Annotated in this window: 67 protein-coding genes, 1 tRNA gene and 2 pseudogenes (1 of these 70 running past the window's edge); 46 read left to right on the top strand and 24 right to left on the bottom strand. The window is 38.4% G+C overall.

Translation table 11 applies throughout. The annotated features are described in order from the left end of the window. Positions 1-468, top strand: the 3' portion of a protein-coding gene (locus MW695_RS15495; RefSeq protein WP_247106239.1) for a CPBP family intramembrane glutamic endopeptidase. 312 nt of this gene lie to the left of the window's left edge; only the last 468 of its 780 coding nucleotides appear in the window; its start codon lies beyond the left edge, outside the window; the stop codon is at positions 466-468. 267 nt (positions 469-735) lie between these two features. On the opposite strand, the gene MW695_RS15490 is transcribed toward MW695_RS15495, so the two are convergent. The 3 genes from MW695_RS15490 to MW695_RS15480 form a co-directional block, all read right to left on the bottom strand. Next, positions 736-1,362, bottom strand: coding sequence for a TetR/AcrR family transcriptional regulator (locus tag MW695_RS15490; RefSeq protein WP_247106238.1), 627 nt, complete (start codon positions 1,360-1,362; stop codon positions 736-738). Further along, positions 1,334-2,047 (bottom strand): AtpZ/AtpI family protein, encoded by a 714-nt coding sequence (locus MW695_RS15485; protein WP_247106237.1) that lies wholly within the window; start codon positions 2,045-2,047, stop codon positions 1,334-1,336. The genes MW695_RS15490 and MW695_RS15485 overlap by 29 nt, the downstream gene beginning before the upstream one ends. 136 nt (positions 2,048-2,183) lie before the next feature. Beyond that, positions 2,184-3,260: a hypothetical protein gene (locus tag MW695_RS15480; protein WP_247106236.1), complete on the bottom strand. Its 1,077-nt coding sequence runs from the start codon at positions 3,258-3,260 to the stop codon at positions 2,184-2,186. Positions 3,261-3,762: 502 nt separating this feature from the next. Between MW695_RS15480 and MW695_RS15475 the strand changes: the two genes are divergently transcribed. The 7 genes from MW695_RS15475 (at position 3,763) to yunB (ending at position 9,753) form a co-directional block, all read left to right on the top strand. Next, positions 3,763-4,602, top strand: coding sequence for a DUF72 domain-containing protein (locus MW695_RS15475; RefSeq protein WP_247106235.1), 840 nt, complete (start codon positions 3,763-3,765; stop codon positions 4,600-4,602). Positions 4,603-4,624: 22 nt separating this feature from the next. Further along, entirely contained in the window at positions 4,625-5,992 is a 1,368-nt protein-coding gene (locus MW695_RS15470) for a bifunctional metallophosphatase/5'-nucleotidase (RefSeq protein WP_247106234.1), read from the top strand. Positions 5,993-6,065: 73 nt separating this feature from the next. Next, complete coding sequence (locus tag MW695_RS15465; RefSeq protein WP_247106233.1) at positions 6,066-6,368, top strand: YunC family protein; 303 nt, start codon at positions 6,066-6,068, stop codon at positions 6,366-6,368. Positions 6,369-6,524: 156 nt separating this feature from the next. Further along, positions 6,525-7,625, top strand: coding sequence for an HD-GYP domain-containing protein (locus MW695_RS15460; RefSeq protein ID WP_247106232.1), 1,101 nt, complete (start codon positions 6,525-6,527; stop codon positions 7,623-7,625). A 15-nt stretch (positions 7,626-7,640) separates the two neighbouring features. Further along, positions 7,641-8,435 (top strand): thymidylate synthase, encoded by a 795-nt coding sequence (locus tag MW695_RS15455; protein ID WP_247106231.1) that lies wholly within the window; start codon positions 7,641-7,643, stop codon positions 8,433-8,435. Next, positions 8,432-8,920, top strand: coding sequence for a dihydrofolate reductase (locus tag MW695_RS15450; RefSeq protein WP_247106230.1), 489 nt, complete (start codon positions 8,432-8,434; stop codon positions 8,918-8,920). The genes MW695_RS15455 and MW695_RS15450 overlap by 4 nt, the downstream gene beginning before the upstream one ends. A gap of 92 nt (positions 8,921-9,012) precedes the next feature. Then, positions 9,013-9,753 (top strand): sporulation protein YunB, encoded by a 741-nt coding sequence (gene yunB / locus MW695_RS15445; protein WP_247106229.1) that lies wholly within the window; start codon positions 9,013-9,015, stop codon positions 9,751-9,753. A 101-nt stretch (positions 9,754-9,854) separates the two neighbouring features. On the opposite strand, the gene MW695_RS15440 is transcribed toward yunB, so the two are convergent. Beyond that, entirely contained in the window at positions 9,855-10,853 is a 999-nt protein-coding gene (locus MW695_RS15440; protein WP_247106228.1) for a M23 family metallopeptidase, read from the bottom strand. A gap of 166 nt (positions 10,854-11,019) precedes the next feature. On the opposite strand from MW695_RS15440, the gene lipA reads away from it, so the two are divergent. Continuing rightward, the gene (lipA, locus tag MW695_RS15435; protein WP_247106227.1) at positions 11,020-11,925 is read left to right on the top strand and encodes a lipoyl synthase; all 906 of its coding nucleotides are present in this window, start codon (positions 11,020-11,022) and stop codon (positions 11,923-11,925) included. 44 nt (positions 11,926-11,969) lie between these two features. Here lipA and MW695_RS15430 read toward each other — a convergent pair whose 3' ends face one another. Continuing rightward, entirely contained in the window at positions 11,970-12,545 is a 576-nt protein-coding gene (locus tag MW695_RS15430) for a YhcN/YlaJ family sporulation lipoprotein (RefSeq protein WP_247106226.1), read from the bottom strand. A gap of 290 nt (positions 12,546-12,835) precedes the next feature. Between MW695_RS15430 and MW695_RS15425 the strand changes: the two genes are divergently transcribed. After that, entirely contained in the window at positions 12,836-13,153 is a 318-nt protein-coding gene (locus MW695_RS15425; RefSeq protein WP_247106225.1) for a YutD family protein, read from the top strand. A gap of 290 nt (positions 13,154-13,443) precedes the next feature. On the opposite strand, the gene MW695_RS15420 is transcribed toward MW695_RS15425, so the two are convergent. Both MW695_RS15420 and MW695_RS15415 read right to left on the bottom strand, forming a co-directional pair. Beyond that, a complete protein-coding gene (locus MW695_RS15420; protein ID WP_247106224.1) occupies positions 13,444-13,701 on the bottom strand; it encodes a cytosolic protein in 258 nt (85 codons plus the stop codon). A 232-nt stretch (positions 13,702-13,933) separates the two neighbouring features. Then, positions 13,934-14,200 carry a DUF3055 domain-containing protein gene (locus tag MW695_RS15415; RefSeq protein ID WP_247106223.1) on the bottom strand — a complete coding sequence of 89 codons (267 nt, stop codon included), beginning with the start codon at positions 14,198-14,200 and terminating at the stop codon, positions 13,934-13,936. Positions 14,201-14,315: 115 nt separating this feature from the next. Between MW695_RS15415 and MW695_RS15410 the strand changes: the two genes are divergently transcribed. The 3 genes from MW695_RS15410 to MW695_RS15400 are packed head-to-tail and all read left to right on the top strand — an operon-like array spanning position 14,316 to position 16,253. Continuing rightward, positions 14,316-14,768, top strand: a complete 453-nt coding sequence (locus MW695_RS15410) for a DUF86 domain-containing protein (protein ID WP_247106303.1) — start codon at positions 14,316-14,318, stop codon at positions 14,766-14,768. Between the two features lie 58 nt (positions 14,769-14,826). Next, positions 14,827-15,459, top strand: a complete 633-nt coding sequence (locus MW695_RS15405; protein WP_247106222.1) for a helix-turn-helix transcriptional regulator — start codon at positions 14,827-14,829, stop codon at positions 15,457-15,459. Between the two features lie 17 nt (positions 15,460-15,476). Continuing rightward, positions 15,477-16,253, top strand: coding sequence for a TIGR01457 family HAD-type hydrolase (locus MW695_RS15400; RefSeq protein WP_247106221.1), 777 nt, complete (start codon positions 15,477-15,479; stop codon positions 16,251-16,253). Between the two features lie 66 nt (positions 16,254-16,319). On the opposite strand, the gene MW695_RS15395 is transcribed toward MW695_RS15400, so the two are convergent. Continuing rightward, a complete protein-coding gene (locus tag MW695_RS15395) occupies positions 16,320-16,817 on the bottom strand; it encodes a phosphatidylglycerophosphatase A family protein (protein ID WP_247106220.1) in 498 nt (165 codons plus the stop codon). Positions 16,818-16,893: 76 nt separating this feature from the next. Here MW695_RS15395 and MW695_RS22730 point away from each other — a divergent pair, with 76 nt between their 5' ends. Beyond that, positions 16,894-17,022: a hypothetical protein gene (locus tag MW695_RS22730; protein ID WP_260505919.1), complete on the top strand. Its 129-nt coding sequence runs from the start codon at positions 16,894-16,896 to the stop codon at positions 17,020-17,022. Positions 17,023-17,214: 192 nt separating this feature from the next. After that, entirely contained in the window at positions 17,215-18,249 is a 1,035-nt protein-coding gene (gene yutH / locus MW695_RS15390) for a spore coat putative kinase YutH (protein WP_247106219.1), read from the top strand. Here the strand turns inward: yutH and MW695_RS15385 are convergent. Then, a pseudogene (locus MW695_RS15385) lies at positions 18,227-18,535 on the bottom strand (transposase); the annotation flags it as partial. The gene yutH and the pseudogene MW695_RS15385 sit on opposite strands and share 23 nt — an antisense overlap. A gap of 185 nt (positions 18,536-18,720) precedes the next feature. On the opposite strand from MW695_RS15385, the gene MW695_RS15380 reads away from it, so the two are divergent. From MW695_RS15380 to MW695_RS15365, 4 genes are read left to right on the top strand one after another with little or no spacing between them, the layout of a single operon-like run. Beyond that, complete coding sequence (locus MW695_RS15380; RefSeq protein WP_247106218.1) at positions 18,721-20,016, top strand: homoserine dehydrogenase; 1,296 nt, start codon at positions 18,721-18,723, stop codon at positions 20,014-20,016. 3 nt (positions 20,017-20,019) lie between these two features. After that, a complete protein-coding gene (thrC, locus tag MW695_RS15375) occupies positions 20,020-21,084 on the top strand; it encodes a threonine synthase (RefSeq protein WP_247106217.1) in 1,065 nt (354 codons plus the stop codon). Next, a complete protein-coding gene (thrB, locus tag MW695_RS15370) occupies positions 21,081-22,001 on the top strand; it encodes a homoserine kinase (protein ID WP_247106216.1) in 921 nt (306 codons plus the stop codon). The genes thrC and thrB overlap by 4 nt, the downstream gene beginning before the upstream one ends. Positions 22,002-22,048: 47 nt before the next feature. Then, entirely contained in the window at positions 22,049-22,279 is a 231-nt protein-coding gene (locus MW695_RS15365; RefSeq protein ID WP_247106215.1) for a transcriptional regulator SplA domain-containing protein, read from the top strand. 176 nt (positions 22,280-22,455) lie between these two features. Here MW695_RS15365 and MW695_RS15360 read toward each other — a convergent pair whose 3' ends face one another. Both MW695_RS15360 and MW695_RS15355 read right to left on the bottom strand, forming a co-directional pair. Beyond that, positions 22,456-22,695 carry a NifU family protein gene (locus MW695_RS15360; RefSeq protein ID WP_247106214.1) on the bottom strand — a complete coding sequence of 80 codons (240 nt, stop codon included), beginning with the start codon at positions 22,693-22,695 and terminating at the stop codon, positions 22,456-22,458. Positions 22,696-22,817: 122 nt separating this feature from the next. Next, positions 22,818-23,885, bottom strand: a complete 1,068-nt coding sequence (locus MW695_RS15355; protein WP_247106213.1) for an NAD(P)/FAD-dependent oxidoreductase — start codon at positions 23,883-23,885, stop codon at positions 22,818-22,820. Positions 23,886-24,287: 402 nt separating this feature from the next. On the opposite strand from MW695_RS15355, the gene MW695_RS15350 reads away from it, so the two are divergent. The 3 genes from MW695_RS15350 to dapF are packed head-to-tail and all read left to right on the top strand — an operon-like array spanning position 24,288 to position 25,650. Next, positions 24,288-24,524, top strand: coding sequence for a YuzB family protein (locus MW695_RS15350; RefSeq protein ID WP_247106212.1), 237 nt, complete (start codon positions 24,288-24,290; stop codon positions 24,522-24,524). Between the two features lie 29 nt (positions 24,525-24,553). Continuing rightward, positions 24,554-24,796, top strand: coding sequence for a hypothetical protein (locus MW695_RS15345; RefSeq protein WP_247106211.1), 243 nt, complete (start codon positions 24,554-24,556; stop codon positions 24,794-24,796). Positions 24,797-24,801: 5 nt separating this feature from the next. Then, positions 24,802-25,650 (top strand): diaminopimelate epimerase, encoded by an 849-nt coding sequence (dapF, locus tag MW695_RS15340; RefSeq protein WP_247106210.1) that lies wholly within the window; start codon positions 24,802-24,804, stop codon positions 25,648-25,650. Between the two features lie 199 nt (positions 25,651-25,849). Here dapF and mqnE read toward each other — a convergent pair whose 3' ends face one another. Continuing rightward, complete coding sequence (gene mqnE / locus MW695_RS15335; RefSeq protein WP_247106209.1) at positions 25,850-26,944, bottom strand: aminofutalosine synthase MqnE; 1,095 nt, start codon at positions 26,942-26,944, stop codon at positions 25,850-25,852. A gap of 319 nt (positions 26,945-27,263) precedes the next feature. On the opposite strand from mqnE, the gene MW695_RS15330 reads away from it, so the two are divergent. Both MW695_RS15330 and MW695_RS15325 read left to right on the top strand, forming a co-directional pair. Further along, a complete protein-coding gene (locus tag MW695_RS15330) occupies positions 27,264-27,449 on the top strand; it encodes an aspartyl-phosphate phosphatase Spo0E family protein (RefSeq protein WP_247106208.1) in 186 nt (61 codons plus the stop codon). A gap of 86 nt (positions 27,450-27,535) precedes the next feature. Next, positions 27,536-27,889, top strand: a complete 354-nt coding sequence (locus MW695_RS15325; protein ID WP_247106207.1) for a HesB/IscA family protein — start codon at positions 27,536-27,538, stop codon at positions 27,887-27,889. A gap of 156 nt (positions 27,890-28,045) precedes the next feature. Here MW695_RS15325 and MW695_RS15320 read toward each other — a convergent pair whose 3' ends face one another. Then, a complete protein-coding gene (locus MW695_RS15320; protein ID WP_247106206.1) occupies positions 28,046-29,038 on the bottom strand; it encodes an NAD(P)/FAD-dependent oxidoreductase in 993 nt (330 codons plus the stop codon). A 335-nt stretch (positions 29,039-29,373) separates the two neighbouring features. Between MW695_RS15320 and MW695_RS15315 the strand changes: the two genes are divergently transcribed. From MW695_RS15315 to MW695_RS15305, 3 genes are all read left to right on the top strand, one after another. After that, entirely contained in the window at positions 29,374-30,570 is a 1,197-nt protein-coding gene (locus tag MW695_RS15315; RefSeq protein ID WP_247106205.1) for an NAD(P)/FAD-dependent oxidoreductase, read from the top strand. Positions 30,571-30,901: 331 nt separating this feature from the next. Next, positions 30,902-31,261 (top strand): YuiB family protein, encoded by a 360-nt coding sequence (locus tag MW695_RS15310; RefSeq protein WP_247106204.1) that lies wholly within the window; start codon positions 30,902-30,904, stop codon positions 31,259-31,261. Between the two features lie 282 nt (positions 31,262-31,543). After that, positions 31,544-32,245 (top strand): 3D domain-containing protein, encoded by a 702-nt coding sequence (locus tag MW695_RS15305; RefSeq protein ID WP_274169709.1) that lies wholly within the window; start codon positions 31,544-31,546, stop codon positions 32,243-32,245. Between the two features lie 79 nt (positions 32,246-32,324). Here the strand turns inward: MW695_RS15305 and MW695_RS15300 are convergent, their stop codons facing one another. Then, positions 32,325-32,801 (bottom strand): divergent PAP2 family protein, encoded by a 477-nt coding sequence (locus MW695_RS15300; RefSeq protein ID WP_247106299.1) that lies wholly within the window; start codon positions 32,799-32,801, stop codon positions 32,325-32,327. Positions 32,802-33,300: 499 nt separating this feature from the next. Between MW695_RS15300 and MW695_RS15295 the strand changes: the two genes are divergently transcribed. The 4 genes from MW695_RS15295 to MW695_RS15280 all read left to right on the top strand — a co-directional run bounded on the left by MW695_RS15295 (position 33,301) and on the right by MW695_RS15280 (position 37,562). Beyond that, on the top strand, positions 33,301-33,816 hold the full coding sequence (locus tag MW695_RS15295; protein WP_247106203.1) for a TRAP transporter small permease: 516 nt from the start codon (positions 33,301-33,303) through the stop codon (positions 33,814-33,816). A gap of 35 nt (positions 33,817-33,851) precedes the next feature. Continuing rightward, positions 33,852-35,117 (top strand): TRAP transporter large permease, encoded by a 1,266-nt coding sequence (locus MW695_RS15290; protein WP_035342863.1) that lies wholly within the window; start codon positions 33,852-33,854, stop codon positions 35,115-35,117. 47 nt (positions 35,118-35,164) lie between these two features. Further along, on the top strand, positions 35,165-36,298 hold the full coding sequence (dctP, locus tag MW695_RS15285; RefSeq protein ID WP_247106202.1) for a TRAP transporter substrate-binding protein DctP: 1,134 nt from the start codon (positions 35,165-35,167) through the stop codon (positions 36,296-36,298). 655 nt (positions 36,299-36,953) lie between these two features. After that, complete coding sequence (locus MW695_RS15280) at positions 36,954-37,562, top strand: hypothetical protein (RefSeq protein ID WP_247106201.1); 609 nt, start codon at positions 36,954-36,956, stop codon at positions 37,560-37,562. Positions 37,563-37,716: 154 nt separating this feature from the next. Here MW695_RS15280 and MW695_RS15275 read toward each other — a convergent pair whose 3' ends face one another. Continuing rightward, the gene (locus MW695_RS15275) at positions 37,717-38,307 is read right to left on the bottom strand and encodes a biotin transporter BioY (protein WP_483299865.1); all 591 of its coding nucleotides are present in this window, start codon (positions 38,305-38,307) and stop codon (positions 37,717-37,719) included. Positions 38,308-38,468: 161 nt separating this feature from the next. Between MW695_RS15275 and MW695_RS15270 the strand changes: the two genes are divergently transcribed. Beyond that, complete coding sequence (locus tag MW695_RS15270) at positions 38,469-38,951, top strand: RDD family protein (RefSeq protein ID WP_247106199.1); 483 nt, start codon at positions 38,469-38,471, stop codon at positions 38,949-38,951. A 49-nt stretch (positions 38,952-39,000) separates the two neighbouring features. Here MW695_RS15270 and MW695_RS15265 read toward each other — a convergent pair whose 3' ends face one another. Both MW695_RS15265 and MW695_RS15260 read right to left on the bottom strand, forming a co-directional pair. After that, a complete protein-coding gene (locus MW695_RS15265; protein ID WP_247106198.1) occupies positions 39,001-39,273 on the bottom strand; it encodes an HU family DNA-binding protein in 273 nt (90 codons plus the stop codon). A 106-nt stretch (positions 39,274-39,379) separates the two neighbouring features. Continuing rightward, a complete protein-coding gene (locus MW695_RS15260) occupies positions 39,380-40,204 on the bottom strand; it encodes a YihY/virulence factor BrkB family protein (RefSeq protein ID WP_247106197.1) in 825 nt (274 codons plus the stop codon). A gap of 167 nt (positions 40,205-40,371) precedes the next feature. Here MW695_RS15260 and MW695_RS15255 point away from each other — a divergent pair, with 167 nt between their 5' ends. Both MW695_RS15255 and MW695_RS15250 read left to right on the top strand, forming a co-directional pair. Continuing rightward, the gene (locus tag MW695_RS15255) at positions 40,372-40,776 is read left to right on the top strand and encodes a hypothetical protein (RefSeq protein ID WP_247106196.1); all 405 of its coding nucleotides are present in this window, start codon (positions 40,372-40,374) and stop codon (positions 40,774-40,776) included. Between the two features lie 58 nt (positions 40,777-40,834). After that, positions 40,835-41,308, top strand: a complete 474-nt coding sequence (locus tag MW695_RS15250) for an S-ribosylhomocysteine lyase (protein ID WP_247106195.1) — start codon at positions 40,835-40,837, stop codon at positions 41,306-41,308. A gap of 92 nt (positions 41,309-41,400) precedes the next feature. Here the strand turns inward: MW695_RS15250 and MW695_RS15245 are convergent, their stop codons facing one another. Then, positions 41,401-41,958 carry a cysteine hydrolase family protein gene (locus MW695_RS15245; protein ID WP_247106194.1) on the bottom strand — a complete coding sequence of 186 codons (558 nt, stop codon included), beginning with the start codon at positions 41,956-41,958 and terminating at the stop codon, positions 41,401-41,403. 149 nt (positions 41,959-42,107) lie between these two features. On the opposite strand from MW695_RS15245, the gene MW695_RS15240 reads away from it, so the two are divergent. The 4 genes from MW695_RS15240 (at position 42,108) to yugI (ending at position 45,612) form a co-directional block, all read left to right on the top strand. Continuing rightward, complete coding sequence (locus MW695_RS15240; RefSeq protein ID WP_247106193.1) at positions 42,108-42,608, top strand: Lrp/AsnC family transcriptional regulator; 501 nt, start codon at positions 42,108-42,110, stop codon at positions 42,606-42,608. Next, entirely contained in the window at positions 42,608-43,786 is a 1,179-nt protein-coding gene (locus tag MW695_RS15235) for an aminotransferase (RefSeq protein ID WP_483299864.1), read from the top strand. The genes MW695_RS15240 and MW695_RS15235 overlap by 1 nt, the downstream gene beginning before the upstream one ends. Positions 43,787-43,962: 176 nt before the next feature. Further along, positions 43,963-45,096, top strand: coding sequence for a DEAD/DEAH box helicase (locus tag MW695_RS15230; protein ID WP_247106191.1), 1,134 nt, complete (start codon positions 43,963-43,965; stop codon positions 45,094-45,096). Positions 45,097-45,204: 108 nt separating this feature from the next. After that, on the top strand, positions 45,205-45,612 hold the full coding sequence (gene yugI / locus MW695_RS15225) for a S1 domain-containing post-transcriptional regulator GSP13 (RefSeq protein ID WP_035342889.1): 408 nt from the start codon (positions 45,205-45,207) through the stop codon (positions 45,610-45,612). 141 nt (positions 45,613-45,753) lie between these two features. Here yugI and MW695_RS15220 read toward each other — a convergent pair whose 3' ends face one another. Beyond that, positions 45,754-45,981 (bottom strand): DUF378 domain-containing protein, encoded by a 228-nt coding sequence (locus tag MW695_RS15220; RefSeq protein WP_035342891.1) that lies wholly within the window; start codon positions 45,979-45,981, stop codon positions 45,754-45,756. A gap of 455 nt (positions 45,982-46,436) precedes the next feature. On the opposite strand from MW695_RS15220, the gene MW695_RS15215 reads away from it, so the two are divergent. After that, on the top strand, positions 46,437-46,568 hold the full coding sequence (locus MW695_RS15215; RefSeq protein ID WP_483299863.1) for an HAD hydrolase family protein: 132 nt from the start codon (positions 46,437-46,439) through the stop codon (positions 46,566-46,568). Positions 46,569-46,689: 121 nt separating this feature from the next. Here the strand turns inward: MW695_RS15215 and thpD are convergent, their stop codons facing one another. Continuing rightward, positions 46,690-47,601: an ectoine hydroxylase gene (gene thpD, locus MW695_RS15210; RefSeq protein WP_247106190.1), complete on the bottom strand. Its 912-nt coding sequence runs from the start codon at positions 47,599-47,601 to the stop codon at positions 46,690-46,692. 265 nt (positions 47,602-47,866) lie between these two features. On the opposite strand from thpD, the gene MW695_RS15205 reads away from it, so the two are divergent. The 4 genes from MW695_RS15205 (at position 47,867) to MW695_RS15190 (ending at position 50,659) form a co-directional block, all read left to right on the top strand. Then, a complete protein-coding gene (locus tag MW695_RS15205; RefSeq protein ID WP_247106189.1) occupies positions 47,867-48,172 on the top strand; it encodes a YrhK family protein in 306 nt (101 codons plus the stop codon). Between the two features lie 84 nt (positions 48,173-48,256). Continuing rightward, positions 48,257-48,544 carry a hypothetical protein gene (locus tag MW695_RS15200; RefSeq protein WP_247106188.1) on the top strand — a complete coding sequence of 96 codons (288 nt, stop codon included), beginning with the start codon at positions 48,257-48,259 and terminating at the stop codon, positions 48,542-48,544. A gap of 177 nt (positions 48,545-48,721) precedes the next feature. After that, on the top strand, positions 48,722-50,071 hold the full coding sequence (locus MW695_RS15195) for a glucose-6-phosphate isomerase (protein WP_247106187.1): 1,350 nt from the start codon (positions 48,722-48,724) through the stop codon (positions 50,069-50,071). Between the two features lie 165 nt (positions 50,072-50,236). Continuing rightward, entirely contained in the window at positions 50,237-50,659 is a 423-nt protein-coding gene (locus MW695_RS15190) for a YugN-like family protein (RefSeq protein WP_247106186.1), read from the top strand. 60 nt (positions 50,660-50,719) lie between these two features. On the opposite strand, the gene MW695_RS15185 is transcribed toward MW695_RS15190, so the two are convergent. Continuing rightward, positions 50,720-51,376 (bottom strand): potassium channel family protein, encoded by a 657-nt coding sequence (locus MW695_RS15185; protein ID WP_247106185.1) that lies wholly within the window; start codon positions 51,374-51,376, stop codon positions 50,720-50,722. 76 nt (positions 51,377-51,452) lie between these two features. Next, positions 51,453-52,463, bottom strand: a complete 1,011-nt coding sequence (locus MW695_RS15180; RefSeq protein ID WP_247106184.1) for an ion channel — start codon at positions 52,461-52,463, stop codon at positions 51,453-51,455. Positions 52,464-52,561: 98 nt separating this feature from the next. On the opposite strand from MW695_RS15180, the gene MW695_RS15175 reads away from it, so the two are divergent. The 3 genes from MW695_RS15175 (at position 52,562) to MW695_RS22725 (ending at position 53,169) form a co-directional block, all read left to right on the top strand. Next, positions 52,562-52,717 carry a hypothetical protein gene (locus MW695_RS15175; RefSeq protein ID WP_247106312.1) on the top strand — a complete coding sequence of 52 codons (156 nt, stop codon included), beginning with the start codon at positions 52,562-52,564 and terminating at the stop codon, positions 52,715-52,717. Positions 52,718-52,778: 61 nt separating this feature from the next. Next, positions 52,779-52,854: transfer RNA gene (locus MW695_RS15170), tRNA-Ala, on the top strand. A gap of 183 nt (positions 52,855-53,037) precedes the next feature. After that, positions 53,038-53,169 carry a hypothetical protein gene (locus MW695_RS22725; protein ID WP_260505918.1) on the top strand — a complete coding sequence of 44 codons (132 nt, stop codon included), beginning with the start codon at positions 53,038-53,040 and terminating at the stop codon, positions 53,167-53,169. Between the two features lie 64 nt (positions 53,170-53,233). Here the strand turns inward: MW695_RS22725 and MW695_RS15165 are convergent. After that, a pseudogene (locus MW695_RS15165) lies at positions 53,234-53,591 on the bottom strand (transposase); the annotation flags it as partial. Between the two features lie 70 nt (positions 53,592-53,661). Continuing rightward, positions 53,662-54,225 (bottom strand): CBO0543 family protein, encoded by a 564-nt coding sequence (locus MW695_RS15160; protein ID WP_247106183.1) that lies wholly within the window; start codon positions 54,223-54,225, stop codon positions 53,662-53,664. Positions 54,226-55,202: the final 977 nt, after the last annotated feature.

The following is a 55,202-nucleotide window of genomic DNA, read 5'->3' as shown; positions in this document are numbered from 1 at the left end:
ATCGTTTTTGCCCTTGTTACAACTAGTTATACTGCTTTTGCTGAAGAATTATTAATGAGAGGATTTATATATCGGAGCTTACAAGGTCTATTCACAATCAAGTTCATATTGCTATTTTCAATAGTATTGTTTGTTGCGTATCATTTGCCAAACTGGGGCTTACCGCTCCCTTATTGGATTAGGTATGCGTTAATGGGAGCGGTTTTTTTTATCGTCATGTGGAAATCAGGTTCATTATGGATGAGTATAGGTCTTCATTGGGGTGGTAATTTTATGTTTTATCTTCTGCTCACAAGCCATGGATTATTTCCATTATCGACTGTTCTTTTTACTCAGGATAGCTTAAAAGGGTGGCTTGGAGTAGTGGCCGCATTGCTCTTGTTAATGACGATTATTATATTTCTAAAATTATCTAAGGGTAATCGGAATGTGGAAAAAGGTTTAAGTAACCCTCTTCCATTGCCTTAGTCAGTCTGGAATAATCAGCACTATAGATTTCCTTTTAGACTTATTTTACCAATTACCCCCTAATTAAGGGGTTGATTGAGCGATGTTTTTTCTTTTTCCAAAAGTAATTTCAACTTCTTTGAATTTCATTTTAAATTTGCGATTTTGACTCTACAGCTCTCAAAGAGCTGTCCAAACAGCCTTTGGGCTATTGAAAATTGTAACCTGAGTTAACAATAGTAATGCTAATCATACCTGGCATTAAACTGAACACGTAAAGACACCGTGTTAGTATACTTTCAATGCTTGATTAACAATGTTTACAAGTTCCCTTCCGTAAGTTTCTAGATCTACTTTTTTTGTAATATCAGCATTAAACATATACTCCCCAATTGCTCCTTGAATCATATTGGCCATGACATCTATGTTAAACTTCCCAAATTCCCCTTTTGTTTGTCCATTATGCAAGATTAATCGAAGTTCATTCATGACCGGGTCTTCATCTTCATCGTTACCTAACTTATAATACGGGATATTATTGGGTGTTCTAGCATTAAAGATAATTTCTACCAGAGCTGTATTACGTGCAGGGTGCGTACCTTGATAAGCTAGACTTGCCATAATAAAGGTCTTTATCTTCTCATGATTCGTACTTTCCCTATGTACTCTCTCCAAAATGTAGGTTGTTGAACTTTCTAGCAAATTTGTTAGCAAATGATTCATCAAATCGCTTTTATCTACAAAGTGATAAGAAATCAGTGCTGTGCTAATCCCGGCCTTTTTTGCGATTTGTGCAAGACTGGCTTTTAGGTAACCAATATCATCTAGTGTTTTGATCGCCGCATTTATAATTTGTTCACGTCTTGCTTCAGCGATAAATGACTGTTTACCTCCCTTTTTTTGAACTTCCGTCATTAACCTCACCTCTAACTGTTTCTCTTACATACTGGCGTTTACCTTCATCACGAATAACAATTCCATTATCAGCTAAATCTTTTCGAAGGTTCTTAGCTTCTACTTTCTCTTCATTCTTTAAAGTTCGTTCCCTTGCTGACAGCAGGGCATTGACATGTGCAGGAAAGTCCGGGTGGTCAGCTACCCAACGCTGATATTGATTCTCGAAAGGATCTTTATCTTTCCATGGATACCTATGTTGTTTAAAAGCCTCTGATACTAGCTTTTTCTTCGATTCAGGCTGTCCTCGGAACAATTCATTGCCTTCGGTGCCTAAGAAGACAAGATCTTTTCCCTCCATGTAAATAGCAGAAGTGTCTGTTTTATGAATAGTATTTACACTCTCTTTGTAATTCAGTTTCACTTCTTCATCTGTGATAGTTATTTTCAGAGTTTCACTAAAGGCATAAAATACAAAGAATATTCCAGCAATCACACCTAAAAAGACTCCTATAACCGAAACCCATTGGCTTTCCAATGTAGCAATCCATTCAAGTACTCCTCCAAAAGGAATAAAAGGTATCTTGATTGCCCATCCGGCAATAGCAGGTATAAACCAACCCAGTAATGCTCCAAGAATTGGTGGCACAATAATAAGTATAGCTTTTTCACCATTTGATAAACCCAAGACTGTTCCATTATTCATGATTCTTCTCCTCCAATTCAAAATAGATGAAAGCAATTTATTGATTCGTTGATTAATTTCATAGTAGATTAACCAATTCAGTCCCGATTACGCCAATTTTTACTTTATTCTACCGGGAATATTGGTTAGCACTTCGCTAATCATGTCCTTTTTTGTGTATGACATATATGCCATAAAGGATTAGCACAATTGCACCTAATAAGAAAGTTGTGTTTCCAATTAGTTTATCAGATGACGGTACATTTCCGAGAGGCTGGATAAGAAAAGCAATCCAAGTTCTCGTCAAAATCGCTCCACCTGCTAAAGCAAGATGGTGCATGGAATTCCATCCTTTTTGCTTTGACCAAACTAAAATCAAATAACCAAGCAATGATAATGACATCATTCTTAATATGACACCTGGCCACTCCATCATAAAATCCGAGGAAGCCCCTAGTAAAACTGCTAATAATTCAATAATAGTGTGCATACTTAGCAGGAAGAGCGTCACAGTTCCAACAAAAAAAGGATGGGGAGCTGTTTTTTCAATACGTGTCAGGTTGTGTTTTCCAACAGTAAACGAAGTAATTATCAAAGCAATAACAATGATTCCAGTAACAAAGAATTGCGTTACTGATGGAAGAAATTGGTCCATTGTCATCTGATCTTGAAAAATGAACAGAGAAGCAAGTAAGTATAGAATGATGATAATAGTCAAATTTACATTACTTAACCACGGATACTTTTTACGATTTGGAAAGAATATCTCCATGATCACGATGGGAATCATAATACTCCAAATGACGTGTCCACTTATAAAATCAACTGCTTGGTATGCACTAATACCTAGAAAGGAAATATAAGTCGGATCACGTAATTCTTGCCAATAATCGATGTTCTGGAATGCCGGATTGAATAACCCATGATCGATCATACCTGCTTGAAATAAGCCAAATGCAAAAGCAAGAATAGTCATTGTTAGTAAGCCAAGACCAGCACGACGCGTAAATTCCCGTATAATTAATGCTGCACCACCGTACAATGGTCCAAAAAATATTAAATATAGGAACATTAACCCAAAATCCCCTGTTACATCAAGGTACCCTATAATGTACTCTGCAGTAAATGGTGCAAATAATAGTAATCCGAGTACTGGTAGGAAATGTGTCTTGTATGTAACAAATCCAGACTCATTTTTTACTTGTGTGAGCGTTTCAGAGTTTCTATTTTCCATTGTTTCCTCCAAATTATTAAAGGAATGATATATATATTGACTGTTTAATCATTTTATTGATTGTTCGATCAAATTTTAGCATAAGAGAAATGTACAGTCAATACAACAAATATTTTTACGGTGGTAAAAGGTGTATTACAAAATATTATTTAACTCTAATGTTTCAGTTTTTAGTGACACATCTGAAATGAATATTATGTTGCATGAGCAAAAAATGTTTCAGGTTTATCAGCTTATGGCTATAGTCTTGAAGTTTCTAGAGAGGAAGAGAAAGGAATTCAAGAGGAAAAAATTGGTTTCATTGGTGTGATTTGAAGCGTAAGTTTAACGGTAGAAGCTACTGTTGAGACAATCTTATTGAAAGCTGTATTAAAGAAAGATAAAGTCCTGTTTTAAATAAATGATACACTGACTTAAAGCAAGGATATGACTCGTTTGTTTTGAATAGGAATGGTATGATAGGAGTATTCAATTTTTATGTTAATACAGGAGGAGCATGACAATGATTTATATTGGCCTTGCTGGTTGGGGAGACCACTATTCATTGTATAAAGGTGAAACAGGGGCAAAGTTGCAAACGTATGCAGGGCATTTTCCTATTGTTGAGTTGGATTCAGCTTTTTATGCGATTCAACCGAAACGAAATATGGATAAGTGGGTGGCCGAAACTCCTGAGCGTTTTCAATTCATCGTCAAGGCTTATCAAGGGATGACAGGACACCAGAAGGGATGCGACCCTTATGAAACAAAAGAAGAAATGTTTGAGGCGTTTCGCTTATCGATTGAACCATTACAGAAAGCTGGTAAGCTAGCGATGGTGCTTTGTCAATTCCCACCTTGGTTTGATTGTAAAAAGGAGCATGTTCAATACTTACGGTATATGAAGCAAGAGCTTCGCGATTTGCCAGCTGCTTTAGAATTTCGTAATCAAACATGGTTTACCGAGGAGATGAAAGATAAGACATTAGCATTTATGCGTCAAGAGAAGTGGATACATAGTATTTGTGACGAACCACAAGCTGGAATTGGCTCCATCCCAACTGTTGTTGCAAGTACACATAATGAAAAGACGTTAATTCGGATGCATGGTCGTAATGTTCACGGATGGAATGATCCTGGAAATGGGAAGTGGCGCGACGTGCGTTATTTGTATCGCTATCGAACAGAAGAATTAGAAGAGTGGGCTCATTTTACGAAGCAACTCAACTCGAAGGATGTGTATGTTGTATTTAATAATAACTCTGGTGGAGATGCAGCAGATAATGCGGCGCAATTTATAGATATGCTACATATTGAGTACGAAGGGCTAGCACCAAAACAGCTTGATCTCTTTGGTGAGTAATAGGTAAATTGGAGAGGGTAAGATGAAAGAAAAACAAGTACGTCTTTTTCATACGAATGATATACATAGTGGATTTAATTATTGGTCAGGCATAGTTGCTCATATAAAAGCAAATCGCGATTCTAATACATTGTATGTGGATATAGGTGACCATGCAGATCGAAGTCACCCAATTACTGAGGCTACGCTAGGAAAGGGAAATGTGGCATTATTAAACGAATCTGGAGTCGATTATGCAACTATTGGAAATAATGAAGGGATCACATTTTCATATGAACAGTTAAATGAGATGTATAACCAGTCTCATTTTCAAGTGTTATTAGCCAATCTAGTTGACCAATCTAACCGAAATCCTAATTGGTGTAAACCTTATGATATTTGTACATTAGAGAATGGTGTGAAGGTTGGTTTTATTGGCGTAACTGCACCATTTGAACTTTTTTATGGACAGTTAGGTTGGAAGGTTCTCCCCCCAATTGAAGCTATATTAAAATGGTTGCCTATTTTACAAGAGGAAGCAGATGTAATTGTACTTTTATCTCATTTAGGATTACGATCTGATCGTGAGCTTGCTAAAAGCATTGAAGGACTTGATGTGATTATAGGTGGGCATACACATCATGTACTAGAAGAAGGAGAAGTCATCAATGAAACATTAATTGCACAAGCAGGAAAGCATGGTGCCTATCTAGGCGAGGTGGACCTTGTCCTTGATTTTGATCAGCATACGATTGTTAGCAAACGCGCGTGCCTTCACCCTGGTCAGAATCTGTTAACAACAGATGATAAGTCTGATGCTTGTCTAGAGAATTTAGCAGAACAGGCACAGCAACAATTAGTACAAGTTGTCACGACTTTGCCGAACAGTTATGAAGTCAATTGGTTTGAGGAAACAGAAATCGTAACGAGACTATGTGAGGCATTAGCCAAATGGTGTGGACAGACGATAGGGATGATTAATGCGGGAGTTATTTTACATTCTTTAAGAAGTGGTAATATTTCTAAGGCAGACATTTTAAGTGCTTGTCCCCACCCCATTAATCCTTGTGTTGTTCAACTGTCAGGAAAGGCACTTAAAGAAGTGATCATACGTGGGGAATCAAATGAAATACAAGAATTAGCGTTAAAGGGCTTTGGTTTTCGGGGAGAAATATTAGGTAAAACCATCTTTACAGGCTTATCGTATGACTGCGAGTTAGGTGAGGTTCATTCAATTGAAGTTCATGGAGAACCGTTAAATGCTCATGACATTTATTCCATTGCAACTTTGGATATGTACACCTTTGGCCATTTGTTCCCAGCGATCTCAGAAGCGAAGGAGAAGGTTTATTTCATGCCAGAAGTCTTAAGAGATGTATTTGAAGTAGCTTTGAAGGAAATTGGGTCTTAGTAATGCTCACATAAGTAGATGATCATTCATACCGTACTATAGAACGTGATATGAATGAAAGGATGTGGGTCTTATGCTAGAGATGACACCCATTCAAATTAATGATCAGACGTTTATTGCCGTGACGCTAAAGCTTCCTAAAACTAATTTCATGGCTGTGACGAATGATGTCGGATATATTATGTGTGGTGCATTAGATGTTGCTTTATTAAATGATAAATTAAAGGATCGAAAAATTGTGGCAGGGCGTGCTGTCGGGGTTCGAACAATTGAACAATTATTGGAAGCTCCACTTGAATCTGTGACATTAGAAGCGGAACAGCTTGGAATTACTACTGGTGAAATAGGGAGAGAAGCCCTATTGAAAATGAAATAAACGTCGAAAAGTGTAAGGGGATGGAATTTTATCGTTATTTCCTTGCGCTTTTCTTTTTTTTTCGTCAAATACTTTCCTAAAACTAAGGACGAGTAGACTAGAAATGATGTAAACTAAAGAATGAATAATGGTAAAATATAAAAGGGGTAGTACATCATGAGACTAGTTTCTACTCAGGCAGTAACAGAAGGGGATATTTTAGCTAAAACGATACATAATGATAATGGACAAGTTCTCCTTCAAGAGGGCATTTCTTTGTCTAGTCGAATGATTGGTCGTTTACATGAACTCGGTATTTCGTTTATATATATAAAGGATGATCGAACGGCTGATATTGAAATTGAAGAGACGATACAACGAGAGACAAAACAAAAAGCAATCAAAACAATAAAAAAAGAATTTCGTGTTGTTTCAGAAAAATCGACATTAAACAAAGCGTTCAGTAGTCCGCAAATGAATAAACATTTTAGCAAAGTTATTGATGAAATATTAAATGATTTAAACAGCCATAAACAAGCATTATCGATTTTATCTGATGTCATCACATATGATAACTATGTTTTTACTCATTCCTTAAATGTAACGGTTTATACGTTGAGGCTTGCTCTTGAATTAGACTATAATGAGAAGCAGCTTAAAGAGATTGGACTTGGAGCGATCCTACATGATGTGGGGAAAATGATGATCCCGATAGAAATATTGAATAAGCCTGGTAAATTAACGGATGAAGAATTTAGTATGATTAAAGCTCATACGAATGAAGGCTTTGAGTATTTGCGTAAGCAACATGATGTACCTTTGCTTGCTGCTCATTGTGCGTTTCAACATCACGAACGTCTAGATGGATCTGGATATCCACGAGGAATTCAACGTAATGAAATACACGAGTATGCAAAGCTGATTGCTATTGCAGATGTATTTGATGCCATTACATCACAACGAGTCTATCGTCAAGCAATGCTACCAAATGAGGCATTGGAATTATTGTATGCAGGAGCTGGTACTCAGTTTGACCGAAGTTTGGTTGAAGCTTTTAGGAGTGTGGTTGCATTGTATCCAGAAGGGCTTTCTGTTACGCTGAGTGATGGCAGAGAAGGTATTGTCGTTAAGCAAAATCAAAATTTAACGACGCACCCGGTCGTGCGTATTATAAGAGAAAATGGATGTGATCTTCAAGGTTGTTATGATCTGGATTTAGCGAAACGATTAGATGTGACGATTGTGAAGATTGAATCAATATTAGCAAACACTGTTTAGTGAGGGGATCAATCGATGGAGCAATATTTAAATTTATGTAAGCATGTACTGGAAATAGGAAATGAAAAATCAGATCGAACTGGAACTGGAACGATCAGTACATTTGGATACCAAATGAGGTTTGACTTGGAAAAGGGTTTTCCGTTGTTAACGACTAAAAAGCTACACTTGCGTTCCATCATTCACGAATTATTATGGTTTTTAAAGGGCGATACGAATATTGAGTATTTACAGGAGAATGGTGTTCGAATTTGGAATGAATGGGCGGATGAAAAAGGAAACCTAGGTCCAGTCTATGGGAAGCAATGGCGATCATGGCAAGGGGCAAATGGTAAGACTGTAGATCAAATTAGTGAGGCCATTGACCAAATTAAAAATAACCCTGATTCAAGACGGATCATTGTTAATGCTTGGAATGTGGCTGAGATCGATGAAATGGCGTTAGCGCCTTGTCATTGTTTGTTTCAATTTTATGTTAATGATGGGAAGCTATCATGTCAGTTATATCAGCGAAGTGCAGATATTTTCTTAGGTGTACCTTTTAATATTGCCTCATATGCTCTTTTGACGATGATGATGGCTCAAGTTACTGGATTGAAACCTGGTGAATTTGTACATACATTTGGCGATGCACATATTTACTTAAATCATATAGATCAAGTTAAATTGCAATTAACACGTGATACGCGAACATTACCTAGAATGGAGATTAATCCAGACAGAGAATCCATTTTTGATTTTGAGTTTGATGACTTCAAATTAGTTGGATATGATCCACATCCGCATATTAAAGGAGCTGTTTCGGTATGATTTCCTTTATTTTTGCGATGGATCAAAATCGAGCAATAGGCTATCAAAATGATTTACCGTGGCATCTTCCTAATGATCTAGCCTTCTTTAAACGTGTGACGACAGGACATACAATTGTAATGGGGAGAAAAACATATGAATCCATTGGTCGTCCATTACCTAAACGTCGAAACATCATCATTACTCGTAATGATTCATTTGTAGCTGAAGGTTGTGAAGTGGTTCATACGAAAGAGGAGCTTCAACGGCTGACATCTCAAGAAAATGAAGTGTTTATTATTGGAGGAACAGAAATCTTTAACCTTTTCTGGGATGTTGTTGATCGACTATATGTCACCTTTATTGATGATGTATTTAAAGCAGATACATATTTCCCAAATATCAATCCGCAAGAGTGGCACTTGAAATCTACTGAAAAAGGTAAGGTTGATGAAAAAAATAAATATTCACATGAATTTCGATTATATGAGCGCATTCGCAATTAAGTATTCTTTTCGTTAATTGGCTTTGTACCTTATTTTTTTATCAAGCTAGGCCCCCTTTTTGCATATAGATTACGCAAAGGGGGTTTTTGAGCGTGAGAGCACCAAGAACAATACGACCAAGGACACGTAAAGGCCCACTGCCGTTTCGGTATGTCCTTCTTTTGTCTTTTGTTATTTTTATTATATTAACCGTTCAAGGCCTTTGGATTGTAGATCAGGGGATTCGACCAACGCTCATTCATATAGCGACTACGGAAACAAAGGTCATTGCAACTAAAGCCATTAGTGATGCTGTTAATTCACGAATTACAGAAGAATTAAATCAAGAGGACTTATTTATTCAGGAGTATGGAGAGGATGGAACGATTCGATCCATTCAATTTAATACGCAAATTTATAACCAAGTTGTACAAGAATCGCAGCAGCTTGTGCAAAACCACTTAAAAGCGATTGAGAGAGGTGAGGTTTTCTTACCTAGTTATAATGATGAAATAGATGGAGAGGGTGGAATTGTTTACCGTATTCCGTTAGGTCAAGCAACTAAAAATGTGTTATTGGCTCAATTAGGGCCGCAAATTCCTGTGCGGTTCTCAGCTATTGGAGATGTACAAACAGATTTGGATGCTCAAGTCATTAATACAGGAATTAATAATACGACCATTCAAGTGAATTTTCATATAGAAGTCGATGTGAAAATTGTTATTCCATTTGCGACAAACACAGAGGCTGTTAGTACGACGATTCCTATTGGTTTAGTGACAATTCCGGGAGAAGTTCCAGATGTATATTCAAGTGGTGGTGGACTTGTCATTCCATCTGATATTTCTAATTAGTAAGAGAGGGTTAAAGGTTTATTTTGGAGAGCACTGAAAAAGTTAAAAAACTAAACTTTTTCAGTGCTCTTCTATTTTTACCTTTTCCTCCTCGTGCCTTCTTACCGATTACGTCGAGATTCCCTCTCCCAGCTTTTCAATGATGGATAAGGGTCAAACGACCATTCGGTGTGACCGTTGTCTCGATACATACCATAGTGAAGGTGTGGAGGGAATTTTCCTTGGGTACCTGGTTTTCCGTAACCTGAGCTTCCGCAATAACCGATGACATCACCTGGAGCAACGACCTTGCCTTTTGCAATCCCTTTTTCAAAACCGCTTAAATGCGCATAGTAATGATACACATTATTTAAGTCGCGAATTCCAATTCTCCAACCACCGAACTTATTCCAACCTTTTATCTCGACGATACCGTAAGCGGTCGCTAAAATCGGTACGTTGTAATTGGCAAAAATGTCTGTTCCTTCGTGTATTCGCCTTCCTCCCCATCCTCTACGATCTCCCCATGTATTATTATAACTATAATTGTGATGATGGGGCATTGGAAAGGAATGATCATCAAGGTCTAAAGAATTGAATTGTTGGTACACTTTTGCATGACCAAAAGGAATATTAACGGATTGCACACGATTGTATCGCTCCCATAATGCGATTTTGAAATCAGTTTCAGTGACACCGTATCCTTCTAAATAATGCGCAAATGTATAGAGTACGTCCTCATCATCTTCTCGATCCGCTTTCCCATCTCCATTACCATCAAGCCCGACACCATCAAAGAACTGAATAGAAGTAGGATTCGTATCTTGACGATTGGGGTTCGTAGCTCCCGACCATTCTTCCTCTGAAAAATAAATGGCTATAAACCCATCTTCATTAGGACGATCTTTTTGTGACCTTCTCAAGCCTCGCTCAAATGTATCAACAGCTGCTAAGTAGTACCAAGGAACATTTGTAATGGCCTCGGTTTTAACATATAAAGCCATTCGATTTTCATACATGTCCTCAGTGGACAAATCGTTTGTCTCTTTGGCAAGACCAGCTAGAGGGGATGAAACGAGAATAAAGCACGTTATAATGAGAATATATTTTGCAATAGTCATACAATGCTCCTTTCTTGCCACTCTACTAGTCATTAGTGTGTTAAAATAATGAAAAATCATCATAGTGAATCATTGGTAATTAATTCGCATCGTTTGGTCATTTACGAAAAATCATGGTAAAGTATAAGATATGAGAAATATGCAAGCTTGGATGGAGTGAATAGAAATGGCAAAGAAGGAAGAGCATCTTCGAAAGCCGGAATGGCTTAAAATAAAATTAAATACGAATGAATCCTATACAGGCTTGAAGAAAATGATGCGCGAAAAGAAATTACATACCGTTTGTGAAGAAGCGCGTTGTCCAAATATTCATGAATGCTGGGCAGTTCGTAAAACGGCGACATTTATGATCTTAGGAGATATTTGTACTCGTGCTTGTCGTTTTTGCGCAGTGAAAACAGGTTTACCTACAGAGTTAGATTTACAGGAGCCTGAGCGAGTTGCAGAATCAGTTGAACAGATGGGATTAAAGCACGTCGTTATTACGGCGGTTGCACGTGATGATTTAAAAGACGGTGGAGCTGCTGTCTTTGCAGATACAGTACGTGCAATTCGAAAGCGTAATCCATTTTGTACGATTGAAGTATTGCCGTCAGATATGCTTGGAAACCTCGATAGCTTAAGGACTTTAATGGATGCACGGCCGAATATTATGAATCATAATATAGAAACAGTACGTAGGCTAACGCCAAGAGTTCGTGCTCGAGCAACGTATGAGCGAACGTTAGAATTCTTAAAACGTGCAAAGGAAATCCATGAAGATATCCCAACAAAATCAAGCTTAATGATTGGACTTGGTGAAACGAAGGAAGAAATAATCGACACGATGGATGACCTTCGTGCAGTGGATGTTGATATTATGACGATTGGTCAGTATTTACAGCCTACTAAGAAACATTTAAAAGTACAGAAGTACTATCATCCAGATGAATTTGCAGAGTTGAAAGAAATAGCACTTAGCAAAGGGTTCAGTCATTGTGAAGCGGGCCCTCTTGTCAGGTCGTCTTATCATGCTGATGAACAAGTGAATGAAGCACAAGTACGTAAAGAGGCTATGAAGGTTCAAAACTAAAGAGAAAAGAAGGGTTGTCCTGTAGTTGGACAACCCTTCTTTCGTTAGTCAGCCTCTTCGTCGTAGTTGCCTTGAGGAGATTGCTTAAATAATTCAATGGTTTGTTCAATGGAGTCTTGAACGTTTGAATTAGCGCTTAACCCTTGGAATCGTTCAATCTCATCAAAGTGATGTTCATTATCTGAAATGTATACATCATAATAATGAGGAACGATAGAGATAGCTGAACGTTTAACTTGATCTGCGGTAAGTTCTCGGTCCTCTGATGTCGAAGTATAGGCGACGAGAGCGTATTGATCAGTGACAAGAGTTGCAGCTTCTTCAACATCGTTATTAGTTAAAACTAGTCGTGTAATGCTATCTGAAAGCTTTTCACGATTAACATAAATAATCTCTTGCTGCTGACCATTTGGCTCAACATCATGTTTGTTGTAACGAACATAGCTGTAATCGTTAAAGTCGCCAACACTCATGCGGTTATAAGGTTGTGTTCCATGGTTTTGTTGAGTTATTTCACGATCCATTTGAACACGTTGCATCGTTTGCGGATCATCGGCTAAGTGACAGCCTGAGAAGATAAGTAGACACGCTATCAATAGTATGGTTTGCTTCGTTTTCAAAACGATCCCTCCTTTAGTTTCAGAGTGCCCGATAAATGATTTTTTAAACGAAAAGGATGGATGTCTTTCTTAGTGGTAAATGGTGGGAAAAATTCATTCGATTGATGCGAAAGCTCCGTACGTTAAATGTTGATCAGAAAGAAGCACACTTGTATCATTATAATAACTGCGCAAGATGTCTCTAAGAAAGAAAGTTATGCATGGTTCTTAGCTAAGAAAAGAGCTGGCTGTTGACTTCGCTTTCATATGGTATAATTCAAATCAGAGTGAAGGATTGAGGTGAAAAAAGTATGGTTCGATTGCAGGGGCTACAATTTGAAGTCATTGAAGATGTAAAAAATGGTTGGGATGAAGAGGCCTTTAAGGAACGATACAGTGATGTTTTAAATAAGTATGATTACATAGTTGGTGACTGGGGTTACAGTCAATTAAGGTTACGAGGATTCTTTGAGGACAAGCATAAGAAATCGACATTTGATACAAAGATTAGCACACTTCCTGATTACTTGTATGAATATTGTAATTTCGGATGCGCTTATTTCGTAATTAAACGAGTGAAAGATAAAAGTAAGCCAAAGAAAAATAATGGCGCTGCAATTTCCTCGTAGTTTCGTCTTGCAAAAGGTTGCAACCAAATTTATAACGGAGATAGGTTAAAATAAATTCGTTTCAATTATGAAGGTAGTGATCGTTGAGCGATTTTTCTTGTAGGCTTATAAGTGCTATTTAAAAAGATAACTATGAAATAAGGTTAAGCAAGAAAAGAGAATGTTGGCTTACTCGTGGGTGGCTCCATATGTGAAACGGTAGGATGAAAAACGAGCACGTTCATCCTACCTCCAAACTATTGTTACGTCTCATCACGGCATAATTAAGAAAAGTACGCTGCGCGCTTTTCTTAGCCATCATGTGTTGGATGGGCTCCAGGGTCTTTTCGCGGGTTGTTCTCGTGTAATGATTTATTTTCGTAATTAAAGGCGCTATAAGGACGTTGACCTTTCTTAAAGGGTGTTGTTTTATTGGAAACGGGCTTTTCCTTATTGAAAGGTGATCCATATGGGCCTTCAGGTGTCTGTTCTGGTACGAGAAAATTTCTCATTGCTTCAACATTAGCGAAATCTGAGTAATCTTCCTGTCCTTTGTTGTCTTTCTCCATCGCGAAAGCACCTCCTTATGGTTAGCGTACCCAAAGGAGGTGCTTTTCAAAAGATCATGGTGAGTGAAATAAAGGAAAACGGATTCGCACAATTAGATAGGATAAGTATTCCTATTGTAAAACTAAGTATGGAAAACTCTTTAAACGTTTAATCCAAGTGGTGTAAGTGGGATTCATGGGAGGACGTCGCTTACTCACGACGTAATGAAGAAAAGACGCTACCGCGTTTTTCTTATATGACTTCATATAGAAATGATTTAAGTTCCTTTGCTTCTTCATTATTAAGGTTGAAGATAGTTTCTATATAATTTGGTTCGTCTAAATCGTCTTGACCAAGGATCGCAAAACGGTTTGATTGAATATCAAGGACAAGCTTCTTCCCATAGTAACGACTTGATAGAATAATGGCTAAATCAAAGCGGCTTGCTTCACCCATAAAGCTAACAAAACGAGTCCTCGTTTCTTCGGTATCATCATAAAGAAAAAAACGTTCAGACATCTTATGACCTCCAGTTTGTCATAGTTTCTTATTTACAATAGCTGAAAAGGTGCACGTTTGCAATGAAATGCAAGAGAAGATTGACGGAAAAATAAAACGTAAGGAGATCGAATGTATGTATTTTGTTGATCGAAATCTAATTGAGGTAGCATTAACGTATATGGAGTCATCGATTGAACATTTAGAAAAATTAACGGATATAGAGGAGTCATTTACGGAACAGCTTGCACTTGAAAGAATTGCAATGATTGTGATTGAGTCGATTATTGATGTCGGAAATAGTATGATTGATGGATTTATTATGCGCGATCCAGGAAGCTACGAAGACATTGTTGATATTTTGGAGGATGAGAAGGTTATTGATCACATACAAGCTAACCATTTGAAAAAAATTGTCAGCAAACGAAAAGCTCTTGTACAGCAGTTTCAAAAAATCGATCATCAGAGTTTGCAGGAGCTTTTAAATGGGCATAAAGATGCACTGTTAAGCTTTCCTACTCAAGTAAGACGTTACCTTATTCAAGAGCTAGGCCCTGTATCTGCATTTATTCCCAAGCAAGATCAATAGTCTAAGCTTCCCTTTTTGTGTTACAATTGCTAACAATAAAAAAAGGATGGTGAACGCTGTGAAAAAGGAAACGTCGACTCGTCAATTAATCCTGTCCATACTAAAACGGAACGAGGAGCAAACGATAGCCGACCTTGCTAACAAACTAGGTATTACTGAAATGGCTGTTCGCCGTCATATAAAAGACTTAGAAAAAGAAGAGATCATTGAGTCTTGTTTGAAACGTCAAACAATGGGACGACCAACATATATCTATTCCTTAACTGAAAAAGGAAAAGAGTCATTTCCGCGAAATTATAGTGACTTGTCAATTGGAATATTAAAAGACATTGAACAGCTTAGTGGCAAGGAATTAGTTGATCAAGTATTTGAAAAAAGGCGAGATCGTCTTTTTACGAATTATGCAATAGAGATGGATGGAAGCTTTAAGGAGCGCATTGAAGCGCTGGCTCGTATTCAAAGTGAGAATGGTTACATGGTTGAATATAAGGAAGTAGAGGATGGCTCATTTGAATTCACTGAATATAATTGTCCTATTGCTCAAGTAGCAAAGGAATATCCGGTTGCATGTAAATGCGAGCATGAATTATTTAAGAAGCTTTTACAGACAGATGAGGTTGAACGTACGTCGTGTATTGCGAAGGAAGGTTCTACTTCATGTGTTTATAAAATTAAAGAACAGCGAAAATGAGTGGAGTGGTTAATGGAATGACAAAAGCATACAAAGGCTATTTAATTGACTTAGATGGAACGATGTATCGAGGTAGTGAAAAAATCCCGGAAGCGATTGAATTTGTGAAGGAACTAAAACAGCAAGAGATTCCTTATTTGTTTGTCACGAATAATTCGACAAAGCCTCCTGCAGATGTTGCGAAGCACTTGCGCGAAATGGATGTGCCGGCTGAGGAAGAGCATGTATTTACAACAAGTATGGCAACAGCAACATATATTAGTCAAATCAAAAACAATGCAAAGGTTTGTATGGTTGGAGAAGAAGGGCTTAAATTAGCATTGCTTGAAGAAGGTCATGAACTAGTAGAAGAGGGAGCAGAAATCGTTGTCATGGGGCTTGATCGACAGATTACGTATGAAAAGCTGGCGAAAGCAGCATTGAATATACGTGCTGGAGCAACGTTTATTGCAACCAATGGGGATGTAGCGTTACCGACAGAGAGAGGACTTGTACCAGGAGCCGGGTCACTAATATCGGTGTTGTCAGTTAGTACAGGTGTTACACCAACGTTTATTGGGAAACCAGAAGCAGTCATTGTCGAGCAAGCGTTAGATGTAATGGGTTTAACGCATAAAGAGACGATCATGGTTGGTGATAATTATCATACAGATATTTTAGCCGGTATTCGTACACAAATGGATACATTGCTTGTTTATACAGGTGTTTCAACAAAAGAACATGTTGCAACGTATGACGAGCGGCCTACATTTGAGATCCATTCATTATCTGAGTGGGGTATCGTGAAATCATAATCTCATGAAAAGAACCGCGTGTCCTGTTTAGGATGTGCGGTTCTTTTGTTTAAGTATCGCGCTTTTCTATTCGGTATTGGCTGCACTGTGTGCAAGCCTACTTGATGCTGCTGCTGCTATCGCTCCAACAATATCATCTAAAAATGTATGACACTTCCCTGAGTTTTTATCATTTAGGTGTTCTAAAATACCCGGCTTTTGTTTATCAATATAACCATAGTTTGTAAAGCCTATAGAACCATACACATTTACGATTGATAGAGCGATGATTTCATCAACGCCATATAACCCCTCGTCTCTTCCGATAATATCTTGAAGTGGCTCTTCAAGCTTCTTTTGTTCGGCCAAAATATCAAGCTGAATACCGGTAAGAACGGCATTTTGTACTTCGCGTTTACGTAGAACTCGATCTACATTCTCTTTGCAGTCTGCCATTTTCAAGTCAGGGTGGTATTTTGCTTGTAAGTAATACACGAGTTCAGCGATATCATCTAATGTTACCCCTCGTTCATTAAGTAATTCCCGTGCCTTCTTTTCTACAACGTCCATTTGTCTGTTAGTCATTTGTACACCTCGTTCTCCTTGAAAGTTAAAAAGTAAAAAATCCTAGAAGAGGTTGTTCAAAAAGGAAGATTTCCTTTTGGATGACCTCGAAGCAATGAGAGTAGTCGCTACAAGACGCGTAGCGAACGGAGCCATTGCCACTTTGGTGCTTTTCGAACAGGCTCTAGAAGTTAAAATCATGGGAGGTAAAAGCTTATTCGGTTAGAGCTTTGGTTTCGTTCGTTATACGTTTGGGTGAATAACCCCTAGTGTTTCTACACACCAGTTAAGGAAGGATATAGCAGCCTTCATTGTTCATTGTGACAGAAGAATTATGTTTAGTCTACTGTGCACATACACAATTTATTCACACTAGGCATAGACTGAAAAAGGAATGCCTAGATTAGGAGGGGTGTCGATGTTTGAACGTATGATTTACGATGCTTATGGAATTTATTGCGAAGGACGATTCTCATTAAAAGGCTATGATGGATTTTATACGGGGAATCAATCGTACTTACTTTTTCCGAAAGAAGATTGTTTAATTAGTGAAGAAGAAATGCTCGGATATGCGAATTATGTTCGTTCGCTGGGAGATTATTCTGTTCTTGAGCCATTAATGACAAAGTACAATAAGCGAATTGCATTAGTAGAAGGACAAGAGGTTTATGTTAGTCCGCTGCCCAATGAACGTTCGTCTTCAGTCGTACGAATTCAATCAGAAAAGGAAAGAGGTGCACACTTAGCTCAATTGCATCATTATGGAAAGAGGCTCTCATATTCGAAAAACAATGAATTTTTTGGTCAATGGCCTAAGCTTTGGGAGGCTAGACTAGAGCAATTAGAAGGCTGGTACCAACAAATCCTTTACACAGGTCCTCAATCAGAGGTCGATCAGGCATTTTTGTTTACGTATCCTTATTTCATGGGTTTGACTGAAAATGCGATTCAGTATGCTGTTGATGCCACGTTTGATGATCCGAGTCGTGATCATGAAACACCCACTATTGCACACCGTCATTTCTCAGAACGAACATGGTTAACGATATCAAAAGATGGGACGATTGTGAAACGGCCAACGGAGTGGCTATATGATCATCCTTGTCGCGATCTAGCCGAATGGCTACGTGATCAACGACTTCGAAATGAAACGTTCCCATGGGAAAAAGCAAATGAATTTTTATCTGGATATGAGCATGTAGATTTATTATCAAGCTATTCAAGACGATTGTTGTATGCCCGCCTATTATTTCCACTTCACTATTTTGAGGCAGTTGAACGGTTTTATTCGGCTCAGGTGAAAGAAGAACGAATGCAAAGAGGTCAACATCTAATGCAAATCTTAATGAATGAGGGAAGTAATGAACAATTCTTAAAGGATTTTGCAGCATACTACTTACAAACAAGAACAGAGGCAGCGTTAACTATTCCTACTCTTGAATGGTTAGGTTAAAGGATATGAGAAACAAATGATGTGATTTTAGACCACTAAATACTTTAGTGGTCCCATACCGTAGATAAAACGCCTTTGAGAATCACTTCTCAAAGGCGTTTCTACGTTATTTCGTCTGTTCTTTGTTGGCGACACTGGAGGATGTGTGTTTCTCGAGTGTCAGTTGGCTAATTTTTTTAGGTTCATGGCAGCAAAAACAGGCATTCCTGCATTGAATTTTTTCTAATCCTTTCAGGTTGGTCCAACGCAAACCATGCTTTTGTTTCAGATCTACAAAGACACGTTCGCTATTCATTTACTTGTCATATGGAATCATTTAATATAAAGAAAGCGCATTCTCGTATTTTTTCTAATTTTATCGAATTTGTCTATTGTAGTTCCTTAAAAAGAGGTCTATAATGTCCTTTATAGATAAACATTTGTTCATTTTAGAAATACAATATATAGAGTGGCGAGAAGGAGTGTAACAGAATGGCAGCAGAAGTGCGTGTTGGTTTAATTGGATTAGGTACAGTAGGTTCAGGTGTGGTTTCGATTATTCAAAGGCACCAGGATGAGTTACGTCATCAAGTCGGTTGTCCTGTAACAGTGAAAAAAGTAGCTGTACGTAATCTAAATAAACAAAGGCCTGTCCATATTGACTCAGATATGATGACTGATCAAATTGAAGATGTTTTATTCGATCAAGAAATTGATGTTATTATAGAGGTAATGGGTGGAGTCGATACGACAAGAGAGCATGTGCTTAAGGCGCTGCAAAATGGAAAGCATGTCGTCACCGCTAACAAGGATTTAATGGCCGTACACGGTGCAGAGCTATTACGTGTAGCTTCTGAGAACCATTGTGACCTTTACTATGAAGCGAGTGTAGCGGGTGGTATTCCAATTATTCGTGGTTTGAGTGATGGACTATCGGCTGATCGCATTAAGAAAATTATGGGTATTGTAAATGGAACGACTAATTACATTCTGACGAAAATGTCTCAGGATGGAAGCTCGTATGATGATGTACTAAAAAAGGCTCAGGAGCTTGGATTTGCTGAAAGTGACCCAACAGCAGACGTTGAAGGTCTTGATGCAGCAAGAAAAATGGCCATTTTAGCTACGCTTGGGTTTTCAATGGATGTAAGTCTTGATGATGTTAGTGTAAAAGGAATTTCATCTGTTACAGAAGAAGACCTAGATTACTGTGATCAACTTGGGTATACTATGAAGTTAATAGGCTTAGCGCAGCGTGATGATGGTCGTGTAGAAGTAAGTGTAGAACCGACACTATTGCCGAAGCAGCATCCATTATCCTCCGTGCATAATGAGTACAATGCGGTTTATGTATATGGTGAAGCGGTTGGTGAAACGATGTTTTATGGACCTGGAGCAGGATCATTACCAACAGCGACTGCCGTTGTATCTGATTTAGTCTCTGTAATGAAGAACATGCGCTTAGGTGTTTGTGGTAATTCAATCCAAGAACCGTTGCATAAGCGAACGTTGAAGGAAGACAAGGAAATTGACTCAAAGTATTTCTTACGCTTACGTGTGGTTGATAAAGCGGGGACGTTCCAAGCTGTTACAAGCTTGTTCGCTAGTTATGATGTCAGCTTTGAGAAGCTGCTACAATTGCCAATTGAAGGTGAAGAAGTAGCTGAAGTGATTGTGATCACCCACCATACAAACAAAGAAAATAATTTAAAGCTTTACAAAAAACTATCTGAGCTTGATGTCATTGAATCGATTGAAAGCTGCTATCGTGTTGAGGGAGGAAAATAAATCATGAGTCGTTGGAAGGGATTACTTCAAGAATACAAAGATTTTTTACCAGTAAATGAAGAAACACCATTATTAACATTACAAGAGGGAAATACACCACTTGTACCACTTATCCACTTGTCGAAGGAGTGGGGGGTTGATGTGCATGTGAAATATGAAGGGGCAAACCCAACAGGATCATTTAAAGACCGTGGAATGGTTATGGCGGTTGCTAAGGCAAAGGAAGAAGGTAGCGAAGCGATTATTTGTGCGTCAACAGGAAATACATCAGCTGCAGCTGCTGCATACGGTGCAAGAGCTGGGTTAAGATGTATCGTTGTTATTCCTGAAGGGAAAATTGCATTAGGAAAGCTTGCTCAAGCTGTTATGTACGGAGCGGAAGTCCTTGAAATTCAAGGTAACTTTGATAATGCTCTTGATATTGTTCGTGAAATTAGTAAGACAGAACCTATTACTCTTGTAAATTCAGTCAATCCCTATCGGATTGAAGGGCAAAAGACGGCAGCATTTGAAGTGTGTGATGCGTTAGGAAAAGCGCCGGATGTATTAGCGATTCCTGTTGGAAACGCTGGAAACATCACTGCTTATTGGAAAGGGTTTAAGGAATACCATGAGCAAAAAGGAACAGGCTTACCAGAAATGCGTGGGTTCGAGGCAGAAGGTGCTGCTGCTATCGTACGTAATGAGGTGATCGCAGAGCCAGAAACGGTGGCAACGGCGATTCGTATTGGGAATCCAGCAAGCTGGAATCAGGCTGTCACAGCATCAGAGGAATCTAACGGAAAAATTGATTATGTAACAGATGAAGAAATTCTTGAAGCGTATCAACTGTTAGCGAAGAGTGAGGGTGTATTTGCAGAGCCTGCTTCTTGTGCCTCAATTGCTGGTTTGATCAAACAAATTAAGTCAGGTGAAATTAAAAAAGGTTCAAGTGTTGTATGTGTCCTAACAGGAAATGGATTAAAAGATCCAAATACGGCGATTGATGCGGTTGCGGTTAAGCCAACCTTATTACCAAATGATCGTGAAGCATTCCTTTCCCATCTTAAGGGTGGTGTATCATCATGAGCCAAGAGCCTTTTATGATAAAGGTTCCGGGAAGCTCAGCGAACTTAGGTCCAGGTTTTGATTCGGTAGGACTTGCGGTTAATCGTTATTTAACACTTGAAGTTCAACGAGCGAATTCATGGTTGTTTACATCGTCCTCATCTGGACTTGAAGACGTTCCGAGTGGAGAGGATAACTTAATTTGCGAAGTGGCCTTACATGTTGCAAAGGAATTAGGTGGAGTGTTACCGCCTTGTGAAGTCAATATGATTAGTGATATTCCATTAGCTCGTGGCCTGGGAAGTAGTGCAGCAGCGATTGTAGCCGGAGTTGAGCTAGCTAATCAGTTACTAGGAGAACCGTTAACCTTAGAGGAGAAGGTGCGTTACGCATCTTTGTGGGAGGGACATCCTGATAATGTAGCTGCTTCTGTTTATGGGGGACTTGTCATTGGCACACATACAGAGGAAGCAACGGATGTCATTTATGGGGGGATTCCTGAAGTGGATCTTGTCTTACTCGTGCCTTCAGAGGAATTGAAGACGAAGAAGGCAAGAGGAGTTCTGCCAACTGACCTTACTTATAAAAGCGCTGTGCGAGCGAGCAGTGTAGCGAACGTACTTGTTGCTGCATTACTACAAGGGAATTGGCAACTTGCAGGAAAGATGATGACAGAAGATTTATTTCATCACCCTTATCGACTCGCACTCGTACCTCATATGGAGGAAGTCATACGAGTCGTTCAAGAAGAAACGATTGCCTATGGAGTCGCACTTAGTGGAGCTGGTCCTACAATGCTAAGTTTAGCGCCAATGAATCGTGGAGAAGAGTTAAAAAAACAGCTCCAACGAACATTCCCATCATTAGAAGTACAAGTGATGCAACCAGCAGTTGCTGGTATTGAAGTGCAATGGGAATCCTTACACGCAAGTGAATAATGAATGATTAAAGCGGGCATCCCTATAGAAAAAGGAGGATGCCCGCTTTGTTATCTTTAAATGAACTAGTAGAAGGTCAACAAGTGTATGTTATTTATCAGAACCCACATACCCCTACCGTTTCAACGATACAAGAAGCAACGATTGCAAGAGATCCAGAAAACCCAGAAATGCTTTCATTGTTATTATATGACTTCTATCATCCAATCGAAGAAGATGATGCGATTTTTGCGACGTATGAATCGGCAGAATTACTCTATAATCAATTCATTATGTAAATAAGAAGCAAGGAGAAACGTTAGCCCGATATAAACTAAACTCTTTCCATAAGAAAGAGAAAATTCGATCGCTGCCGGGATTTCATGAAAAAAAGGAGCCAATGCGTGAACATTGGGCTCCTTTTACTCATTAATTGAAGGTAGCATCGCACCATAAAAGACGAAATTGTCTATGATTAGAATACTTGCTCGATTTCTTTTACTCCTGGTACTTCCTCAAGAAGAGCGCGTTCAATACCTGCCTTCAACGTAATGGTTGAACTTGGGCAAGAGCCGCAAGCACCAAGAAGACGTACTTTGACAATGCCATCTTCTACGTCAACAAGCTCAACATCTCCACCATCTCGTAATAAGAATGGACGAAGCTTATCTAATACTTCTTTCACTTGTTCTATCATTTCAGTACTTGTTGCCATATGGAACAACTCCTTTCTATACTCTTTATTATAAAGGTCTAACGAAAAAAAATCCATGAATCTGCTTTTTTTTTTGAACAGAAGCTCTTATTAAATTTTTATTATTAGGAGGTAAGAAATTCCTATGAGCCAGAATGATATTTATACATCCATAGAACTCCACTCTTTAAGACACGTGGTACTCGCCCTAGTAATGTGCGCTCTCCCATCAGTCCGAAGCCATGTTTTTTTCCTAAAGAACCTAAAACCCCTTTGAGCTTAATTTTGGGTAACTGTTCAGGTAGTGGTTCATTATTCCATTGTTTCTTTAAAATCGTGACAATTTGCTCTCCCTGTCCTTCAGCGAGCTGCGCGCTCGGAGCATGAGGTAAGCTAGCGCAATCCCCTACAACAAAAACGTCTTCATCTGTCGGAAGAAAATGCTGTGGAGTGAGTACAATTCTATCATGTGCGTCTTTTTCGACATCTAGATTACGAACGACTTCTACAGGCTGAACGCCTGCTGTCCAAATAATTGCATCACTTTTTATTTGCCCATCATGGTTGTATAAACCATCTTCCTCAACTTTTGTAATATTTGATTTATTTATAACTTCAACACCGTGCTCAATAAACCAATCTTGTACATATGTGCTTAATTTCCGTGGAAACATGGAAAGGATAATTTCACCACGATCAAATAATTTAATCGTTAAATCCGGTCTGCTTTCACGTAACTCACTTGCTAATTCTACTCCACTTAAACCTGCGCCGACAATTGAAATGATCCCATTTGGTTGAACGTTATTGATCGCTTCATATGTCTTACGAGTTGCATCCATAGACTGAATACTATGAGTAAATTCCTTTGCACCAGGAACGTTGTGATATTTATCTTCACAGCCAAGGCCGATGACCAGCTTGTCATACGTCAGTACACTTTCGTCTTTGAATTGAATCTGCTTGTTTTGAAGCTGAATAGAAGTGACTGTTCCATAACGAACGGAAACACGTTGGTCATCAGGAAAGGCAACACGTAAGTTGTGGTCAGCCGCTGTACCAGCAGCAAGTGCATAGTATTCAGTCTTAAGACAGTGATAGGGGAGTCGATCAACTAATATAATTTCAATCTTGTCTGGTAAGTCTTGAAGTAAGCGCTGGATAATTCGCATTCCACCATATCCACCACCGAGGATAATTATTTTCTGCATAAGAGTCTCCTTTGACATGAAAGTGAAAGTAAGAGAATTGCAAACGATTAACTATAAATGAGTATCTTTACTTAATGATATTGTCAGTTTGATTATATCAAGTTGAGATAAAATAACAACAAATTGATGAACTTTTTGATTATTATGTGTATTGTGATAAAAGATCATTTAAATTGAAGAGAACTGAAAGAGTACGAATCAATTTTCCAGTGCCTGTGATAGACTAGCAATGGCTGCACTAGTTGCTCGCTTCATATCAAGCTTTTCAAAATAGGCAATGGTTTCGCTCATTGCTAAAAGGGCACCAAAAAAGTTGAAATATAAACATTTTCAGTGTTCTCCATAATTGACTTCTCTCATGAGCGAGAGTAGCATAAATGTTAGATCAAATGAGGTGAAAGTATGCGACCAATAATTGAATTTTGTTTAAGTAATTTAGCAAGTGGCTCTCAGGAAGCGATGGAAATGCTAGAGAAGGATCCTAACTTGGATATCATTGAATACGGCTGTTTGAATCATTGTGGTCAATGTGCACTTGCTCCTTTTGCACTTGTAAATGGTGAATATATTACAGGAGAAACCAATGAAGAGCTTGTCGATCACATATATGATTATTTAGAAGAGAATCCGATGTTCTAATTAAGTGGGAAGGTGAGGAGAGACGATAAATGGAGTTGATTCCTTTTACTCATACATGGCCTTATGAGATGATGATGGGCGATATTTATTTCCAATCATGTCCATTTTGTCATGAAGAACAAGTGAGAACCAATATGAAGAAAGCAGAGCTTCAACGAGCGAGCGAAGGAATTAAAACAAAGCTGATCATGCCTTGCTGTCATGGAGTTATGACTATATTAGAGGCTGATGAAGATTATTTTTGGACAGACAAGCCATTGCGAAAGGGGTAACAGACATGCAATTTACAAAGATGCATGGACTTGGAAACAGTTATGTTTATGTTGATGTGTTTAAGCAGTCATTAAATGAAGAGGAACTACCAAAGCTTGCGATTGAAGTGGCTGATAAAAATAAGGGAATTGGCTCTGATGGACTTATTTTAGTAGCACCATCAGAGCAAGCACCGGTTAAAATGAGGGTTTTTAATAACGATGGCTCAGAAGCAAAAAATTGTGGAAATGGGTTAAGGTGTGTGGCGAAGTTTGCTTATGAAAACGATTATGTGACAGAGGAGACCTTTACAATTGAGACGCTAGCAGGACTTGTGGAAGCTGAAGTACATGTGGAAGCGGGGCGTGTCACAAATGTCACAATTAACATGGGCAAACCAATTTTGCATCGGGAACGTATTCCGATGCTTGGAGGACCTAGTGAACAAGTAGTAGATGAACCATTTTCAGTAGGTGTAGAAACTGTAGCTGTAACGGCTGTTTCAATGGGGAACCCTCATGCAGTTATGTATGTCGATGATATTGATCGAGCTCCTGTTTCGACAATTGGACCATTAATGGAGAAGGATGAACGCTTTCCTGATTGGGTAAATGTTGAATTTGTTGAAGTTGTCTCCGCCCATGAGCTTCACTTTCGAGTTTGGGAAAGAGGATCTGGGATTACACAAGCATGTGGGACTGGAGCGTGTGCAGCTGTTGTCGCTTCTGTACTAAATGGACACTGTCAAAAAGGGGAAGAGGTTGTTGTCCACTTATTAGGGGGCGATTTACGGATTACATGGACTGAGGATGGGGACGTACTTATGACAGGTGGAGCAGAAGTGATTTGTGAAGGGGTATTTAAACGTAAATAATCATAGATGAAAGCCCAAGGGGAGTATACCACTTGGGCTTCTTTAGTAACAGGAATTATAAGTGCTGCGTAATTTTAAGGAGGTGGTGGATTCAGAGAAGGGCGTCGGCTCAGCTCGTTACCCGCTTTTCTGAAAAAGGCCCAACCCTATATACCGGCTCAGCATGCCGCAAGTAAGAATCCGCTGTACGGTTTCCTTACTAATACTCTTTAATGACGTTGTAGAATGTATCTCGTTCAACAGGTGTTTTGCCGGCGCTTTTTATAAGATATATGAGTTCCTCACGTGTAATTCCTTGAGAGGTTAGAGCGCCAACAGAGTGAGAGATACGCTCTTCAATTAATGTTCCATGAATATCACTTGAACCGAATGTTAATGCCATTTGTGTTAGTTGAACACCGATGTTAATCCAATATGCTTTAATATGGTCGAAATTATCAAGCATCAGACGACTTATTGCTAGTGTGCGCATGTCATCAAACGCACTAGTGCGGCGTTTTAAACCAGCTTTTACACTGCGTGGCTGCATTGCTAGTGGTATAAAGACCATAAAGCCGTTCGTGCGATCTTGAAGTTGACGCAGACGATCCATATGAATAAGACGCTCTTCCATCGATTCAATTGAACCATAGAGCATAGTAGCATGTGTCTGTAAGCCAAGTCCATGAGCAATTTCGTGAGCTTCCAGCCATTGATCGGTTGATGCCTTCTCCGGACTCATCTTAGCGCGGTAGCGTTCCGTTAAGATTTCTGCACCACCACCAGGGAGTGTGTCAAGTCCAGCTTTCATCAATTCTTCTAAAACTTCCTTCATTGATAATCCTGAAATTCTAGCGAAAAATTCAATTTCAGCACCTGTATATGCCTTTACTGTTACGTGTGGATAATGCTTTTTCAATGTGCGAATGGTGTCTAAATAGTAATCAAAGGGAAGCTCATGGTTATGGCCACCAACGATGTGGAATTCACGAATGTTATCGTTCCAGCGTTGCTCAACATATTCTAATAATGCCGTTTCATCCATCGTATAGGCGCCTTCTTGTCCTGGCTTTCGTTTGAAGCCACAAAAGCCACAGTTCGCTTCGCATACATTTGTTGGGTTAATGTACATATTTTCAATAAAATAAACACTTTGGCCATTTTTCTGTATGTTCACCTGGTTAGCTAGTTGTGCGATACCTAGAAGGTCAGGTGATTCAAATAGGTACAAACCATCTTCCATACTTAAACGAACCTGGTTATGGACTTTCTCAGCAATTGCTTCTAATTTTGTGTCGGTTAACATGATGCTCATATATCGGTTCCCCCATCTCTAGAAATTCATTTTTAGCCTTAAATGTTGTTTCCATATTAAATTAATTTAGAAACTTATGCAGAAAAAGAGGGCTACACCCTCTCAATGTCGAAATAATTAATATATCTTTGACGTTTAGAAAGCTCTTATTTCTATTATACTATTAGTTTGAAGTGAATGAAAGGAAGACATCTATTCCGCATTGTAACATAATCGTTCGTAAAAATATGGAATTGTATTGGTATTTATTGCGTTCCAACTGTTAGTTTTGTAAACTAAAGGTAGCTGATGAAACAGTATTTGGGGAGAGGTGATAGGGATGTGTAATGTAACCCATGAAGCCTATTTTAAGAAAATAGAGGACCTACGTTATAAGATGATTGATGCTGCTAAAGTATATGGAATGAATCACCCTATTGTCCTACAATACAGTCAGAAGTTAGATCATACGCATAATGAATTAATGATGATCAACAATACAACTTCTCAGTTAAACAATCATTGATGCTGTTCCATAAAATGAAGTCGTCTTCCTTGAGAGGCAAGGAGTAAATGACGTATAATAGAAATAGTGTTAGGAGGAGGGATGTTATGATTAAAATAACGGAATCCGCCGTGAGTCAAATCTTAAGTATGAAAGAAGCAGAAGGTGATGACACCCTTATGCTCCGTTTTGGAGTGAAAGGTGGAGGGTGTAGTGGTCTTTCATATGGTATGGGTTTTGACAATCAAAAGACGGAAGATGATGAACAATTTAACATTGATGGATTAGATGTGTTAATTGATAAGGACAGTATTCCTATAGTGAAAGACGTAGTCGTCGATTATAAGCAAAATATGATGGGCGGCGGATTCACAATTGATAATCCGAATGCAATTGCTAATTGTGGTTGTGGTTCATCATTCAGAACAGCAACTAATGCTGGTAAACCAGAGGAATGTTAATACGTAAAAAAACGTGGCTATCCATAGAGGTAGTCACGTTTTTTATATAAGAGTTTAATCAATTTGGGGTTAAGTGGATTCTAGGATAGCTTCTCTCTTTACGTCACACACTTTCAGAAAGAGCTCAAACCACTGTAGCGAGTCCTCATCACACTTTTAAAAAAGACTTGTGCTATGTCCAGGAAAAACTTTTGCAGTTGGATCGATGTATGTTTTGGCGTTGTTAATCGCGGTTGGAGCCTCTCCAAAGCCAGTTGCAATTAACTTAACCTTACCTTCATATGTACAAACATCACCTGCAGCATAAATACCAGGAAGGTTTGTTTCCATTTTTGTATTTACCTTGATAGCATTTCGCTCAATGTCTAGTCCCCATTTTTTGATTGGGCCAAGAGAAGAAACAAAGCCAAAATTAACAATGACAGAATCGACATCTAATGTGTGTGTTTGGCTCCCTTTGATTTCAGCGAGTTTGACTTGATGAATCGCCTCTCCATCACCAATTAACTCTTGGATTTGAAACGGTGTTAAGACCTTCACGTTTGATTTCTTTAACAGGTCTAGGCTGTGCTCATGAGCACGAAATTTGTCACGACGGTGGATAAGAGTAACTTCCTTAGCGATCGGCTCAAGCATTAATGACCAGTCGACTGCGGAATCCCCCCCACCACATACAATTACATTCTGTCCTGCGAAGGCACTCAAATCTCGAATGAAATAGTGTAAATTCTTTCCTTCGTAATCACTGGCTCCTTCTACTTCTAACCGTCTAGGCTGAAAAGCACCAGCACCTGCTGTAATGATAACAGCTTTGGTAAAGTGAGTATCTTTGTCTGTTTGGATAATATAAGATTCATCTTCTTGTTTAATCAATTCTTGGACAGCCTGCTCCAATACAATCGTTGGCTTAAATTGACTTGCTTGTTCAGCAAGGCGATCAACTAGCTCTTGGGCACGAACCTTTGGAAAACCAGCAACATCGTAAATATACTTTTCAGGATAGAGGGCAGATAGTTGTCCTCCTAACTGTGGCATACTTTCAATTATTTTGACTTTTGCTTGTCTCATTCCTCCATAAAAAGCAGCGAAAAGCCCAGTAGGGCCCCCTCCGATAATCGTAATATCATACATATTTGTTGAATCTGACATGTTAGGTCACCTCCGAGTAATCATATGAATTATTATATGCACAAATAGAAACAAAAAGAAAGAAAGTAAGGAGAAGCTTTTATGAATATTCCTCATTGAGTCCGCTTACATTAAGAGTAGGATAAATATAAGAAGATATGTCATGATATTTATTTAAATGTTTAAAAAAGTAGTTGAAATATGTCAAGAAAACACATATTATAGTACTGTGTTGAGTAAATTCTTTGCGAGATTATCTGACAAACTATTTCTTTGTTTTTATTCGTGAAATTATTCACAAAAAAGTTCGTTGCAATTCTCTATGAAAATCTATACAGAAAGCGGAAGTGATTTTGTTGAAGAAGCCCAATATTGTCCTTTTAGGTGCCGGATATGGTGGTATGATAACGGCAGCTCGTTTATCAAAGAAGGTAGGCCATGATGCTAATATTACACTAGTTAATAAGCACGATTACCATTATCAAACGACATGGTTACACGAACCAGCAGCAGGTACATTATCAGCTGATCGTACTCGTATGCCGATTGATAGCGTTCTTGATTTAAATAAGATTAACTTTGTAAAAGATGAAGTTCTAGAAATTAAACGTGAAGAGAAGAAAGTTGTTTTAAAGCAAGGTGAATTAGAATATGATTACCTTGTTGTTGGATTAGGTTCTGAAGCAGAGACATTTGGTGTTCCGGGTGTTCATGAGTATGCTTATTGCAAATGGACAGTAAACGGTGTTCGTGAAGTAAAGGAACATATTGAATATCAATTTGCTAAGTATAACAATTTATCTGAAACGAAGGACGAGCTGCTAACATTTATCGTTGCAGGAGCTGGATTCACAGGTATTGAATTTATTGGTGAACTTTCTGAGCGTGTTCCAGAGCTTTGCAAAACATACGATATTCCTCAAGAAAAAGTGAAAATGTATGTGATTGAGGCAGCACCAACAGCACTTCCTGGTTTTGATCCAGAGCTTGTCGAATATGCAATGAACCTACTGGAGAGTCGAGGAGTTGAATTCAAGATCAACTGTCCAATTAAGGAAGTGACAGAGTCTGGCGTCATTCTTGCTAGTGGTGATGAAATTAAAGCTGAGACAGTCGTTTGGGCTACTGGAGTTCGAGGCAGCTCAATTATTGAAAAATCTGGCTTTGAAGCAATGCGTGGTCGTATAAAAGTCGAGCCAGATTTACGCGCACCGGGTCATGAAGATGTATTTGTCATTGGTGATTGTGCGCTAATCATTAATGAAGAGATTAATCGTCCGTATCCTCCAACTGCTCAAATTGCGATGCAAATGGCTGAAACCTGTGCAAACAATATAAAAGCATTAATGGATGGAGGCTCACTACAATCATTTACTCCAGAGATTAAAGGAACTGTTGCTTCATTAGGTGGGAAAGAAGCAATTGGAGTTGTAGGATCGAAAAAGTTATTTGGATCAACTGCTAATTTTATGAAAAAGATGATTGATAATCGTTATTTATTCTTATTAGGCGGACCGGGACTTGTCCTAAAACGCGGTAAGAACCCAATGTAATAGAATGTGATGAAAATGGCGTAAGAGGTACTCCCTTTTACGCCATTTTTCTAACAATATTCGTACGTGTGAACTTGGCTCTCTGTACGTTACAAAATAAAAATGTATAAAATTTGAGGCGGCAAGTGTGAGAAGAGGCGAAGAAGTTAACGAGAAAATCCAATAAGGGCGTTGGCATAGCACCTCAAGCGTGTTTCTGAAAGAACTTCACTTTCAGAAACACTAAAAACCCGTTGTAACGGCTCCACACAACGTTTATAAGAAAAGACGCTGGTACGTTTACTTAATGTAACAATTTGTTCATAACATATTTTATTGACTGTCATTTTAAATGCTGATTAAATTAGAAAAGGTACTATTGGGGGTGCAATGGGTGAGTATACCACAATTAATTATTTCAATTGTGCTATTCCTAGTTCTCTTTTTTGGGATAGGTTTTTTATTAAATATGATTTTACGCTCAACATGGATTATGGCGATTATTTATCCTCTTATCATTATATGGATTGTAAATGATGCTCGTTTAGTTGAGTATGTTACACAGCCTGCGATGGCGTTTTCGTCTATTGGGGAAAGCGTGTTTTCATTGCAGCCTGTCGATTTGATTATTTTGTTAAGCGGGTTTGCTGGAGCCATCATTTCAGGTGTAGTGATTAAAATGCTTCGTGTTCGTGGCTATCAGATGTTTTAGTAGAAAGGGTATGGTAGAGGAAACTTTGCTGTACTCTTTTTTGTGTTGAAGATTAGCCCGAAATGTAAGCGGAATTCTTTCTGAAAGAAAGAGTAAAGCAGATCACTCTTGAGATGGGAGGCACGCATCTGAGATCGGGCACTGAACTAACTGGCTATACGACAGTGGATTTAAGCTTGCCTAAAGAGTACTTATAAGGGAAAGCACATGTTAATTTTTGTTTTCTACGTATAAATCGTTTTACTTCTGGGGATGATGATTTCATGAGAGGAGTGAAATCGATTGGTACTTATCAAAACGTTAAGTCGAAATTTAGTTGTGTTTGTGCTATTTATGACAGCAGTATTGACGACGTTTGAAACCTTCTCCAATGTGAGTGCGGCTGAGCTGCAACGATGGATTTACGAACAAGTGAAAAATTCTCAAGATGAAGAATTACATACAGCAAGAGACAGTGGTGAAAAACGGTCGTCCTTATCATTAAGATCTTTACCTTTTTTATCAACGAGCGAGAAGGCAATGTCTCAAGAGGTTGTGGAGTCAGATCCTGTTTCTTTGGAAGACGCGATAGACTGGTCACAATACCCTTCAAATCGTGTTGTAGCAACTGGATATACAGCAGGGTATGAATCGACAGGGAAAAACCCCGATCATCCAGGCTATGGCATTACGTATTCTGGCGTACAAGTGAAGAGAGATCTTTATTCAACGATTGCAGCAGATACAAGTATTTATCCGATTGGAACCATTTTGTTCATCCCAGGTTATGGGTATGGAGTTGTAGCAGATACAGGCTCTGCTATAAGAGGAAATAAAATCGATCTTTACTATGAGACTGTTAGCGATGTGTATGATCAGTGGGGAAAGAAGGAAGTGGATGTTTATCTAGTAAAGAAAGGTGAAGGACAGCTGTCAGAAGAAGAGTTAATCGATATGAACGAAGAGGAAACGGTTCAAGTATTTCGTAATCAAATGGAATTTTAAAATAAAAAAGAGGGAGATACGGTATATTATTGCTGTATCTCCCTCTTTTTTTAATATAAGAAAAGTCAGTTCGTTTTTTTTAATGCACGATCGCGTGTAATACGAGTGTGAGGATAATTCCTAGTAATGCTCCGAAAAAAACCTCAATTGGCTGATGTCCTAATAGCTCCTTAAGCTCTTTTCTTTTTTCATTTTCTTCTTTTTTCTGCCACGTTTTTACTTCAGACAATAGTTTATTAAAATCGGTTACGAGCTGATTAATGACAGTGGCGTGGTAGCCAGCGTGTCGTCTAACTCCCGTTGCATCAAACATGACAATAATTCCAAAGACAGCAGCGATCGCAAAGACTGATGAATCAAGACCGAATTCGAGCGCTATCGCTGTTGATAACGATGTAACAGCAGCAGAATGCGAACTTGGCATTCCGCCAGTACTCGTTAATAATGACCATTCAATCTTTCGTGTTGCTATGAAATTTAATGGAACTTTCACAAATTGGGCAAACCCAATAGCAAACAGTGAAGCCCACAAAGGGAAGTTTTGGAATATTTCCATAAGTGCATATACGTCCTTTCGCATCTATACTGATAAATTCGGTTCTTAACTTTAATATATGGATATTTCTATTGTTTTACTAAAGAAAAAGATCTTAGAAGCATCAAGAATTCTTTAAGTTTTTATTATAGCACAGTCTTATTTGCCTGTCTTTTCTTGAAAGAAGTCGCATACATATAATAAAGTCGTGTATTTGGGTGTTGAGTCCAAATAGAGGGAAAGAGGGGTTTAAAGCTGGCTATATAGTTGTGTTTTTATGTCGTATCCAAATATTTCAATATGAATAAGGAGTATTTGGGATTATTTAGATGCTGAGAAGAGTATCTTTTTAGCTCAGTTGTATGACTTTGTCTCATACAGCAATATGCAATGTTATCCGATGTTAAGCCAATATTTCGCATTTGAGCGTAGTTTGTGAATTCTGTATCATAATATATATCGTTGCTTTAAACGTTTACACTTATATTAGTGACGTTTGAAGAGAGGGGGAGAAAGTCTTTTGGGAGTTCTTAAAAAGCTTGATCAATGGGTGATTAAGATAGAAGAATGGATCCTTAGCTATGCCATAATAACCATTGCCGTTATGGTTATTGGAAATATGTTAAGTCGAACGATAACAGGATCAAGCTGGGCTTTTTCAATGGAAGTTAGTAATTTTGCTGTTATAATTGCTACTTTTTTAGGGATTAGCTATGCAGCTAGAAAAGGAAGGCACATTAGCATGTCGGCTTTCTATGACTTAGCTCCTTTCCCAATTAGAAAGGCACTAGCCATTTTTATACCAGCTGTAACAGCGTTGACGTTATTGGTATTGGCTTGGTTTAGCTTTAGCTACTTTCAGGCGTTGTACGAGTCTGGTCGAGTAACTACTGCCATGCAATTACCTGCTTATATTTTTGCGCTTTTTGTACCGATAGGTTTCATATTTGGCAGTATTCAGTTTATTCGAAATATGTGGATTAATATTAAAGAAAAAGACGTGTATTTAGCACAGGAACGGAAAGATTATTCTTAATATTCTGAATCTATAAAGACTGTGAGGAACAATATATGCTAGCAACTATGCTAATCGTAATGATCATTTTACTTTTTTTAGGATTTCCGATGATGATTCCTATATTTGTAGCCTCGATCATTGCTGTGTTATTTTTCTTACCTGTAGATCCTTCCTTTTTAGCGCAACAAATGATAAATGGTATTTCCTCGTTTGAGTTACTAGCCGTTCCGTTGTTTATTTTTGCTGCGGATATTATGTCTTCCGGAAAGACATCTAAACGGTTACTTGACTTTGTTGGAGCATTTGTTGGACATATTCGAGGTGGTTATGCGATTACGACAGCGGCTACTTGTACGTTGTTTGGATCTATCTCAGGTTCTACCCAAGCAACAGTTGTAGCAATCGGTAGACCCATGAGGGAAAGGCTATTGAAGGTTGGTTACAAGGATTCGAGTGCTATCGCTTTAATTATAAATGCTAGTGATGTTGCACTATTAATACCGCCAAGTATTGGCATGATTATTTATGCTTTATCTGCACCTCGTGTATCATTAGGGGATTTATTCATCGCCGGGATTGGTCCAGGTATTTTAGTATTATCTTTGTTTGTTATTTACAGTTATATTCACGCAAGAATATTTAATATCCCATTGGGAGAAAAGCTACCTTGGCGAATGAGAGGGAAATTTACTGTAAAAGCTCTATTGCCACTTGGTTTCCCAGTTATTATTATTGGTGGTATTTATTTAGGCTACTTCAGTCCAACTGAAGCAGCTGGGGTCTCGGTTTTATATGCACTTATTCTTGAAGTACTTATTTTTAAAACGATTAAAATACGTGATATCTCAAAAATTGCATTGTCTACTGGATTAGTGACAGCTGCTGTATTTATCTTAGTAGCAGCAGGGCAAGCTTTCGCTTATGTCATCGCAAGAGCACGTATACCGCAAATGTTGTCAGAAACGGTTCTCGGCAATGACCCTTCGGCTTTATATGTATTATTAATTGTCGCGATATTCTTCTTTGTAGGGTGTATGTTTGTCGATCCGATTGTCGTAATCTTAATTTTGACACCGATCTTTTATCCTGCAGCCATTGCGGCTGGTGTCGACCCTATTCATTTAGGGATTGTCATTGTATTCCAGGCGGCATTAGGTTCTGCGACACCTCCATTTGGAGTCGATATATTTACAGCTAGTGCGGTATTTAACAAATCATACTTAGATGTTATTAAAGGAACGCCACCGTATATTATTATGTTGTTAATAGCAGCGGTGTTGATTATATTATTTGAAGAAATATCCCTATTTTTACTCTAGGTGATCGTTTCTTTAAAATAAAACTATATTTTTATAGGGGGAATTAGATGTTTTTCAAGAAAAAAGGTTGGAAAGCTTTTGCAGTAGCAGGTGCTCTTTCAGTTGCATTAGCAGCGTGTGGAGGAGAAGATACGGATAGCGATGTAGGAGAAGATCCAGTAGATCCTGATACGAATGGCGATGAAACTCCTGCTGATGAAGGCTCAGATGGTGCAGCTATTGAAGAATCGTATCATTGGGATTTCGTTACTGAAGAAGTTGACGGTCAAGTTCAATATGAATATGCGCAGCAATTTGCTGATCTATTAGAAGAAAAATCAGACGGACAAATTACAATGGACGTCTGGGAATATGGTGCATTTGGTGGAGCTACAGAGGTTGACCAAGTAGAGTCACTTCAAATGGGAGACGTTGAGTTTGCAATTGTATCACCTGGTTTCACAGGTGGAATGGTTCCCGAGGGTCAAGTGTTTGCTCTTCATTTCCTTTTCCCAGATGATTTAGAGACAACACAAGAAATTTTGAATACGAGTGAAGCATTAAATGTTCACTTAGCAGAAATGTATGAAGCACAAAGCATTAAGCCACTTGCATTCTTTACTGAAGGTGCGATGCAATGGACTGGTAACCGTGAGTTACGTACACCAGATGACTTTAATGGTTTCCAAATGCGTACACAAGAGTCTCCATTAATTATGAGCTCTTATGAAGCGTATGGTGCTGATCCAGCTCCGTTAAGCTGGGGTGAGCTATACTTAGCTCTTGATCGTGGAAATCGTGATGGACAAGAAAACCCTATCTTCTTCATTGAAGATGCTGAATTCCACCGAGTACAAGATCACATGACGATTTCTAACCATAATAATTATGTAGCTATGACAACAGTAAATCCTAATTTTTACAATGAATTACCTGATAACGTCCGTGCGTTAATTGATGAGACTGTTGAAGAGATGCAACCAATTGTATTTGACTTACAAGATGGAATGAATGAAACCTATTTAGACTCAATTATTGATGATACAGAATATCCAACAGAGGTTATTACATTAACGGAAGAAGAGCGTGAAGCTTTCCGTGAACTAGCACTGCCAATTCGTGATGAATTCCGTGACACTGTTGGTGAAGATGGTGCAGCAATGTTAGACCTACTAGAAGAGGAAATTGCTGCATTCGAATAATTCGTTCTTAAAATGAAGAACGTCCTTATCATGAGGGCATTCTTGCCTGTCGATAACGTCTCGCAACATCGAGATAGTCGGCAGGTTTTTTTATGCTCAGAGAGCATGGTCGTCATGAGAAGTCGCTTCGAAGCCGTTTCCGGAATGGGGGGGCACGCACCCTTCTGAGGAAGTAAAACTAACCGTCATTAAGAAAAGGATGTGCTCATTTTTTTATCTCTCCTATGGAATGCAGAGGGATCGACTGAGACGAAGTGCACAAGGTCACGTGCTGAATGCGGTTCCTCATTCCTCTATTTTGAATTTTATTGCTCCTTTTGGCCTTATTTACTCCACTAGCGGAATGAGGATTCCTTTTTCCTCTTGGAAAGAGGCTTTTTCTCGATTTAGAGGAATGGGGATTCCCATGTGTGAGCTCCTTTTGCCTCACACATGGACAGTAATGAAGAAGATGTAGGTAGATTCGCGAGGGATGCTCGCCACGCTCGTTCCACGTTTTTATGAAAGAGCCTCATTTTCATAAAAGCTTGAAAATGTTGTAATGTTTCCGCGTAACGATTTTAAGAAAATACTGCGCAGTTATTTTTAAAAATTATGAAACTATATGATTCTTTCATTCGTTTATATAAAGAGAGAAATTAAAGGAATGAATGTAATGAAAAAAGGAAGAGTATGTTTATATCTATTGATCAGCTTAGTATTATTTGGGTGCCAAACAAATTCCATGGAGGAAGAGGTTATCATTAAACAATTTGATCAATTCTTTGAGCAAATAAGAGTCCTTTTTAGCTATCATAGTAAGGAAGATGGAGTGTTCCTTAATGAGAATTTCCATACAGAAAATGATATAAATGAGGTATTGGAGCCATTAATGACTGACGAAGGAAAGAACCAGCTTTTAGGAGAATTGTATGAATTTAAAGATGGGAAATATGTGTACAATGATGAGCTCCAGGAATATTTAAATGAGAGAACTCAAGCTGAATACTACCCAACTCTGCGAAGCACTGTATTTAATCCCGGGATTAGAATGATTCTCGAGGAGGATTTGAACATATCAATAGAAGGAAACAAAGCAAGAGTGATAGCGGAGAATGCACCAGTCCTATATTTTGATGAAAATAGTCCATACGGTCAGCACCATTTTGGTATGCTAGGCTACCCTGCAATTGATTACTTAACGGTTCATGTTGATATGGAACGTGAAGGTGAGGAGTATTTCATTTCGTCCTTTTCAATTGAAGCAAGTTCATTATTGAATTAGGAGAACTGAAATCGATCATGAGTTCAGATTAGAATGTGGAAGAAGCGTAAGCATACTGATAAGTAAAAGCTTGGATGAAGGGAAAGCTCTCTTCACTCAAGCTTTTATGCTTATGTAACGTCTTCTTCGTTGCCATGTATCCAATTCAAGGGCTTTAAGCAGCTTTTGATCGACTTGTTGGATTTGATAATTGAACCATATGGTAAACTCGCTTTGCTAATATAGCGGCAAAGCAAGTAAAGATAAAGTCCTTTACAAAGGGGGCTGCCATCCAAGCCCAAACGGTCCCATAGCTGACCGCTTCTCCATCTGCTAACAAATTTAAATTAGCGTACATATAATTTGTTCCAAGTAAATAATTGATTAATAGACCAGCAAAGCACGCGATGAAAAATGTTGCAATTTTCTTCTCTTTGCTCTTCTCGATGATCCATCCAGCTACAAACGCTAAAATAATAAATGATAGCAAAAAACCAAAGGTTGGACTGACAAAGGTAGAAAATCCACCTCTAAATTGTGCAAACACGGGAAAACCAACTAATCCTACGGCAATGTAAACAATCATGGAAATAGATCCTAGTCGTTTTCCTAGTAATGCTCCTGCCAACATCGCAAAAAACGGTTGCAAAGTAATCGGCACAGAACCTATAACGAGAAAAGATGTGACATTTGCACCGATGGTCATTAATGCAGCGAATAAAGCGATGTATACAATTTGTCTTGTTTGAAATGTCTGTTTGATTATAATCACCTCCTTGTCTGTGCTCTATAGTAGAATAAAATGGAAAAGATCAATTGTCAACCTTATTATTTATTAGGTTAACAATTGATTTTACAAAAATGGTGGCATTCAATTCCATTAATTTGTATAATAAGAACAGTTTGATAATATAGGAGGTTTATAGAATGGCACAAAACCCAGCAGGATTTTGGATTCGCGTAGGTGCGAGTATTCTTGACGGTATCTTTCTTAACATTGTATTTTTCGTTATCTTTTTACTTATACCTTTACCTGGTGCAGATGTAGTGATATTTAATCTTGAGGATATCATTATTTATACTCAAGAACAATCTTTACAAGATACGATTTTAGGAATTGGAAACCTTGCATATATGCTAGTACTTCCAGTCGTTTGGTTTGGTTTTACAGTTGGTAAACGTATTTGTGGTGTTCGTATTGTGAAATTAGATGGCTCGAAATTGGGGATTGGAGCGATGATTTTACGAACAGTCGTTGCTGGAGTTCTTTACGTTGTATCAATTGGGCTGTTATTTATTATTAGTGGTCTAATGGTCGCATTCCGTCAAGATAAGCGTAGTATTCACGACTTTATTGCCGGAACGTACGTGACTCGTGATTTACCTGAACAAATTGTAGAGAATGAATAACAACTAGAAAAGAAGTTGATCTTGCTTAAGCAGGATCAACTTCTTTCGTTTACTTAACGGCTTCTTTCAACTGTTTGCCAGCTTTGAAGGCAGGGGTTTTCGTCGCTGAAATGTCAATTTCCTCACCAGTTTGCGGATTACGCCCTTTTCTTGCCGCTCTCTCTCGAACTTCAAAATTACCAAATCCGATTAATTGAACCGTTTCACCTGAAGATAACGTTTCTGAAATGACCTCAAAAACAGAGTTAACTGCGGTGTTTGCATCCTTCTTTGATATTTGTGAACGCTCAGCTACAGCTTGTACGAGTTCAGTTTTATTCATTGTCTTTCATCTCCTTATTTTCAATGATTATTGCTACTTTCCTGCTACCATCATGACCACTTTCTCTTGTTTTATACGTTTAATATGAAATTTACTAGCTTTTTTGTTAAATTCTCTTTGTTCTGTGCAATTCATATAAGACAGCATTCACTTGCCCGCCCACAACAAGAATGATACCAGATAAAAAGAACCATAGCATAAGAACAATGACTCCACCAAGACTCCCATACGTAGCTGAGAAATTGCCAAATTGACTAATGTAAGTTGAAAATGCAATTGAAATAAACTGCCAGCCAATTGTTGCTACAAAGGATCCTATTAATACTTGCGAAAAAGTTAACTTCACATTTGGTGCTAATCGATAGATGATCATGAGAAGAAAGGACATTAATGAAATTCCAATAATCCAACGTAGCATTTTCAATACCGTTGTCGTTTCATCAGGAAGAAAGAAGAAACGATCCAATGTTGTAATGATCAAGTTTCCGAAAACAGGTAATAACAGAGTGATAACAATAACAAAGATCATCGATATCGTTAAGCCAATAGAAAGTAGGCGAAGCTGTAAGAAATTTCGAGTTTCCTCTACATCATAGGATCTGTTTACTGCTCGAATAAGGGCATTAATTCCATTTGATGCAGACCAAATAGTAGCAAGGATCCCAAATGAAAGCAGACCGCCTTGTGGTTCGCTGACTACTTCAAAAATGGTCGTAAAAAGGATATCAGCCAATTCGTTTGGAACATAGTCGGTAATAAAATGTTGTAAGCCATCTGTGTCAAATTGAAAGTATGGAACAAGTGCAAGAATAAAAATAAGCAATGGAAAGATTGAAAGCATAAAATAGTAAGCCAAAGTTGCAGCCCAATCAAGAATAGGATCTGATTTAAGGCGATGCATGAGTTTCTTCGTAAAATGTGACTTGTTCAAATTCGTTTCTCCTTCCTTACTAATAGTGAATCCGTTTCTGTAAAGATCGTATCTACTACTTAGCATAAAATAGTTGAAAAAGAATGGAAAGTACTGCCTGTTATATCCCCTTCTTTTCCTTCGCTCAAACTTATGTATAATAGGGAGGTGGGAGGAGTGAAAAAAGTATGTATAAAGCTAAAGAATCACCATTTATTTGGATTGCTTGGATTGTATTAGCATTAATGTATGGCTCTGTTTTAGACAATGGGTTTCAATATATCGCATATGCTAGTATTATCCTGTTTCTAGCCTTTTTAACAATTTCTTATGAGTTTGAGGTGAAGGAAGACCGCTTATTGTATCGAACGCTCATTATACGAAAGGTTATTGGGACACGGGAGCTTCAAGTAACAGATATCAAGAAAATTTCTTTTATAAAATTTGCAAAGCGTACACTTATCGTCATTCATCCAAAGAAAGGCTTCCGAATTAAATTAAAGCGCTTTGAGCCAGCTGGATTGTCTGAGGAGATGCTCGAATTTTCGAATGAGCATAATATAGACAAAGAAGTATTTGGGAAAATGTCTTAATCATTTTAGAAATAGCGTTGCTATGTTACGATGGAGACAAAGAGGAGGAGGTATTCTCATGCCAACAGTTGAAAGCTTTGAACTTGATCACACAATTGTAAAAGCGCCATTTGTCAGGCCGTGTGGAACGATCCCAGTAGGATCTGATGGAGAAGTAAACAAGTTTGACATTCGTTTTTTTCAGCCGAATAAACAAGCGATGAAGCCTGATGTTATTCATACAATGGAGCATTTACTTGCCTTGAATATTCGTCGATTCTCTGAGAAATATGAGCATTTTGAGGTGATTGATTTGTCACCAATGGGCTGTCAGACAGGGTTTTACTTAATTATGAGTGGGAAGCCAACGGTTGATGAGCTCATTGATATTTTGGAAGAAACGATGAACTTTTCACTTGAGCTGACAGAGGTCCCTGCTGCAACGGAAAAGCAGTGTGGACAAGCCAAGCTCCATGATTTAGAAGGGGCAAAACGGTTAATGAATTATTGGTTACAGCATGATAAAGCGTCGCTAAGAGAAGTGTTTGCGTAATAAGTAGTAATAAGGTGAATCCGTCCAGGGATTCACCTTTCTTTATTAGGCTGAAAACTGAAAAGGTAGCAGGTAAACTTAGGTGCCCTTCTCTATTTAGAAGTGTATGAGGATGACCATTGACTAATGTCAGCTTTTAAGACATGTTTCATGAGCTCAAGAGCATGGTCATTTCGACTATTCGTTTGTGAAGCGACTGCATCAGCAGGGATATGCAGGTCATATCCGCGCATATAGCCGTCATTAGCCGTAAATTGAACACACATGTCTGCAGAGACCCCTGTTAGGATAAGTGATTGAATACTTAAGTGATCAAGTAATAAGTGAAGCGGTGTACAAAAGAACCCTGAATATTGTGGTTTCAAAATGAAGTAGTCATCCTGCTCAGGTTGAAGAAGTTTAGCTATTGGTTGTCCTCTTACTGGCTGTTCTGCACAATGAGAAACGATATGACGGAAATCAGACTGCCACCTCCCGTAATTATCATTTACATAAATGATGGGTATTCGTTCGCTCTTAAGTTGTTCCTTCATGGATTTAATCGTATGTGCCGCTCTCATTGCGTATGGGATGAGCTGTTCTCCGTGCTTAAATTCGAAATCATTTATCATATCAATGATCAGTAGTGCTTGTTTCTTTTTACTGTACATAGGCTTTAAACGTTCCCTTCTGTTCTATAATAAGATAAAGAAATTTAGTTATAGGAGGAAAAAGCTATTCGTATCAAAGGGATGATATGTTATGATAAACAAAATACTGAGATACCATACATGTTTTTTGTAAGGAAGGGGCTAGGAAGATGGACATGGACGAGAAACGAATTGAAATATTACAAATAATAGAGAGTAACGGACGCATTCCCGTTGCCATGTTAGCGAAAATGGTAGATATAACAGAAGAGCAAGCAGAGGTCGTTTTAAAGCAGTTGGAAGAAGAGAAGGTCATTCTTAGTTATTCGGCTGTGATTGATTGGAGTAAAATACAAAAGCGCGAAGGCGTAACCGCTGTAATCGATGTGAAGGTTACTCCGCAGCGTGGTGTAGGTTTTGATCAAGTTGCGGAACGTATTTATCGTTTTCCAGAGGTGAAGGCTGTTTATTTAATGTCTGGTGCTTATGATTTATCGGTTGTCATTGAAGGAAATACGATGCAAGAAACGTCCCGTTTCGTTTCAGATAAGCTGTCGACGATTGATTCCGTTATTTCAACAACGACTCATTTCCAATTGAAAAAATATAAACATGACGGTGTTGTTTTTGAACAAGGAGAAGAAGATCGTCGGATTGTGGTGACGCCATGATTCCTTCACATACAAAACAAAACAGTCGTTTGTCTAAGCGTGTTCAAGCGATTAAACCGTCTGGCATTCGTCGATTCTTTGATTTGGCATCAAAGATGGATAATATTATCTCACTTGGTGTTGGGGAGCCTGACTTTATTACACCATGGAATACACGTGAGGCAAGCATTTCATCGTTGGAACGTGGTTTCACTGCTTACTCGGCTAATGCAGGCTTAATGGAATTGAGACAAGAGATCTCATATTATATGGAAGATCGGTTTTCGGTTCAGTATGATCCTGAAACAGAAGTGCTCGTAACTGTAGGAGCAAGTGAAGGAATTGACATTGGAATGCGGGCAATCCTTAATGTGGGAGACGAAGTGATCGTCGTTGAGCCAAGCTTCGTTTCTTATGCACCACTTGTTGAACTGGCAGGAGGAGTACCCGTTTCAGTGGGGACGTCGATTGAACATGATTTTAAAGTAACGGCATTAGCAATTGAAGAAGCAATTACCGATAAAACGAAGGCAGTTATGCTCTGTTTTCCGAATAATCCGACGGGTTCAACGTTAAACCGTGAAGAGCTTAACGAGCTTGTTAAAGTGATTGAACGACATGATCTTATTGTGTTTTCTGATGAAATTTATGCGGAATTAACGTATGATCATAAGCATGTTAGCTTTGCAGCCTTACCAGGGATGAAAAATCGAACGATACTCATTCAAGGTTTTTCCAAAGCATTTGCAATGACTGGCTGGCGATTGGGGTTTGTGTTAGCGCCACCTGATTTATTAGCCGCTATGCTGAAGATTCATCAATACAGCTTAATGTGTGCACCTACTATGGCGCAATTTGGTGCTCTAGAGGCGCTTCGACAAGGATTAGATGAAGTGGAACGGATGAAGCAATCGTATAAGCAAAGACGAAATTTTGTCGTGAAATCCTTTGCAGAAATTGGTTTGATCTGTCACCGACCAGAAGGAGCTTTTTATGCATTTCCTTCAATTGAAAAAACAGGTTTGAACTCAGAAGCATTTGCTGAAAAGCTATTAATGGAAGAACGTGTAGCGGTCGTTCCTGGTTCAGTTTTTGGGCAAGGTGGAGAAGGGCATATTCGTTGTTCATATGCGACGTCAATGGACCATTTAGAGCAAGCGATTGAACGAATAGATGTTTTGTTACAACGGTTGAAGTGAGTTAGTAAAAAGGGGGTGTTTTAAAAGGTGCGTATGTGATCTTTTAAGACATCCCTGAAATTATGTTCGGAGAAGAATATTCTTAATTGATTTAGTGAGTTTTCCCTTTTATGGGTGAAAGTGACAAGGATCGGTCATACTAATGATTGGCGTGTTTAGAAAAGAGGGGTAAAATAATGAGCTTTACATTTGAACAATTAAACGAATCGTTTGTTTCTGTTTTAAAGGAATTACATATTACAGAGCCTACTGATATTCAAAAAAAGATGATTCCTGAAGCATTAGAGGGTCAGAGTATTATTGCTCGATCACAAACAGGAACAGGAAAGACGCTTGCTTACTTATTACCAGCTTTGAATAAGATTGATAAGCAAGTACAGCGGTTACAGGTGCTTATTCTAACACCTACTCAAGAACTTGCGATGCAGGTTGTTGATGTGGCCAAAAAAATAACCGAAAAGGATCCGGTACATATTGGTGCTTTTATTGGTGGAGCGAACATAAAAAGGCAAGTTGAAAAATTAAAAAAACAGAAGCCGCAGCTTGCGGTTGGGACCCCAGGTCGACTACTTGACCTTATCCAAATGAAAAAACTAAAAGTAGCTGATTTACAAGTGGTGGTGATTGATGAAGCTGATCGAATGATGGGAGAACAATCGTCTTGGGGAGCTACGATGGAAATTGCCAAGCGTGCTGGTCGCGACATTCAGTACTTGAGTGTATCGGCTACCATTCCAGATGGAATTACGGAGCAGATGAGACAGGTAGCGCCATTTATCGTTGAGCTAGAAGCTGAAGGAGGTTTAGTAGAAGTAGAGAAAGTAGAACATTGTGTGCTGCGTGTCGAGCAACGTGACAAAGTCGATGTGACGAGAAAGCTTGTTCATGCGGAAACCATTAAGAGAGGGATTGTCTTTGTTAACCAATTGGAAAAGCTACATGAAGTAGCTGAAAAGTTAGTCTATAAAGGTTTACGAGTACAGGCACTATCTTCTGATCACAGTAAACAGGAACGAGAACAAGCAATGAGGCAATTGCGAAATGGGGATATTGACCTACTTGTCGCAACAGATATTGCTGCTCGAGGGCTGGACATTGATGATATCACACATATCATTCAGTTTGATGTTGCGGCTACCCCTGATCAATATGTGCATCGTTCTGGGCGAACAGGGAGAATGGGGAAAACAGGGACAGTCATTACTTTGCTTGATCGAAGAGACGAGTATAAGATTGAAAAATATCAAAAACAATTAAAAATTAACTTTTCCGAAGTTGTATTAACACATGGTCATTTAACAAAAAAGTAGTAGACTATTCCATGAACTGGATGTGAAGTGTGTATAGATCTCCTTTACTTAAATAGTAGTCTTATGTTAATATTAAAAGGTTAAAAATTATTTAGGAGATGTATATGTATGTCAAATTATGAAGTTGGTAGTATCGTTGAGGGAAAGGTAACAGGTATTAAGCCTTTCGGTGCGTTTGTTGCCCTCGATGAAAAGAAGCAAGGGTTAGTTCATATTTCTGAAGTCGCTCATGGATTTGTTAAGGATATTAACGATGTTCTTAAAGTGGGAGATGAGGTTCAAGTTAAAATTATGAATGTTGAGGAGGATTCTGGTAAAATTTCGCTTTCGATCCGCGCTACACAAGAAGCGCCTGAACGTCCAGCAAGTAAGCCTCGTCCACAAAACAATCGTAAACCACAACAGCAGCAAAAAACGCAACAACAAGGCTTCAACACGCTTGAGGATAAGTTAAAAGAGTGGTTAAAGCAGTCAAATGAAATTCAAGCTGATTTAAATAAGCGTGCGAAGAAATAATACAAGAAAAAGAGGCCGGATCTTGTCCCAGCCTCTTTTTCTTTTTATTAAATGTGTCAGGTGGAAATGAGCGGTCGTTTGATTTTCATGACTCTATCTCACGTACCGCTCATAAGGAAAAATGATAGCAACTCACTATCCTTATTTTTGTGTTTCCGGGACTCGTTCAAGCTCTTCATCGGGCTTGAATAGAATAGAGATACAATATAAGCCAGCTAGTCCGACAATAGCGTAAATGACACGAGAGAAAGCAGCTGCTTGACCGCCAAAGATTGCAGCGACTAAATCGAAACGAAAGAAGCCGATAAGCCCCCAGTTAATTGCCCCGATAATCGCTAGCGTTAATGCTGTACGTTGAATACCGCTCATATTATTCACCTCCATTAATGGGTAAAGTGGACACAACCATTCAGTTATGCCTTACTGTATAGAATGACTAGCTTTTAAGTAAATTATACAAAAGGATAAGACAGAGACCATTGAAAAAGTTGATTTGTACTTTTTCAATGCCTTTGAATTGACTAGCGATGGCTTCACTTGTTGCTCGCTGATTCGAGAAATCCCATTCGTATCAAGCTTTTCAAAATAGGCAACGGTTGCGCTCGGTGCTTAAAGGTTACCAAAAAAGTTAAAAACCAAACTTCTTCAGCACCCTCATAAGTCATTTTCATTTACAAGTCTTATCTTGTTCAGCGATAAGAAGGAATGAGAGGTGGCACGATTTATATTTCATAATCATCTGATGGCATCCACTATCAGTCGATGTTTGCCTAAAGGTGGATCAAAGTCAAAAGGCACTGAGAAGATGATTGCTACATTGAAACATCAAACCAAAAAATGTCTATGCTTTTGGTGAGGGGTTAAATGATATTGAAATGCTCTCAACTGTTGCACATGGTGTTGCGATGGGCAACACTCATGAAGAAACGAAAGAAGTAGCTAAATATGTGACATAAGCAGTGGATGAAGGTGGCATTGTGCATGGCTTGAAAATGGTAGGGTTGTTGAAATAAAAAACATAGAAAAGCCATTCAGCTCAGACTGAATGGTCTTTTCTTATGAATGAATTCTTCATTTTTACTTATGTGTTTTTTCTTTTCCGAGTGGTTCGCTTGTTTTGCGAACAGCGATGTATTCTGGTCGTTCTCCTGCACCTGCAAATGGTTCAACGAGTTTATTTTCGACACTGTTGTACACCATGAACAAATTATTACGTGGGTATGGGGTCATATTGCTTGTGGAAGCGTGCATTGTATTCGATTCAAAAATAGTAATGGTTCCTGCTTTTCCAGTTGCAACAGAAAGGTTACCACCTTGGTCGAATAACCATGTCAAGCTATCATTATCTGGAACACCGACTTTTTGTGCTTTCAGTGATTCTTTGTAATTGTCTTCAGGTGTTGCGCCGACGCAACTCACATAATATTTATGAGAACCTGGTACGAGCATCAGTGGTCCGTTGTGTACATAATTATCTGATAGGGCAATTGACATGCTTAAGGCGCGCATTCTAGGCATCCCATCTTCTGTATGCCACGTCTCAAAATCCGAATGCCAATTAAACTCCTTACCTGAAAATCCTGGCTTATAATTTATTCGGGATTGATGGACATAGACGTCACTTCCAAGGAGATGATTGACAATATCAAGCAAGCGCTGATCAGCCGCAATTTTCTTGAAGTATTCGCTATCTTGATCCACTGCGAAAATTGATCGAATTTCATTGCTATTAGGCTCTCGAATCACTTTCTCGGACTGTACGCCACTCTTTGATTCCTGTAATTCGAAGATCCCTTTTTGCATAGTCGCCATTTCCTCATCCGAGAAGAGGTTTTTAATTTGTAAAAAACCATTCTCCTCATAGAAATCAAGTTGATCTTTCGTGAGTGGAGCCTCGTCATCATTCTTTCGGTCGGTATGAATTACAGGATCTTTACGCTTCTTGATTTGCGGTTTCTCGCTTATTCTTGAAGGGTAAAAGTCTTCCATTCTTCAAACACTCCCATTATCTAGATATCAGATATCTCCTTCATTAGCTATATCTGGCTCATTCACTCTCATACCACTCTAATTTTCTGAATAAACACGAATATTTTTAAAAGTGAATAAAATAAGCCTACCCTTTTATTTATTCTGTCTGCCATTGCGATAAAATTGAACCTTTCCAACTCAGTGCCGGCAACAGCAGGGACGGTTTAATCTTCTAGGATATGGGGTAAAATTATTCGAGGAGTTTTGCATCAAGGAGGTATTTATGAAGAATAAGATCGCAAAGATTAAGAATGATGAAGAGTATTTGGACGTGAAGATGGGCCGGGTACGAATTTATTTTGATAAGAGATACAGAGTTATTTCTACGATTAATGATTTATTAATTGGAGTTTTGTTTGTTATTGGGAGTATTCTTAATTTTTTTGATAAGATGGAAAAGATCGGCCTCATTTTTTATCTCGCTGGGAGTACTTTTTTAGTTGTTAGACCCGTTTTGAGGCTTATGCATAGTGCTAGTCTAAGAAAGGAAATTCGGGACAAAGGCACGTATACTCCGGATAATAAGTAATGTCCTCTTTAAAATAATTGCTAAAAAGCGCCCTCAGGGCATTTTTTTGATGGACTGGGAAGTGCCACTCTGCAAGATATATTTTTGCTTAAAGTAATCAAAAGCTTTTCAGTATTGAGAAATTGGTCAAGCTACGACGAGCGTTTACATCACGAATTAACTTCGTATCTTAAAGCATCACGAAATTGGGGTGTAGGTAGAAGAAGAGAGACAACAAAGCTTGGAAAGGATAAGGCGAAAGAGCGATTATTCAACTACGACCGTAGAAATGACGAGATTAATTCATTCAAGCAAGTCGGTTCTTACGTTAAAATGATGGTGATTTTGTCCGAAGTATCATTTGTGAAAGTAGTGATGTGGTTCAGCGCGTGATGTGTCCATAGCGGATAAGATAAAGGTAGCTCTTTTTTATTTAGCCGGTTTACGACATTCTTTCCAATTCCGATAAATAAACTCAACTTTCATCGGGAAATAGTAGAAATGTTCTTGATTCTTTTCGAACGTTCCGCTAAAGTGAATAGTGATTGAAACTATTAAGGAGGCTTATTAATGGCTAAAATACAGTTTGACTATTCTAAAGCTTTAACGTTTTTTAATCAGCATGAAGTTGACTATTTACAAGGTGCAGTAAAAGCAGCACATGAAGAGTTACATAATGGGACAGGTGCAGGAAACGATTACTTAGGTTGGATTAACCTACCAACAGAATACGATAAGGAAGAGTTTGCTCGTATTCAAAAGGCAGCAGAGAAAATTAAACAAGATTCAGACGTTCTACTTGTTATCGGGATTGGTGGCTCTTATTTAGGAGCTCGTGCAGCGATAGAAGCGTTGCAACATTCGTTCTACAACATTCAAACGAAGGAAGAGCGTCAGACGCCACAAGTATTCTTTGTCGGTCAAAATATTAGCTCCACATATATGAAGGACCTATTAGCACTTATTGAGGGCAAAGATGTATCTGTCAATGTGATCTCAAAGTCAGGGACGACAACGGAGCCTGCTATTGCGTTCCGTATTTTCCGTGATTACTTAGAAAAGAAATATGGAGTAGAAGAAGCTCGTAAGCGTATTTATGCAACGACAGACAGCGAGAAGGGTGCTCTTAAGACGTTAGCGAACGAAGAAGGCTATGAATCATTTGTTGTTCCAGATGATGTAGGTGGTCGTTATTCCGTTCTAACAGCGGTTGGATTACTTCCAATTGCCGTGAGTGGGCTTGATATTGAGAAAATGATGCAAGGTGCTGCTGATGCAAGTGCAGACTTCAATAATCCGAGCCTTGCTGAAAACGAATCCTATCAATATGCAGCTGTTCGAAATGTCCTATATAATAAAGGGAAAACGATTGAGTTAATGGTGAATTATGAGCCATCCCTACACTTTGTTTCAGAATGGTGGAAGCAATTGTACGGTGAAAGTGAAGGGAAAGATGGAAAAGGGATCTTCCCAGCTGCTGTTGATTTCTCAACAGATCTTCATTCAATGGGACAATACGTACAAGATGGTCGTCGTGATTTATTTGAAACGGTCATTTCGGTTGAAAAGTCTCGAGAAGAAGTCGTTATTGAGAAAGCGGATAGTGACTTAGATGGGTTAAATTACTTAGCAGGTCAAACGATGGACTTTGTTAATAAAAAAGCGTTTGAAGGGACGTTACTTGCTCATACAGATGGAGGAGTTCCCAATCTGATTGTCAACGTTCCTGAATTAAATGAATATTATTTCGGATATCTTGTGTATTTCTTTGAAAAAGCATGCGGAATTAGTGGCTATTTACTTGGTGTTAATCCGTTCGATCAGCCAGGTGTAGAAGCGTATAAAAAGAACATGTTTGCACTACTTGGCAAGCCAGGGTTTGAAAAGGAAAAAGCTGAGCTAGAAGCACGTTTGAAATAAGGAAAGAAAGCTGTTAGGGACAAGCCCTAGCAGCTTTTTTGTAAATCCTCCTTCACCATACAAGTTATTTTTTAACTGGAACTCGTTTGACCCAGCTTCTATCGTGTATTCTTACATCTTTATTGGACAGACTATTGTTAACGACGTGTTGAAGGGATGATCGAGATGCTTGCGATTGAATCGCCAGTTGAAGGAACACAAATAAAATTAAAGGTGTTAGAAGATAAACTAAAACCATTAGGCTACTCAATCGGTGGTGGCTGGGAGTATGATCATGGCTATTTAGATTATAAGATTGATGAAGAGGGAGGATATACTTTTCTAAGGATACCTTTTACTGCGGTTGATGGGGACCTTGATCAACGTGGTGTTTCAGTTGAACTTGGTACACCATACCTTCTTAATCATCGCTATCAACAAGGTCTTGATGATAACCCAGATGTCTTTAATGGTCTTGTGACGATCAATTTGAATAGTGCGATCAATCAGTTTAGCGAGCCCGTTGAAAAAGATGGTGACATTGATCCAAAATACTTTCCTGTAGCAAAAAGCTTAATTGATGAACTAGAGATGACAATTTTGACCTAATGAAAAGAAGGATCCACACAGAATTTGTGTGGATCACTTCTTCCATAAAGTTGATAAAAATCATAAGCCATGATCTTCAAATCTCTTCAGGTCATTTTTGTGTCCGATTAATATCAGGACATCATTGATTAAAATCACGTCATGTGGATAAGGAGATACGTTAATATCCTCTCCACGTTTAATGGCTAATATCGTACAGCCGTATTTCGCCCGAATGTCAAGGTCAATGATCGAACGGTCTGCAATTTTGTCTGTAGCGAAAAACTCGACAATGCTGTATTCGTCCGAAAGTTCAATGTAATCAATGACCTTTTCTGATGTCAAATGCTGTGCAATACGAATCCCCATATCATATTCAGGGTGAATAATTTGATCGGCACCAATTTTTTCTAAAACCTTATGGTGGTAGTTATTTTGAGCTTTCACCCAAACTTGTGGGACGTCGAATTCCTTCAATAATAATGTGCATAAAATACTTGATTGAATATTATCACCAATGGCTACGACAACATGCTCAAAGTTGCGCACGCCGAGATTCTTTAACACTTTTTCATCGGTCGCATCTGCAATAACGGCATGAGTTGAAAAGCTTGTAAATTCATTCACTTTATCCTCATTTGTATCAATGGCCAATACCTCATGTCCCATACGGTATAGCTCCTTACAAACGGAGCTACCAAAACGTCCAAGCCCAATGACGGCAAATTGTTTTTTCATTACATTCTCCTTTTACCAGATCAAATTGTCATTAACTATGAATTAATGTACTCCTTTATCTGACGTCCGTCAACGGTTAGCTGATGATTTTTCGATAGGTCGTTTCGTCGCAAATAATGTACAGCTTAGCATCGACAGGAATAGGGTCTTGAAGACGACGAACAATACTGAAATCTTCATGATCGGCAATTAACGTAGCCCCTAGTTTTTTTAATGCACAGAAGGCATCGTCGTACACAAGCCAATCTAGCTTTTTAGGAATTTCCCAAATATCATCACCCTGCTTACGGTGAAGAAGCTGCATAAATAATTTCGTTGAACCGTTGTAAATCGCCGATTGTGCCATAAGGTCAGAAAAGACTTCATTTGATAAAATATATTCATCAATGTTGGCATGTTTAAAGTTTGGAATATGCTTTTCATTTAAGATTTCGGCAATGGTGTAAATTGGATGATTGCGTTCTTTTGCAAAATGTTCAATGGCAGTAGCGATCAATAATGTCTTGCCATCAGCTTCGACACTGTTATGAATCGGATCAGAGGCAAAAATGCAAACAGATGTCGCATATAATATATTGGCACGTTCTAGTGTTTCACGAGAGGTAGGATCACCTTGAATATAACTGATACGAGCGTGGCTACAAGGTGCTTGTTGTTTTGTATCAATGATGACAATATTGCTTTTATTGATAAGTAATAATTCTTCAATAGTCTTGAATGTTTTACTGGACCAACCGACGATAACAAAGTGTTTCTTCCCTTTGTAATCCAATTTACCCTCCTCCTTCATCGTTTGATAAGTACTAAATGCTTCGACGATCTTCCCAATCATGACACCAATTAAGGCAATTCCAGTTACATAGAGAAAAATCCCAAATGTTTGCCCTGCAACGGTTTTAGGAACATAATCACCGAATCCAACTGTAGTGATGGTTGTCATTACCCACCAAAATCCAATAAAGGGATTTGGGAATGTTTCAGGTTCAAGAGTATAAATAATAAAGGCACTAGTAACACAAAAGCCCCCGGTGGCGGCGAAAATAATTGATTGCCGAATTCGAATGACTTTCTTCATAAGCTCAAACATCGCGCTATCCTCCTCTGTATTCCTTTGTCAGTATAGCCATCTTAGTAGCGGATCAATCATCTTTTTGATAAGATAGATGGCGTGAGGGGGAGATGCGTTTGACAGCAATCATTTTTGCGTTAGCGGTTTTTTGTGGTTGGTTTATTTTTGATTTTGTGAAGCATAAAAAAGTGACGATGGAAATGGTTATGAGCTCACTCGTCATTAGTGTGATTGCGGGTGTAGCCTGGTGGTTACTGGACTTCTTCTTTTAAAGGGAAAGTGTTTGCATGTTGTGTTGTATCCATATATAATTAATCATGTCCAATATCATGTGGGGCATTAGCTCAGCTGGGAGAGCGCTTCGCTGGCAGCGAAGAGGTCAGCGGTTCGAGCCCGCTATGCTCCACCAAAATGATTGATGCAGCGGCCGACTAGGCTGCTTTTTTGTAATTAGCGAACCGTTGTATGATTTATCAGACAACGTTGCTGGTGAAGAACGACCTGAGGATCTCACTCACTTCATGAGTAAGAAGCGTCGGGTCGTTTTTAGTTGAAAAAGAGTCGGAAAGTAGTATTTCATTACGAGCTTCTTATGTCTAAGGAGGCAAAAGAGAAAATACAGCTATCCGACTCATTTCCATTAAAGCACCTTATTGTCGCGAACTTTTCAAATCGCTTGGAAGAAAAATCGATATTTGAGCAAGATCGCCCGAACTTTTCGTGACAAGTATTACTCGCATAAAAAGGAGGATTCTAATATTCCTTCCTGAACGGTAGGGGGCGCAACAATACCATTGCATCATGGGGAGTTGTAGGACTTTGCACATTGTTGATATCGTGTATGTGTGTTGAGTATCTTAATCACACTTACTTTCATCTTATTATCAGCGCGGCTTGCTTTAAAATGTCATTTTCCATTTCTAATTGCTTATTTTGCTTTCTTAATTCCGCTAATTCTCTTTGTTCGTTTGTTAAGTTGTCCTTTTCCTTGAAAGAACCGGAAGTCTGACTCTCCCATTTATCTAAAGGTGAAGGAGTAAGATCATATTCACGAATAATCTCTTTCCTTAGTTAACCACTGTTATAAAGCTGCACAATCTGTTGTTTAAATTCTTCAGTAAATGTTTGACGTTCTCTTTTAGTCATCGTAGATTCTCCTCGACTTATGTTATCTGTAGTCTACTTGACTTAATTTTTCTGTCCAATTCAGTATAGTCTAATCATGTTCTATTCTATATCTTTTAAGAAGTTGAGTTAGGAAATACGCTAGGACTCCGATTATAATATCGCTCAGAAAAAGGTACAATTGCCTCATTCCGCCTCTTAGTTCAAGGAATTCCATCCTTATTTCTATACTTGCAAAGCCGAATGCAAAGACAGCAGATAAGAGCAATAAATAAAGAAAGAAATTCTTCTGATGATTTGTGCAGTATTGGTATAATAATAAAAAACTCACCGGAAGTACGGAGACTGTCATATTTAAACTAGCGGGAAGTGATGGTACTGAATAATAGTGATAAGCAAAATAACCGAGGTTGGTTAGAGCCAGTGCGGCATACGTCCATAACACATGCACCACAAATCCAAAAAACAACACTTCAAAAATCCTCTTTCTATCTACAGCGAAGAAAAGGATAACTAAAGGAATAATTAAAAATGAAGAAACCACCCAAAATTGCCACGTACCCATGTGGGAGTATTGACTCCAATAGGATTGTACTATCGTATTTAACTCCTCATGCTTATCGAAAATTTTATCTATATATTGATTTCGATTCATACTATTTCAACTCCTGTAATTGTTTATAACAAAAGTTTTTGGTTATATAGGTTTAAATATTCATCTATATAGGTATCGTTACCAATTTTTCCATTAATGGTGGTGAGCGCTGTTTGTTGCACTAAGGGATGCTAATCGGAAGAAGGTAAACGAAAGAGAACAACAGATTATTTGCTACTCAGTACAACGATGCCGTTGAAAATATTCGGAGACAATTAAGTTTATTATGTAATCGTCTTTTTTCGTAGTTGACACATACTACGCGGAAGGAATTAACCAATTACGCAAAATTTTTTGTTATGCTTTATTTATAGAAATCATTAGATAGTGGAGGATCTCACTTAAACGAAACGAACAATTAATTAATAAGGAAGTGTTTTGTTTGCGTTTTAAAGAAAATTATAAGAAAGGCGTTAAATTTAATTAATTGATTATAGAGAGGGATGGTATTGAATAAATTAGGACTTTTTCCTTTATTGATGGCTATTGCAAGTATTATTTCACTTTTAATTTTAAGAGGACCTAATGCAAATTAAACGGTCATCATGTTGCACAAATCGAAATCGAATCGCTTAGACAACGTTTGGGCTGGCATTCTTTTAGATTATAACAAGCGAAATCTCAGCAGCTTTTTGGAATAAAAAAGGTTTTATGAAAATTAGCACATCCACTGATAACCAAATTGATATTTATGAAAAACATTAACTGTGAAAAAATGTACTTAAACAAACGAGCGAGCGCTTTACTTATTAAGAGAAAGGGTGATTAGGTGATAAAAACAACGTTCTTGTCTAGCTTAATTGGGATTACAATTTTAATGCTAATAGCACTAATTATTCCTAGATATGAATGGATCTATGTCAAGATTCCGGACACCAAAAGATTAAGTTTTTTCTGCACAACAACCATTCATGGAGTGTTCCACATCCCAATCAGATTGTCAAAGTGAAAAGAGCCTTTGACAACCTGATTGGGAC

Source organism: Halalkalibacter sp. APA_J-10(15) (assembly GCF_023017105.1).
In the GTDB taxonomy this organism is placed as follows: Bacteria; Bacillota; Bacilli; order Bacillales; family Bacillaceae_D; genus Halalkalibacter.
The sequence above is the reverse complement of the archived record's forward strand: the minus strand, read 5'-3'. Positions and strand labels throughout refer to the sequence as shown.

What these genes read in the sequence shown, in the direction of transcription:
- MW695_RS15490 (WP_247106238.1), bottom strand. Translation starts at nt 1,362, where the DNA reads ATGACGGAAGTTCAAAAAAAGGGAGGTAAACAGTCATTTATCGCTGAA.
- MW695_RS15485 (WP_247106237.1), bottom strand. Translation starts at nt 2,047, where the DNA reads ATGAATAATGGAACAGTCTTGGGTTTATCAAATGGTGAAAAAGCTATA.
- MW695_RS15480 (WP_247106236.1), bottom strand. Translation starts at nt 3,260, where the DNA reads ATGGAAAATAGAAACTCTGAAACGCTCACACAAGTAAAAAATGAGTCT.
- MW695_RS15475 (WP_247106235.1), top strand. Translation starts at nt 3,763, where the DNA reads ATGATTTATATTGGCCTTGCTGGTTGGGGAGACCACTATTCATTGTAT.
- MW695_RS15470 (WP_247106234.1), top strand. Translation starts at nt 4,625, where the DNA reads ATGAAAGAAAAACAAGTACGTCTTTTTCATACGAATGATATACATAGT.
- MW695_RS15465 (WP_247106233.1), top strand. Translation starts at nt 6,066, where the DNA reads ATGCTAGAGATGACACCCATTCAAATTAATGATCAGACGTTTATTGCC.
- MW695_RS15460 (WP_247106232.1), top strand. Translation starts at nt 6,525, where the DNA reads ATGAGACTAGTTTCTACTCAGGCAGTAACAGAAGGGGATATTTTAGCT.
- MW695_RS15455 (WP_247106231.1), top strand. Translation starts at nt 7,641, where the DNA reads ATGGAGCAATATTTAAATTTATGTAAGCATGTACTGGAAATAGGAAAT.
- MW695_RS15450 (WP_247106230.1), top strand. Translation starts at nt 8,432, where the DNA reads ATGATTTCCTTTATTTTTGCGATGGATCAAAATCGAGCAATAGGCTAT.
- MW695_RS15440 (WP_247106228.1), bottom strand. Translation starts at nt 10,853, where the DNA reads ATGACTATTGCAAAATATATTCTCATTATAACGTGCTTTATTCTCGTT.
- lipA (WP_247106227.1), top strand. Translation starts at nt 11,020, where the DNA reads ATGGCAAAGAAGGAAGAGCATCTTCGAAAGCCGGAATGGCTTAAAATA.
- MW695_RS15425 (WP_247106225.1), top strand. Translation starts at nt 12,836, where the DNA reads ATGGTTCGATTGCAGGGGCTACAATTTGAAGTCATTGAAGATGTAAAA.
- MW695_RS15420 (WP_247106224.1), bottom strand. Translation starts at nt 13,701, where the DNA reads ATGGAGAAAGACAACAAAGGACAGGAAGATTACTCAGATTTCGCTAAT.
- MW695_RS15415 (WP_247106223.1), bottom strand. Translation starts at nt 14,200, where the DNA reads ATGTCTGAACGTTTTTTTCTTTATGATGATACCGAAGAAACGAGGACT.
- MW695_RS15410 (WP_247106303.1), top strand. Translation starts at nt 14,316, where the DNA reads ATGTATTTTGTTGATCGAAATCTAATTGAGGTAGCATTAACGTATATG.
- MW695_RS15400 (WP_247106221.1), top strand. Translation starts at nt 15,477, where the DNA reads ATGACAAAAGCATACAAAGGCTATTTAATTGACTTAGATGGAACGATG.
- MW695_RS15395 (WP_247106220.1), bottom strand. Translation starts at nt 16,817, where the DNA reads ATGACTAACAGACAAATGGACGTTGTAGAAAAGAAGGCACGGGAATTA.
- yutH (WP_247106219.1), top strand. Translation starts at nt 17,215, where the DNA reads ATGTTTGAACGTATGATTTACGATGCTTATGGAATTTATTGCGAAGGA.
- MW695_RS15380 (WP_247106218.1), top strand. Translation starts at nt 18,721, where the DNA reads ATGGCAGCAGAAGTGCGTGTTGGTTTAATTGGATTAGGTACAGTAGGT.
- thrC (WP_247106217.1), top strand. Translation starts at nt 20,020, where the DNA reads ATGAGTCGTTGGAAGGGATTACTTCAAGAATACAAAGATTTTTTACCA.
- thrB (WP_247106216.1), top strand. Translation starts at nt 21,081, where the DNA reads ATGAGCCAAGAGCCTTTTATGATAAAGGTTCCGGGAAGCTCAGCGAAC.
- MW695_RS15360 (WP_247106214.1), bottom strand. Translation starts at nt 22,695, where the DNA reads ATGGCAACAAGTACTGAAATGATAGAACAAGTGAAAGAAGTATTAGAT.
- MW695_RS15355 (WP_247106213.1), bottom strand. Translation starts at nt 23,885, where the DNA reads ATGCAGAAAATAATTATCCTCGGTGGTGGATATGGTGGAATGCGAATT.
- MW695_RS15350 (WP_247106212.1), top strand. Translation starts at nt 24,288, where the DNA reads ATGCGACCAATAATTGAATTTTGTTTAAGTAATTTAGCAAGTGGCTCT.
- MW695_RS15345 (WP_247106211.1), top strand. Translation starts at nt 24,554, where the DNA reads ATGGAGTTGATTCCTTTTACTCATACATGGCCTTATGAGATGATGATG.
- dapF (WP_247106210.1), top strand. Translation starts at nt 24,802, where the DNA reads ATGCAATTTACAAAGATGCATGGACTTGGAAACAGTTATGTTTATGTT.
- mqnE (WP_247106209.1), bottom strand. Translation starts at nt 26,944, where the DNA reads ATGAGCATCATGTTAACCGACACAAAATTAGAAGCAATTGCTGAGAAA.
- MW695_RS15330 (WP_247106208.1), top strand. Translation starts at nt 27,264, where the DNA reads ATGTGTAATGTAACCCATGAAGCCTATTTTAAGAAAATAGAGGACCTA.
- MW695_RS15325 (WP_247106207.1), top strand. Translation starts at nt 27,536, where the DNA reads ATGATTAAAATAACGGAATCCGCCGTGAGTCAAATCTTAAGTATGAAA.
- MW695_RS15320 (WP_247106206.1), bottom strand. Translation starts at nt 29,038, where the DNA reads ATGTCAGATTCAACAAATATGTATGATATTACGATTATCGGAGGGGGC.
- MW695_RS15310 (WP_247106204.1), top strand. Translation starts at nt 30,902, where the DNA reads ATGCTGATTAAATTAGAAAAGGTACTATTGGGGGTGCAATGGGTGAGT.
- MW695_RS15300 (WP_247106299.1), bottom strand. Translation starts at nt 32,801, where the DNA reads ATGGAAATATTCCAAAACTTCCCTTTGTGGGCTTCACTGTTTGCTATT.
- MW695_RS15290 (WP_035342863.1), top strand. Translation starts at nt 33,852, where the DNA reads ATGCTAGCAACTATGCTAATCGTAATGATCATTTTACTTTTTTTAGGA.
- dctP (WP_247106202.1), top strand. Translation starts at nt 35,165, where the DNA reads ATGTTTTTCAAGAAAAAAGGTTGGAAAGCTTTTGCAGTAGCAGGTGCT.
- MW695_RS15280 (WP_247106201.1), top strand. Translation starts at nt 36,954, where the DNA reads ATGAAAAAAGGAAGAGTATGTTTATATCTATTGATCAGCTTAGTATTA.
- MW695_RS15270 (WP_247106199.1), top strand. Translation starts at nt 38,469, where the DNA reads ATGGCACAAAACCCAGCAGGATTTTGGATTCGCGTAGGTGCGAGTATT.
- MW695_RS15265 (WP_247106198.1), bottom strand. Translation starts at nt 39,273, where the DNA reads ATGAATAAAACTGAACTCGTACAAGCTGTAGCTGAGCGTTCACAAATA.
- MW695_RS15255 (WP_247106196.1), top strand. Translation starts at nt 40,372, where the DNA reads ATGTATAAAGCTAAAGAATCACCATTTATTTGGATTGCTTGGATTGTA.
- MW695_RS15250 (WP_247106195.1), top strand. Translation starts at nt 40,835, where the DNA reads ATGCCAACAGTTGAAAGCTTTGAACTTGATCACACAATTGTAAAAGCG.
- MW695_RS15245 (WP_247106194.1), bottom strand. Translation starts at nt 41,958, where the DNA reads ATGTACAGTAAAAAGAAACAAGCACTACTGATCATTGATATGATAAAT.
- MW695_RS15240 (WP_247106193.1), top strand. Translation starts at nt 42,108, where the DNA reads ATGGACATGGACGAGAAACGAATTGAAATATTACAAATAATAGAGAGT.
- MW695_RS15230 (WP_247106191.1), top strand. Translation starts at nt 43,963, where the DNA reads ATGAGCTTTACATTTGAACAATTAAACGAATCGTTTGTTTCTGTTTTA.
- yugI (WP_035342889.1), top strand. Translation starts at nt 45,205, where the DNA reads ATGTCAAATTATGAAGTTGGTAGTATCGTTGAGGGAAAGGTAACAGGT.
- MW695_RS15220 (WP_035342891.1), bottom strand. Translation starts at nt 45,981, where the DNA reads ATGAGCGGTATTCAACGTACAGCATTAACGCTAGCGATTATCGGGGCA.
- thpD (WP_247106190.1), bottom strand. Translation starts at nt 47,601, where the DNA reads ATGGAAGACTTTTACCCTTCAAGAATAAGCGAGAAACCGCAAATCAAG.
- MW695_RS15205 (WP_247106189.1), top strand. Translation starts at nt 47,867, where the DNA reads ATGAAGAATAAGATCGCAAAGATTAAGAATGATGAAGAGTATTTGGAC.
- MW695_RS15195 (WP_247106187.1), top strand. Translation starts at nt 48,722, where the DNA reads ATGGCTAAAATACAGTTTGACTATTCTAAAGCTTTAACGTTTTTTAAT.
- MW695_RS15190 (WP_247106186.1), top strand. Translation starts at nt 50,237, where the DNA reads ATGCTTGCGATTGAATCGCCAGTTGAAGGAACACAAATAAAATTAAAG.
- MW695_RS15185 (WP_247106185.1), bottom strand. Translation starts at nt 51,376, where the DNA reads ATGAAAAAACAATTTGCCGTCATTGGGCTTGGACGTTTTGGTAGCTCC.
- MW695_RS15180 (WP_247106184.1), bottom strand. Translation starts at nt 52,463, where the DNA reads ATGTTTGAGCTTATGAAGAAAGTCATTCGAATTCGGCAATCAATTATT.
- MW695_RS22725 (WP_260505918.1), top strand. Translation starts at nt 53,038, where the DNA reads ATGTCTAAGGAGGCAAAAGAGAAAATACAGCTATCCGACTCATTTCCA.
- MW695_RS15160 (WP_247106183.1), bottom strand. Translation starts at nt 54,225, where the DNA reads ATGAATCGAAATCAATATATAGATAAAATTTTCGATAAGCATGAGGAG.